At 53.1% G+C, this 57,671-nt stretch carries 46 protein-coding genes and 1 pseudogene (1 of these 47 running past the window's edge); 11 read left to right on the plus strand and 36 right to left on the minus strand.

Annotation, left to right across the window (positions count from 1 at the left end; translation table 11 throughout):
• Positions 1–131: 131 nt before the first annotated feature.
• The 7 genes and pseudogenes from GQY55_RS15740 to cidR all read right to left on the minus strand — a co-directional run bounded on the left by GQY55_RS15740 (position 132) and on the right by cidR (position 9,528).
• Positions 132–2,267, minus strand: a complete 2,136-nt coding sequence (locus tag GQY55_RS15740; protein ID WP_442953637.1) for a 5'-nucleotidase C-terminal domain-containing protein — start codon at positions 2,265–2,267, stop codon at positions 132–134.
• A 234-nt stretch (positions 2,268–2,501) separates the two neighbouring features.
• Positions 2,502–2,633, minus strand: a complete 132-nt coding sequence (locus GQY55_RS31820; RefSeq protein WP_268895024.1) for a hypothetical protein — start codon at positions 2,631–2,633, stop codon at positions 2,502–2,504.
• Positions 2,634–2,719: 86 nt separating this feature from the next.
• Positions 2,720–4,600 (minus strand): ABC transporter ATP-binding protein, encoded by a 1,881-nt coding sequence (locus GQY55_RS15745; RefSeq protein ID WP_160042832.1) that lies wholly within the window; start codon positions 4,598–4,600, stop codon positions 2,720–2,722.
• The gene (locus GQY55_RS15750) at positions 4,597–6,333 is read right to left on the minus strand and encodes an ABC transporter ATP-binding protein (protein ID WP_160042833.1); all 1,737 of its coding nucleotides are present in this window, start codon (positions 6,331–6,333) and stop codon (positions 4,597–4,599) included. The genes GQY55_RS15745 and GQY55_RS15750 overlap by 4 nt, the downstream gene beginning before the upstream one ends.
• Positions 6,327–6,869 (minus strand): MarR family winged helix-turn-helix transcriptional regulator, encoded by a 543-nt coding sequence (locus GQY55_RS15755; RefSeq protein ID WP_160042834.1) that lies wholly within the window; start codon positions 6,867–6,869, stop codon positions 6,327–6,329. The genes GQY55_RS15750 and GQY55_RS15755 overlap by 7 nt, the downstream gene beginning before the upstream one ends.
• Before the next feature lie 123 nt (positions 6,870–6,992).
• A pseudogene (locus GQY55_RS15760) lies at positions 6,993–8,503 on the minus strand (IS1182 family transposase).
• A gap of 131 nt (positions 8,504–8,634) precedes the next feature.
• A complete protein-coding gene (gene cidR, locus GQY55_RS15765) occupies positions 8,635–9,528 on the minus strand; it encodes a cidABC operon transcriptional activator CidR (RefSeq protein ID WP_160042835.1) in 894 nt (297 codons plus the stop codon).
• A 154-nt stretch (positions 9,529–9,682) separates the two neighbouring features.
• Between cidR and GQY55_RS15770 the strand changes: the two genes are divergently transcribed.
• Positions 9,683–10,057, plus strand: coding sequence for a CidA/LrgA family holin-like protein (locus tag GQY55_RS15770; protein WP_160042836.1), 375 nt, complete (start codon positions 9,683–9,685; stop codon positions 10,055–10,057).
• Positions 10,054–10,728 (plus strand): CidB/LrgB family autolysis modulator, encoded by a 675-nt coding sequence (locus GQY55_RS15775; RefSeq protein WP_160042837.1) that lies wholly within the window; start codon positions 10,054–10,056, stop codon positions 10,726–10,728. Before GQY55_RS15770 ends, GQY55_RS15775 begins: the two co-directional genes overlap by 4 nt.
• Before the next feature lie 8 nt (positions 10,729–10,736).
• Here GQY55_RS15775 and GQY55_RS15780 read toward each other — a convergent pair whose 3' ends face one another.
• Positions 10,737–11,720, minus strand: coding sequence for a Gfo/Idh/MocA family protein (locus tag GQY55_RS15780; RefSeq protein ID WP_160042838.1), 984 nt, complete (start codon positions 11,718–11,720; stop codon positions 10,737–10,739).
• Between the two features lie 83 nt (positions 11,721–11,803).
• Positions 11,804–14,098, minus strand: coding sequence for an ATP-dependent DNA helicase (locus tag GQY55_RS15785; RefSeq protein WP_236575648.1), 2,295 nt, complete (start codon positions 14,096–14,098; stop codon positions 11,804–11,806).
• A gap of 282 nt (positions 14,099–14,380) precedes the next feature.
• Here GQY55_RS15785 and gdhA point away from each other — a divergent pair, with 282 nt between their 5' ends.
• Together gdhA and GQY55_RS15795 are read left to right on the plus strand one after the other, a co-directional pair.
• Positions 14,381–15,760 carry an NADP-specific glutamate dehydrogenase gene (gene gdhA / locus GQY55_RS15790; protein ID WP_160042840.1) on the plus strand — a complete coding sequence of 460 codons (1,380 nt, stop codon included), beginning with the start codon at positions 14,381–14,383 and terminating at the stop codon, positions 15,758–15,760.
• A gap of 309 nt (positions 15,761–16,069) precedes the next feature.
• A complete protein-coding gene (locus GQY55_RS15795; protein WP_160043084.1) occupies positions 16,070–17,923 on the plus strand; it encodes an LTA synthase family protein in 1,854 nt (617 codons plus the stop codon).
• A gap of 62 nt (positions 17,924–17,985) precedes the next feature.
• On the opposite strand, the gene allC is transcribed toward GQY55_RS15795, so the two are convergent.
• Entirely contained in the window at positions 17,986–19,206 is a 1,221-nt protein-coding gene (gene allC / locus GQY55_RS15800) for an allantoate deiminase (protein WP_236575649.1), read from the minus strand.
• A 308-nt stretch (positions 19,207–19,514) separates the two neighbouring features.
• Here allC and GQY55_RS15805 point away from each other — a divergent pair, with 308 nt between their 5' ends.
• Both GQY55_RS15805 and ade read left to right on the plus strand, forming a co-directional pair.
• Positions 19,515–20,837: an NCS2 family permease gene (locus GQY55_RS15805; protein WP_160042842.1), complete on the plus strand. Its 1,323-nt coding sequence runs from the start codon at positions 19,515–19,517 to the stop codon at positions 20,835–20,837.
• A 25-nt stretch (positions 20,838–20,862) separates the two neighbouring features.
• The gene (gene ade, locus GQY55_RS15810) at positions 20,863–22,635 is read left to right on the plus strand and encodes an adenine deaminase (protein WP_160042843.1); all 1,773 of its coding nucleotides are present in this window, start codon (positions 20,863–20,865) and stop codon (positions 22,633–22,635) included.
• A gap of 95 nt (positions 22,636–22,730) precedes the next feature.
• Here ade and GQY55_RS15815 read toward each other — a convergent pair whose 3' ends face one another.
• The 3 genes from GQY55_RS15815 to GQY55_RS15825 form a co-directional block, all read right to left on the minus strand.
• Complete coding sequence (locus GQY55_RS15815) at positions 22,731–23,696, minus strand: alpha/beta hydrolase (RefSeq protein WP_160042844.1); 966 nt, start codon at positions 23,694–23,696, stop codon at positions 22,731–22,733.
• A gap of 211 nt (positions 23,697–23,907) precedes the next feature.
• Entirely contained in the window at positions 23,908–24,357 is a 450-nt protein-coding gene (locus GQY55_RS15820) for a hypothetical protein (protein WP_160042845.1), read from the minus strand.
• A gap of 12 nt (positions 24,358–24,369) precedes the next feature.
• Positions 24,370–24,921 (minus strand): NAD(P)H-dependent oxidoreductase, encoded by a 552-nt coding sequence (locus GQY55_RS15825; protein WP_160042846.1) that lies wholly within the window; start codon positions 24,919–24,921, stop codon positions 24,370–24,372.
• 182 nt (positions 24,922–25,103) lie between these two features.
• Between GQY55_RS15825 and GQY55_RS15830 the strand changes: the two genes are divergently transcribed.
• Positions 25,104–25,739 (plus strand): HlyD family secretion protein, encoded by a 636-nt coding sequence (locus GQY55_RS15830; protein WP_160042847.1) that lies wholly within the window; start codon positions 25,104–25,106, stop codon positions 25,737–25,739.
• Positions 25,740–25,757: 18 nt separating this feature from the next.
• A complete protein-coding gene (locus GQY55_RS15835) occupies positions 25,758–27,302 on the plus strand; it encodes a DHA2 family efflux MFS transporter permease subunit (protein ID WP_236575650.1) in 1,545 nt (514 codons plus the stop codon).
• 63 nt (positions 27,303–27,365) lie between these two features.
• Here GQY55_RS15835 and GQY55_RS15840 read toward each other — a convergent pair whose 3' ends face one another.
• Positions 27,366–28,622 carry an alkaline phosphatase gene (locus GQY55_RS15840; RefSeq protein ID WP_160042848.1) on the minus strand — a complete coding sequence of 419 codons (1,257 nt, stop codon included), beginning with the start codon at positions 28,620–28,622 and terminating at the stop codon, positions 27,366–27,368.
• A 253-nt stretch (positions 28,623–28,875) separates the two neighbouring features.
• Here GQY55_RS15840 and fumC point away from each other — a divergent pair, with 253 nt between their 5' ends.
• Entirely contained in the window at positions 28,876–30,264 is a 1,389-nt protein-coding gene (gene fumC / locus GQY55_RS15845; RefSeq protein ID WP_160042849.1) for a class II fumarate hydratase, read from the plus strand.
• A gap of 562 nt (positions 30,265–30,826) precedes the next feature.
• Here fumC and GQY55_RS15850 read toward each other — a convergent pair.
• From GQY55_RS15850 to GQY55_RS15950, 21 genes are all read right to left on the minus strand, one after another.
• Positions 30,827–31,624, minus strand: a complete 798-nt coding sequence (locus GQY55_RS15850) for a hypothetical protein (protein WP_160042850.1) — start codon at positions 31,622–31,624, stop codon at positions 30,827–30,829.
• A gap of 122 nt (positions 31,625–31,746) precedes the next feature.
• Entirely contained in the window at positions 31,747–32,724 is a 978-nt protein-coding gene (locus GQY55_RS15855) for a hypothetical protein (RefSeq protein WP_236575651.1), read from the minus strand.
• The gene (locus GQY55_RS15860; RefSeq protein ID WP_160042852.1) at positions 32,685–33,266 is read right to left on the minus strand and encodes an RNA polymerase sigma factor; all 582 of its coding nucleotides are present in this window, start codon (positions 33,264–33,266) and stop codon (positions 32,685–32,687) included. Before GQY55_RS15860 ends, GQY55_RS15855 begins: the two co-directional genes overlap by 40 nt.
• Before the next feature lie 272 nt (positions 33,267–33,538).
• Positions 33,539–34,759, minus strand: a complete 1,221-nt coding sequence (locus GQY55_RS15865; RefSeq protein WP_160042853.1) for an MFS transporter — start codon at positions 34,757–34,759, stop codon at positions 33,539–33,541.
• 162 nt (positions 34,760–34,921) lie between these two features.
• On the minus strand, positions 34,922–35,509 hold the full coding sequence (locus tag GQY55_RS15870) for a TetR/AcrR family transcriptional regulator (RefSeq protein ID WP_160042854.1): 588 nt from the start codon (positions 35,507–35,509) through the stop codon (positions 34,922–34,924).
• A gap of 373 nt (positions 35,510–35,882) precedes the next feature.
• Positions 35,883–36,038, minus strand: a complete 156-nt coding sequence (locus GQY55_RS15875; protein ID WP_160042855.1) for a hypothetical protein — start codon at positions 36,036–36,038, stop codon at positions 35,883–35,885.
• A 154-nt stretch (positions 36,039–36,192) separates the two neighbouring features.
• Entirely contained in the window at positions 36,193–37,956 is a 1,764-nt protein-coding gene (cydC, locus tag GQY55_RS15880) for a thiol reductant ABC exporter subunit CydC (protein WP_160042856.1), read from the minus strand.
• Positions 37,953–39,692, minus strand: a complete 1,740-nt coding sequence (gene cydD / locus GQY55_RS15885; RefSeq protein ID WP_160042857.1) for a thiol reductant ABC exporter subunit CydD — start codon at positions 39,690–39,692, stop codon at positions 37,953–37,955. Before cydD ends, cydC begins: the two co-directional genes overlap by 4 nt.
• Positions 39,692–40,711: a cytochrome d ubiquinol oxidase subunit II gene (gene cydB / locus GQY55_RS15890; protein ID WP_160042858.1), complete on the minus strand. Its 1,020-nt coding sequence runs from the start codon at positions 40,709–40,711 to the stop codon at positions 39,692–39,694. The genes cydD and cydB overlap by 1 nt, the downstream gene beginning before the upstream one ends.
• Entirely contained in the window at positions 40,698–42,104 is a 1,407-nt protein-coding gene (locus GQY55_RS15895; RefSeq protein ID WP_160042859.1) for a cytochrome ubiquinol oxidase subunit I, read from the minus strand. The genes cydB and GQY55_RS15895 overlap by 14 nt, the downstream gene beginning before the upstream one ends.
• 348 nt (positions 42,105–42,452) lie before the next feature.
• The gene (locus tag GQY55_RS15900; protein WP_160042860.1) at positions 42,453–42,938 is read right to left on the minus strand and encodes a hypothetical protein; all 486 of its coding nucleotides are present in this window, start codon (positions 42,936–42,938) and stop codon (positions 42,453–42,455) included.
• Between the two features lie 136 nt (positions 42,939–43,074).
• Entirely contained in the window at positions 43,075–44,715 is a 1,641-nt protein-coding gene (locus tag GQY55_RS15905; RefSeq protein WP_160042861.1) for a hypothetical protein, read from the minus strand.
• Positions 44,716–44,718: 3 nt separating this feature from the next.
• Positions 44,719–45,462 (minus strand): ABC transporter ATP-binding protein, encoded by a 744-nt coding sequence (locus tag GQY55_RS15910; RefSeq protein ID WP_160043086.1) that lies wholly within the window; start codon positions 45,460–45,462, stop codon positions 44,719–44,721.
• Between the two features lie 275 nt (positions 45,463–45,737).
• Positions 45,738–46,754, minus strand: coding sequence for a S66 family peptidase (locus GQY55_RS15915; protein ID WP_160042862.1), 1,017 nt, complete (start codon positions 46,752–46,754; stop codon positions 45,738–45,740).
• A 309-nt stretch (positions 46,755–47,063) separates the two neighbouring features.
• The gene (locus GQY55_RS15920) at positions 47,064–48,374 is read right to left on the minus strand and encodes an MFS transporter (RefSeq protein ID WP_160042863.1); all 1,311 of its coding nucleotides are present in this window, start codon (positions 48,372–48,374) and stop codon (positions 47,064–47,066) included.
• A gap of 58 nt (positions 48,375–48,432) precedes the next feature.
• Positions 48,433–49,593 (minus strand): winged helix-turn-helix domain-containing protein, encoded by a 1,161-nt coding sequence (locus GQY55_RS31825; RefSeq protein WP_280517171.1) that lies wholly within the window; start codon positions 49,591–49,593, stop codon positions 48,433–48,435.
• Between the two features lie 250 nt (positions 49,594–49,843).
• The gene (locus GQY55_RS15930) at positions 49,844–50,827 is read right to left on the minus strand and encodes a siderophore ABC transporter substrate-binding protein (protein ID WP_236575672.1); all 984 of its coding nucleotides are present in this window, start codon (positions 50,825–50,827) and stop codon (positions 49,844–49,846) included.
• A gap of 185 nt (positions 50,828–51,012) precedes the next feature.
• Positions 51,013–51,771, minus strand: a complete 759-nt coding sequence (locus GQY55_RS15935; protein ID WP_160042864.1) for an iron ABC transporter ATP-binding protein — start codon at positions 51,769–51,771, stop codon at positions 51,013–51,015.
• Positions 51,768–52,712 (minus strand): iron chelate uptake ABC transporter family permease subunit, encoded by a 945-nt coding sequence (locus GQY55_RS15940; RefSeq protein WP_160042865.1) that lies wholly within the window; start codon positions 52,710–52,712, stop codon positions 51,768–51,770. Before GQY55_RS15940 ends, GQY55_RS15935 begins: the two co-directional genes overlap by 4 nt.
• The gene (locus tag GQY55_RS15945) at positions 52,709–53,662 is read right to left on the minus strand and encodes an ABC transporter permease (protein ID WP_160042866.1); all 954 of its coding nucleotides are present in this window, start codon (positions 53,660–53,662) and stop codon (positions 52,709–52,711) included. The genes GQY55_RS15940 and GQY55_RS15945 overlap by 4 nt, the downstream gene beginning before the upstream one ends.
• Before the next feature lie 248 nt (positions 53,663–53,910).
• The gene (locus GQY55_RS15950; protein ID WP_160042867.1) at positions 53,911–54,615 is read right to left on the minus strand and encodes a CPBP family intramembrane glutamic endopeptidase; all 705 of its coding nucleotides are present in this window, start codon (positions 54,613–54,615) and stop codon (positions 53,911–53,913) included.
• Between the two features lie 111 nt (positions 54,616–54,726).
• Between GQY55_RS15950 and GQY55_RS15955 the strand changes: the two genes are divergently transcribed.
• Positions 54,727–55,656, plus strand: coding sequence for a DUF4023 family protein (locus GQY55_RS15955; protein WP_160042868.1), 930 nt, complete (start codon positions 54,727–54,729; stop codon positions 55,654–55,656).
• A gap of 368 nt (positions 55,657–56,024) precedes the next feature.
• The gene (locus GQY55_RS15960; protein WP_160042869.1) at positions 56,025–56,627 is read left to right on the plus strand and encodes a DedA family protein; all 603 of its coding nucleotides are present in this window, start codon (positions 56,025–56,027) and stop codon (positions 56,625–56,627) included.
• Positions 56,628–56,690: 63 nt separating this feature from the next.
• On the opposite strand, the gene GQY55_RS15965 is transcribed toward GQY55_RS15960, so the two are convergent.
• On the minus strand, positions 56,691–57,671 hold the 3' portion of the coding sequence (locus GQY55_RS15965) for an ABC transporter ATP-binding protein (protein WP_160042870.1). It continues 924 nt past the right edge of the window; 981 of the gene's 1,905 nt are visible here — the last part of the coding sequence; its start codon lies off the right edge, out of view — the gene reads right to left on this strand; it ends in the stop codon at positions 56,691–56,693.

Here is a 57,671-nt window from a genome sequence, read left to right on the forward strand (position 1 = left end):
ACGATTATAAAAGAGCTGTATGAACTGAATATGAACTGAAATATTTTCAGAAAAAGAAAAGGGCTTCCCGGCGGGGAGTGCCCTCTCTTCTTTTTGGTGATGAAATTTCAAATGATGCTTTAAATGCCGCTTTAAAGGATCGTGACGTATTTTCCGTAAACAAACGCCGTTTTCCCTTGGTAAACGACTTTCACCCAGCCGTACGGCGCCGTTCCCGTCACTTCAAGCACGGTTCCTTTCGGAGCCGCGCCCAAAATTTTTGCTTTGGCGGAAGCCCCTGCCCGAATGTTCAGGAAATCCGCCGTAATTTTCGCCTGCTTGCCGGAAGACGGCTTCGGAGCCGGGTTTGCCGGTTTCTCAGGATTCGAAGGCTTGGCAGGGTCCGGTTTCTCCGCCGGTTTGGTCGAAGGTTTTTCCGCTTCCGGTTTCTCCGGCTTGTCCGGTTTTTCTACCGGCTGTTCCGGTTTGGCTGCCGCTTTGCGCGCCTCGTTCAGTTCGTGGTACAACTCGCCGTTCGTTTTTACGCCCGTCAGCAGCGCAGGGTCGACGCCCGCTTTTTCCGCCAACAAGGTCAAGTCCTCCGCCTTGACCGGATCAAGGATATTGATGGAAGCGATGTTGGTATATTTGCCGTCCTCCGTGGCCGGCACGGTCAGAATGCCTGCATTGATCAGCTCCACCACGTCCGCGCGTTCTTTGGAGGTCGTATCGACGCCGACGATTTTCCAGTTGTTTTGGAGTTTCGCTTCGTATTTCCCGTTCATGACCTCCTTCAAGTATCGAATCGCAAGGTTGCGGATCGTGCCGCCGGTTTCGCCATAAGCGCTTTCCGCTTTCGACGTCCACAGCTTTTCGAATTTGCGGCCTTCGAGCGCGCCGCCTTTGGCAACCAAAGCGTCCATGCGGTAAGAGTTCATGCCGAGCGTCAGCGTATCATTCATCTGAATCGGCGTGCCGTCCATACGTCTCAGGTTGGCGATCCGGCTGCCGTAAGGTTGGGACAAGTCGATATCGTATTTGACGCCGCCGAAGAAATCGTTGGTGCTGTATTTGGAGGATCTGCGCTTTTTGTCGAAGCTGACCGTCACGTCGCCCGGACGGGTGCTGTTGAAATAACCTACGGCCCATTCCATATAGTCTTTTAAATCCTTGCCGGTGACTCTATAGTTGGTCACCTCGCCGAGCGCGAACTGATAGTTGTAGGCGATATCCTTTTTGCGGATCGGGCCTACGTCCAGTCTGGCTTTATCATTGTCGATCTGGTGCGCCACGACGTCCGCTTTGCTGTAATGCAGCATGACTTCGCTGAAAAAGTCGGACAGCGGCGTTTCCTGAACTTGCACGGCCGGAATACCCTTGATTTCATTTTCAGGCACCATATTATGCTTACCGACCAACTCGCCGACGACGATATTGGCGTCCTTGCGGGCGAATTCATGGTAAGGCAGCAGCTCTTTTTCCAGATCCGGGTCGGAAACCGCCGGCGTGCCGTCTTCGCCTTTTACCGGAATGGCCGTGGCCGTTTTGTCTTTCAGCACCATTTTGCCGTCTTTATTGACGAAGGTGAGATCGATTCGGGACACATGCGTTCCGTATTTGTCCGGCTCGCCGATCAGCACGCCGTTGACCGTTGCGCTTTTCACCAGCGTGTGCATATGGCCCGCGAAAATGGCGGTCAGCTCCGGCACTTCATTGGCGATGTCCGTCACCCCGGTGCCCGGCAGGGCGTTTTCGTTATCCAGCCCCATGTGCATCAGGCCGATGATGACGTCGACTTTGCCTTCGAGCTCTTTGACGGCCTTTTTCGTTTCATCGATCGGATTTTTGACGACCAGCCCTTTCAGGTGATCGGTGTCTTTCTCGAAATCGGTAATGAGCGGCGTCGTCATCCCGATGATGCCGACCTTGATGCCGCCTCTATCGATGATCGTCGTGGCCGGCAGGAAACGTTCACCGTTCTCTTTGTATACATTGCCCGCCAGCTTCGCGGCTTTAAACTGCCCCGTAATTTTGTCGAAGGTATCGAGGCCGAAATTAAATTCGTGGTTGCCCATCGCCCAAGCATCGTACCCCATCTCGTTCATCGCGACCATCATCGGCGATTTCGGCTGGTCGTTAAACAGCTCCGCTGAATTGTCCTGAATGACGTCGCCCGCATCGAGCAGAATCGTGTTCGGGTTTTCGGCGCGAACCTTTTTGATCAGGGTGTGCAACTGGGTGAAGCTGCCGTTCGTATTGGCCGTATCCATCGCGTAATCCCACGGCATAAACCGGCCGTGAACGTCGGAGGTAGCCAGCAGCGTAATGTGCGTCTCCTGATCTGCCTCGGCTTTGGCGCTTGCCGGCTGCAATCCGGCGGCTGCCGATACGGTCAGCACGGAAGCCAAAGCGAACCCCGCCAGCCTTTTGAAGCGGCTTTTGATGTTAAACATGTTTGAGTCCCCTTTTCTTTTTATACTTTTTTTGGAAAATGGTAGCGCTGTCAAAAGTTTTCCAAAGGCTCATTTTAATCTATAAATTTCCATACGTAAACCTTTTTGCTTAAAATAGTCCCGCAGGCGCAGTGCTTTGGCTTCCAAGCCGATTCCGGCAATTCCCGGTGGACGCTGAATTAAACCCTTGCAGATTTTCAAAAAAAGAACGCCCCTCGTATCCGGAGCGTCCTCGTTTATGGATCAAGTCAAAATCCCTGAATTTTATGGCCGTTTTATCGGCCGATCTAGCCGACCTCCTGCACTTTTCCGCCCGTAAACTGGCTGTTGTACAGATCGGCGTAAAAGCCGCCTTTGGCCAGCAGTTCCTCGTGCGTGCCTTTTTCGATGACGCTGCCGCCGTTCATGACCAGAATCAGGTCGGCGTCGCGGATCGTGGACAGGCGGTGCGCGATGACAAAGCTGGTCCGGCCTTTCATCAGCTCGTTCATCGCTTTTTGGATGTACACCTCGGTCCGGGTGTCGACGCTGCTTGTCGCTTCGTCGAGGATCAGGATCGACGGATCGGCCAAAATGGCGCGGGCGATCGTAAGCAGCTGTTTTTGCCCTTGCGAAATATTCGAGGCTTCTTCGTTCAGAACCGTATCGTAGCCGTCCGGCAGCGTCCGGATAAAATGGTCGGCATGCGCCGCTTTGGCCGCCTCCACCACATCCTCCTCGGTTGCGCCGCTGCGTCCGTAGGCGATATTTTCGCGGATCGTGCCGTTAAACAACCATGTATCCTGCAGCACCATTCCGAAAATGCTCCGCAGGTTGCTGCGCTTCAGCTTCGTAATATTGACGCCGTCGATCGTAATCGCCCCGTCATTGATTTCATAGAAACGCATCAGCAGGTTGATGAGCGTCGTTTTGCCGGCGCCGGTCGGCCCGACGATCGCAATCGTCTGTCCCGGCTTGACGTCGATGTTCATGTCCTCGATCAGCGTTTCGCCCTCTTTATAACCGAAGTTCACATGGTCGAAGGCAACCGCGCCTTTCGGGTTTTTCAGTTCCACCGCTTCGGCCGCCTCCGGCACCTCCTCCTGCTCGTCGAGAAGCTCGAAGACACGTTCGGCGGATGCGATCGTCGATTGAATGATGTTTGCGATATTCGCCGTTTGCATGATCGGCTGGGTGAACTGTCTGGCGTACTGAATGAACGCCTGCACGTCCCCGATGGTGATCGTTTTATGCGTCACGAAAATGCCGCCGACGACGCAGACCAGCACGTAACCGATGTTGCCGATAAAGGACATCATCGGCATGATCATGCCGGAGATGAACTGGGCTTTCCAACCCGAATGGTACAGCTTTTCGTTGATTTCGTTAAACGTCGCCACCGACTCGTCCTCGCGGCCGAACGCCTTGACGATTTTATGACCGGTGTACATTTCCTCGACGTGCCCGTTCAGCTGGCCGAGGGAACGCTGCTGCCCCATAAAATGCTTTTGGGAACGCGATGCGATCATCCGGATCACGATAAAGCTGAGCGGAAGCGTCACGATCAGAATCAGCGTCAGCCATGGGCTGATCGTCAGCATCATCACGATGACCCCGACCAGGGTGACGATGGATGTCATCAGCTGCGTCAAGCTCTGCTGCAGCGTTGTGCTGATATTGTCCACGTCGTTTGTCGCGCGGCTGAGAATTTCGCCATGCGTTTTCGAATCGAAATATTTCAGCGGCAAGCGCGAGAGCTTGCGGTTGATCTGCTCGCGCATGTCGTACACGACCTTTTGCGCCACGCCGGCCATAAAATACTGCTGGAAGTAGCTGAAGACGGCGCTGAACAGATATAATCCGACCAGCATGAGCAAAATTTGCGTAATATAGCCGAAATCGATGGAAGCGCCAGGCACGCCCTGCATTTTGGCGACGATGCCTTCGAACAGCTTCGTGGTCGCTTTCCCTAAAATTTTCGGGCTTACGATGCTGAACACGGTGCTCAGGATCGCCATCAGAAAAATGAAGGCAAGCGTCACGCGGCGCGGCCGCAAATAACCCAAAAGTCTTCGCAGCGTGCCTTTAAAATCCTTGGCCTTCTCGGCAGGCATCATCTGACCGGGATGGCCGCCCGGATGGCGGGGTCCCGGAGGACGGCCGCCGGGATGTCTTCTCTGCTCGCTCATGCAATCTCCTCCTCCGACAGCTGCGAGGATACGATTTCACGGTATACGTCGCAGGTTTCCATCAGCTCGCGGTGTTTGCCGATGCCGGCAATCCGGCCTTCGTCCAGCACGATGATCCGGTCGGCGTCCATAACCGTGCTGGCCCGCTGAGCCACGATCAACACGGTCGCGTCCGCCGTCACCTCTTTCAGTGCCGTGCGCAGCTTGGCGTCCGTCTTGAAATCAAGCGCGGAGAAGCTGTCGTCGAACAAATAAATTTCGGGTTTTCTGACCAGCGCCCGGGCGATGGACAAACGCTGCTTCTGTCCGCCGGATACGTTGTTGCCGCCCTGGGAAATTTCGGACTGAAAACCGTCCTTCATCTTGGAGATGAATTCAGTCGCTTGCGCGATGTCCGCCGCTTGACGAATCTCATCGTCCGTGGCGTCGGCTTTGCCGTAGCGGAGATTGTCCGCGATCGTGCCCGTAAAGAGAACCGCCTTTTGCGGCACAAAACCGACTTTAGCCCGAAGCTCCTCCTGGGTCATTTCCCTGACGTCCCTGCCGTCCACCATCACGCTGCCGCTTTCCACGTCATAAAATCGCGGGATCAAGCTGAGCATCGTCGATTTGCCGGAGCCGGTGCCGCCGATGATCGCCGTCGTTTCGCCCGGTGCGGCGCTAAACGAAATATGGCGGATCGCCGGCTGCTCGGCGCCCGGATAGCTGAACGTCACATCCCGGAACTCCAAGTAACCGCGTTTTTCCCCTTCTTTGCCTTCGGCGGCCGAATGGGCGGGATCGACGATTTGTGGCTCCATGTCCAGCACTTCGTTGATCCGGGTTGCCGACGCGGATGCACGGGGCACCATGACGAAAATGACCGACACCATGATCAGCGAGAACATGATCTGCATCGCGTATTGGATGAACGCCATCAAGGAGCCGACCTGCATATGGCCGTTGCTGATCCGGATGCCTCCGAACCAGACGATGGCGATCGTCGAAAAGTTCATGACCAGCATCATGATCGGCATCATGGCCGCCATGATTTTGTTGACTTTGACCGTCGTTTGCGTCAAATCGTAGTTCGCTTCATTAAAACGCTTCTGTTCGTGTTCGATCCGGTTAAAGGAACGGATGACCCGGATGCCGGTCAGGTTCTCGCGCAAAACGCGGTTGAGCTTATCCAGCTTGACCTGCATCGCTTTAAAGAGCGGCATCCCTTTTCCGGCGATGATAAAGATCGCCCCCGCCAAAACCGGCACGATCACGACGATCACCAGCGACAGCGTCGCGTCCTTGGATACCGCCATAATGATCCCGCCGATGCACATCATCGGCGCGCTGATCATCATCCGCAGGATCATCGTCAGCACCTGCTGCATCTGCGTAATGTCGTTGGTCGTGCGGGTAATCAGCGAAGCGGTGCCCAGCTTGTCGAACTCCTGCAGGGAGAAATGCTGAACATGCCGGAACACCCGGCTGCGCAAATTTTTGGCGAAACCGCCCGCCACCTTGGCCGACAAATAACTGGCTCCGATGGAACAGAATGCGCCGCCCAACGCTACGAGCAGCATAAATCCGCCGATTTTCCAAATATAAGGGATATCCCCGTGCACGATGCCTTTATCCACGATGTCGGACATCAACGTAGGCAAATAAAGATCCGACAGCGACTGGATGAATACGAGCAAAAAAACAAACAGAATCGGCGTGCTGTAAGGCTTCAAAGTCCGAAACAGCTTTAGCATGTTGGCACTTCACCTCCATCCGATGAATCATTCCGCATGTTACTTTCATAATACTGATAGGCCTTGTTCAGCAGCTCGGACAGCTTCTCGCTTTCCTCGATGCCCAAGTGATCGACAAGCCCCTTGAAGGAATGGATCGTCGCTTTACGGGCCTGTAAAATCACATTCCGCCCCTCTTCGCTGAGCTTGATCCGAACCACCCTCCGATCCACCTCATCCGGAGTCCGTTCAATCCATTTCTTCTTCTCCAGCGCTTTGACGAACTGGGTGACGGTCGGAGAGGTGACGCGCAGCATCGCGCTGATCTCAGACACTTTCAGTCCCGGGGTACCCGGCTCGACATGCCGCATGAGCAAAACCATCAATCCCATCTCGCTGAGCTTCAATCCTTCGACCACCCGCTGGCGAAACTCGCCTCTGTTAAACCGCATGACAGCCTGAAGCAGCTGGACAACGGTTTCGTGATGCCGATCATGTTCCTGCGGTTCTGCAGCCTGGCAGCCGTGTTCCTGCCGGTTATTGCCATCGTCGTTCATGACGCAGATCATCCTCCTTTCCAAAGCGTGTTATAAAGGGATGTTATCCCACACCAAAAAAATAATTAGGTTACCAATTAAATAGGCAACCTAATTATATAACCTTTCCGATTTTTATGTCAATTAAAACATATATAAAAAAGTCCAACAATGGTGTACTTGCCTTTTTCCTTGGCTTTCCCGAAAAAAATGACGGTCAATGATGACCGTCTCAGATTGAAGACAAACCTTGTTTGAAATCAATAATAACCATCGAAAAATGAATTTGAGCTCGAAATCTTGAAAAGAGCGACCTGCCTTCCATAGCCAGGTCGCCATTTTTTTAAGGTTCATTGCAGCAAAAACTAGCATCGCCTGCATAGACACTTTTTCAATCCCTCTCAAAGTAGTCCATCTCAAACCATGCTTTTCTTTCATATCTGCAAACACGCGCTCAATGGTTTCTTTTCGCTTCGAGTAAAGCTCATTGTTCTCTGCTGTATGCCTCAAGTGGTCGGCCTCTTCAACATAATCTGCCCAAATGTGGCGGCTTACTCGTTTTGTGAAATCCTTACTCTCTGTGCACTGCTTTAAGAAAGGACACGCTTTACACTTTTCAGCGCTGGATTTGTACATCCGGTATCCTTCTTTGTTAGTCAACTCATAGGTCAGCATCTGCTCATTGGGGCAAATATAGCAGTCATAATGTTCATCGTAAACATACTCATATTTCTTAAAGAAACCATCTTTCGTCTTCGGTCTTGTATAAGGCATGACAGGGCGAATTTCCGCATCAAACAGATGCTTGCATATGTACGGTGTTTTGTAGCCTGAGTCTACAACTACGGCTGTTGGCTTGCCTACATGCTCTTGAACTTGTTCAAGTACATCTTGAAATACGGTACTATCATGGACATTACCCGCAGTAACTTTGACGCCTAATACGAATCCATTCTTGTCGCATGCCGTATGAAATCCATAGGCAAATACGCGTTCTTTTTCACCTTTGACGAATAGTCCACACGCTGGATCTGTTGTGCTTACCTTCACCTCCTTCATTTGCGGTTCTACTTTTTTCGAAGTGGTTTCTTTCCATGAGCAAGTCGGTCTGCGTCAATTTCCTCATGAAGCAGCTCCTGGTAGTGTTTGCTCTGCTCCTGCACGAGTTCCTTCTGGTATTTGTTTTTATTTGCATTAGCCTTCACATGGGTAGCATCCATAAATAATGCATCTGAATTTACGAACCCGTATTTCATAGCCTCTTCGAGGACTCGGGCAAAGATCTCTTCAAAAAGTTGTGTGTCTTTAAAACGTCGAACATAATTTTTACCGAAGGTGGAGAAATGGGGAATGGGTTGACTGAAGTCATAGCCAATGAACCAGCGGTAAGCGACATTGGTTTCAATTTCTTTAATCGTCTGACGCATGGAACGAATACCGAATAGACATTGAATAAGGGCGATTTTAATGAGAACAACAGGATCAATACTAGGACGTCCGTTATCTTCACAATACACATCGCGAACTAGCTCGTAAATGAAGCTAAAATCGATGGCATTTTCTATTTTGCGAACGAGATGATCTTTAGGAACAAGCTCATCTAGAGAAACAAGTGATATTTGAGTACGGCCTTCAACATTGGTTTTTCGTAACAACTAAATCCTCTCCCGCTAAACATGATATGTTTATTATATCACATTAACGCGGTAATTTAGTAAACTAATAACGTAAAAATAGACTGTCGACGGTACTTTGTCTACAGTCTGTGACGGTCAATGATGACCGTCTATTCCCTGTCTCCCATCAAGACCTTCTGCGTAAACGAAATCCACTCCCGCGCGGCAAACGACAAGTAGCGGTCCTTGCGCCAAATCATGCCCAGCTGCCAAGGAATGGAGGGGTTGATCAGGGGCAAAATGCGGATCCGTTCCTGGTCCAGTTCGCGGCAGATCGTTTCCGGCAGCAGCGCGATTCCAAGATTGGCGGCCACCATGCCGCTGATCAGATCCCACTGGGAGCTTTCGTACACGATGCGCGGCTGAAATCCGACGCGAAGGCATTCGGTAATGATGCGGTCATGCAGCGCAAAATCCTCCCGGAACAGCACGAAGCTTTCCTCCGCCAGTTCGTTCAGCGGTACCGCATCATGTCCGGCCAGCCGGTGGGAGGGATGGACGAGCAGCATCAGATTTTCCATGACGAACGAAAAATGGTGGAACAGGTTTTCGTCGGTCGGCAGAACCGCCACGCCAACGTCGAGCAGTCCGCTCTCCACGTCCTTCATGACCTTTTTCGCCCCGTCCTCGAATACCTGCATCGTGACCTGCGGATAGGTTTTATGAAACCGCCCGATCACTTCGGGAAAAAAGCTGGAGCCGACCATGGGCGGCAGTCCGAGCCGGATATGCCCTTTTTGCAAATTTTTCAAATCGCCGAGCTCGGCGGACAAGCTTTGAAAAGCTTTTACAATCGGCTGCGCCTGCTCGTAAATGATTTTGCCGGCGTCGGTCAGCTCGATTTTTTTGTTGGAACGGTCGAACAGCGTCACCCCCAGCTCTTCCTCGATATGACGGATGGTCTTGCTGATGGTCGGCTGGGTGATATACAGCGTCTCCGCCGCCTTCGTAAAGCTCTGCAGCCTGGCGACCTCCATAAAATACTGCAAATGCCGGATATCCATGGCTGTCTCGCACTCCTTTCAAAGCGCCTTTGTCAGGTTCAAATACCTTGCTCCTTATTATAGAAAAAAGGAATGATCATCATTCTTTTTATTCATTTTACTCATGAAAACAAGGGGTGTAAAATTTTCACGTAAATGAAAGGAGAGAATCCCTGTGAACAACATGATCAAAGGAACGGTGCAGGTGGCGGCACTGATGGCATTTTCGCTGCTGATGAACAAGCTGGCCGGACTTTTGCATTTGCCGATTCCCGGCAGCATTCTGGGGATTATCGTGGTGTTTATTCTGCTGGAAGCCCGTGTTATCCGCCTGGAATGGATCGAACTCGGCGCCAATTGGCTGCTTGCGGAGCTGCTTTTGTTCTTCATTCCCGCGGCTGTCGGCATCATGAAATATATCCCGATGATGGAAAGCGACGGGGTCCGCATTTTGATCGTGGTCGTTTTCAGCACATTCATCGTCATGGCGAGCTCGGGGCTGCTTGCATCCCGAATCGCCAAACAAAAAGAACGGAGGGCTTCGCGATGATCGGCCTTGTCTGCCTGCTCGTTACGCTCGGCATTTATTTCGTGTCCAAGCGCATTTACGGCAAATACCGCAAAATTTATTTATCGCCGCTGTTGGTTACGCCCATCATCCTTGTCCTTATTTTGATCTGGGCCAAAACACCTTATGAATCCTACAATTCCGGAGGCAAATGGCTGAGCACCATGCTGCAGCCGGCGACGGTCGCATTTGCGGTGCCATTGTACAAAAATTTCAAGGTACTCAAAAAACACGCCGTCGAAATTATCGTCAGCGTGCTTACCGGTTCGTGTATCGCCATGGTTTCGTCGGCTGTTCTGGCCAAGTGGCTTCATCTGAGCGGATCGCTCGTCACGAGCATGATTCCCCGCTCCATCACGACGCCGATCGCGATGAACGTTTCGCAGGTTCTCGGCGGCGTGCCTAACATCACTGCCGTGTTCGTCATCATTTCCGGACTTCTCGGTCCCGTGATCGGGCCGTTTGTGCTTCGCCTGTTCAAAATCGAAAGCGAAGTGGCCCGGGGCATCCTGTACGGCACCAGCTCGCATGGCGCGGGCACCTCGAAAGCCTTTGAGATGAGCGCCTTATCCGGCACGATCTCCAGCATTTCGATGATTTTGGCCGCCTTGTTTACGCTGGGTGTGGCAACCTTCATGACGGCCATCTCATAAGAGCAGTCTCATTCATAACCGACGCGTACCGGCTTTCCGGTACCCGCGGATTCCAGCGCGGCGCAGGTGACGGCCTGCGTCTTGAACGCGTCGGCATAATCGGAACGGATCCGGGAGCGGTCACCCGTGCGCAGCGCATGGAGGAACGCTTCCGTTTCTTTTTGGTAAGGATTCGTGGATTCGCGGTATTCCGTCCGCTCTCCCGGCTGTATCCGGCATAGACGTTGCGGGTTCCAATCCAGCACTCCCTGATCCGTGTAAAAGGCCAGTCCGACGCCGTCCGCTTCGGTTCCCGCCGGCAATATGCACGTATTGGATATGTTTGCGATCAGGCCGCTTTCCAGTTTAAGCGTGACCGTACCTACATCCGCCACGTCCACGCCTTCCTCCTGCTCATGTTTGACGCGGCTGCCGTAAAGCGCATACACTTCCTGCACCTCGCCGGCCATATAACGGAGCAGGTCCGCCAAATGCGTGGTCTGTTCGATAAACTGTCCTCCGGAACCGTTTTGCTTCCTCCACCAGGCAGCGCCGGGCATGCCGTCCATCCAGCGTCCGAGAACCATGCCCGATTGCTGCCGCCGAAGAAGCTCCCTCATCCGGTCCACGTTGGATTGGTAACGGAAATGGTACCCGACCGAAGTGATCAGTCCGGTTTCCTCGACCTCTGTCATGATGCTTCGCGGAAGCTCCGCGTCCAGTCCGAGAGGTTTCTCCACCAAAAACGGAATGCGGCGCCGGATCAGCTCCCGTTCAATCGCCCCGTGCGACATCGGAGGCACGCAAACGTATGCCGCGTCCAGCTGCTCCGTATCCAGCATTTCCGTCAGGTCGCCATAACCTGCTGCCCCGTAGGGCAATGCCATACGATCGGCTTTCTCCTTGCTTGTGCCCAAAAAAGCCCGTACCTTGACGCCTTCGGCCGCCGCCAACAAATCCGCGTGTACCTTGCTGAACCAACCTGTCCCGATCATTCCGATCTGCAGAGCCATGACATTTCCCCACCTTCTCCGGTATTTATTCCCTATCATACAGGACGCCGGAAGGGCTGACTATCACCCTTCATCGTTTCCGCTCAAGACCTCCATTCCTCCGGCAGCAGCGCCCGGTAATGCGGATGCGTAAAACGGTCGTCGATCAGCATCAATACGCCGGTATCCTGCTCCGAGCGAATCAATCGGCCGCCGGCCTGAAGCACCTTGTTCATTCCGGGCAAAACGTAAGCGTAATCGTAGCCGCTTTTGCCTTCGCGGTTAAAATGGTCGCGGATCAGGTTCCGTTCCAGCCCAAGCTGGGGCAGCCCGACGCCGACGACGGCCACGCCGATCAAGCGGTCTCCCTGAAGGTCGATGCCCTCCGAGAAAATGCCGCCAAGGACGGCGAATCCGGCCAGCGTCTCCGTATTGTCCGCCTGAAAAGCGGAAAGGAATCGCTCGCGTTCCTCCTCGGCCATGCCGGGACCCTGCACGATCGTCCGGACTTCCGGGTATTTTGCCGCGAAAACCTCGTACACGCTTTGCAAATATTGATAGGAAGGGAAAAAGGCCATGTAATTGCCGCGTTTTCCGGAAACCAGCCCATGCAGCAAATCCGCCAGCGCCTCGCGCGTCCGTTCCCGATCCCGGTACCGGGTGGACAGCGGATGGATCTGAACTTCAAGCTGCTCCCTCTTGAACGGGGAGGGGATGGATACGGCATAATCGTCCGCGTCCGCCCCAAGCATGTCCCGGTAATAGGAAAGCGGGGTCAACGTCGCCGAAAAAAACACCGTCGAACGATATCCTTTTTCCGCCTGCGCCAGCAGATGGGACGGGTCCAGGCAAAACATGCGGATCATGACGTCGCCGCGCAGAACCTCCGCGTAAGTAACGTAGCGTTCGTCGTACAGCTTGGACGTGCGGATAAAATTTTGGGCGGCAAAATAAACGTCAAGCAAAAGCTGGTGCTCCCCCGAGCCCGCGGCCAATTCACGCTCCGCCTCGGCCGCAAAAACCTCGAGCAGACTTGCCAATTCCCCGGGAGCCTCCTGCGATACAAGGGTCCGCTCTTCGCCGCAAGCCTTCTTCAGCTCGATAAAATATTTGTTGACGGCGTCCGCAGCCTGGGAAACGGCCCGGTTTTGCTGCTTATAATCCCGTTTGATCTGCAGAAAACCGGCTTTTTCGATCCCGGCCGAAAACATCTCCCGCCCCCGGTCCACCAGGTTATGGGCTTCGTCCACGAGCAGGACCGTCCGTCTCTTTTGCTCCTCCGGCAGTCTTTTCAAGGACACGCGCGGATCAAACACGTAATTGTAGTCGCAAATGACGGCATCGACCGCATAAGCCGTGTCGAGCGAAAACTCGAACGGGCAGACCCGGTGTTTCCGGGCGTAACGCTCCAGCACCTGACGCGTCATGATCGTTTCGCTTTCGAGGATGTCGAGCACGGCGTCGTTAATCCGGTCGTAATACCCATCCGCATAAGGACAGGCTTCCTTCGTACATACGGTCTCCTCCTGAAAGCAGATCTTTTCCTTGGCGGTAATCGTCACAGCCTGAAGGCGAAGCCCCTTCTCCTGCATCAGTTCTAACGCCTGTTCCGCTGCCGTCCGGGTAATGGTGCGCGCCGTCAGGTAAAAGATTTGCCCAAGCAGCCCTTCTCCGATCGCCTTTACGGACGGAAAAAGGGTCGACATCGTTTTGCCGGTGCCGGTCGGCGCCTTGGCCAGCAGCTTTCTTTTCTCCAAAATCGCTCCATAGACCGAACCGGCCAGCTTTCTTTGCCCTTCGCGGTAGACGGGAAAAGGAAACGGCAAAGCCCGGATGCTTTCATCCCTGCGCCGAACATTGTTCATTCGCAGGACTGCATAAGGAGCATAGCGCCGAATGACATCCGTGATAAAATCCGTCAGCTCGGCGATCGTGCGGACGCGTTTGAACCGCCGTTCTTCGCCTGTTTTCGCGTCCACGTACGTCAGCTGAACGCCGATGCTCGCAAGCCCGTGATCCTTCGCCACGATATAAGCGTATGTTTCCGCCTGCGCCCAATGGACGGTCCTTCCGCCCTCCAGCGTGTCCAAACCGGACGAGACCGATTTGATTTCGTCGATGGTCAGACCCTCGTCCGTTTCGATCAAACCGTCGCATCTTCCTTCAATATGGTATATAATTCCGTCAAACGGAATCTCGGTTTTGAGGTATACTTCCTTTTGATCCCCTTCCCGGTACATGCGCTGCACCTGCTGGTGAATCCGTGTGCCTTCGTGCATCGCCGACGCGGTCCGGAAGCCGGAATCAATGCTACCGCCGCTGAATACATATTCCACGAGCGGCCTCACCGAAATATGGACGATATTTGTTTGTTCTTCTACGCCAGTCAATGGGATCACCCGTTCCCCTTCTGTTTTTAATATCATACCACATCGCTTACACCGGACCCACCTCATATTTCCAGAAAAAGGTTTCCCATTCCAAAATATTGTCTGAAATGTTTCGGAACGCAAAAAAAATATTGCCTGTTTAAAGTATTAAAGGGTTGAAGATTTCCGACACTCTCGTGTATAATTCTTGTTTAAATACAGATTCATGCTTACCGAATGCGTAAGCCTTAAGCAAGCTTCTTAATGCTTCAGCATTCTGTAATTTTGAATCCAGGATAAGGAGAGAAGCCAATGACATTTTTGCATGTAGAATTGCCTGCGGAAAAAAAAGCCAAAACGTATGTCAATGAAGTCTTCGAAACGGTGTGTAAAAGGAACCCGAATGAAAGCGAATTCCATCAGGCCGTAAAGGAAATCCTCGATTCGCTTGTTCCGGTGCTTGCCAAAGAGCCCAAATACATGGAAAACGGCATTCTGGAAAGACTCGTAGAGCCTGAAAGACTCATCACCTTCCGCGTACCTTGGGTAGACGATCAAGGAATCGTGCGCGTCAACCGCGGTTACCGCGTTCAATTCAACAGCGCAATTGGCCCTTACAAGGGCGGACTTCGCTTTCACCCCTCTGTAAACTCCAGTATCATCAAATTTCTCGGTTTCGAACAAATTTTGAAAAACTCCCTGACAGGCCAGCCGATCGGCGGCGGCAAAGGCGGTTCGGACTTTGACCCGAAAGGCAAATCGGATGCGGAAGTCATGCGCTTTACCCAAAGCTTCATGACCGAGCTGTACAAATACATCGGATCCGACGTTGACGTTCCTGCCGGCGATATCGGCGTAGGCGCCCGGGAGATCGGATTTTTGTTCGGCCAATACAAGCGCATTCGCAGCGGCAACGAAGCCGGCGTCCTGACAGGAAAAGGCATCACTTACGGCGGAAGCTTGGCTCGTCCCGAAGCGACGGGTTACGGCACGGTATATTTCGTCAACGAAATGCTGAAAGCGCAAGGCGACAGCCTGGAAGGCAAAACGGTCGTCGTGTCCGGCTCCGGCAACGTGGCAATTTACGCGATCCAAAAAGCGAATCAATTCGGCGCCAAAGTCGTGGCCTGCAGCGATTCCGGCGGTTACGTGTACGATCCGGAAGGCATTGATTTCGAAACGGTAAAACAGCTGAAGGAAGTTGAAAGAAAACGGATCAGCGAATACGTGAAGCTGCATCCGGGCGCAAAATACTTCGAAGGCTGTTCGGACATCTGGACCATCCCTTGCGACATCGCCCTCCCTTGCGCGACGCAAAACGAAATCGACGAAAATGCGGCGAAGCTGCTTATTGCAAACGGCGTGAAAGCCGTAGCGGAAGGCGCAAACATGCCTTCGACGCTGGCCGCTATCGACGTATTCCTTGAGAACGGCGTTCTGTTCGGGCCAGCCAAAGCGGCCAACGCCGGCGGCGTAGCGGTATCCGCGCTGGAAATGTCCCAAAACAGCATCCGCACATCTTGGACTTTCGAAGAGGTGGACGAGAAGCTGCATCAAATCATGATCAACATTTACAACAACAGCGCCCAAGCGGCCGAGCAATACGGCTATCCGGGCAACCTCGTCGTCGGCGCGAACATTGCCGGCTTCGTGAAAGTGGCTGACGCGATGATCGCGCAAGGCGTCATCTAATCCCGGTATTATACGTTTATGGTCAAAAGCATCCGGTTCCGGAAGAAATTTGCCCCTGCGGTAAATAATTTTCTTCCCGGGTCCGGATGCTTTTGTTATTGGCGATTGAACGGCTCATTTACCGCTTTTTTCCCCTGAAATCAATTGTCCTGGGTTTTGACTTCTGTTCCTGCGAGGGGCATAATATTTTTATTATGATCCGGATTTTGCAAGCTCCCGACTCATGAAAGCTCCGAAAATTTCCGATGGATTGCCTGCTTCGCTGCCCGTTCGCGGGCGGCTGATTGTTTTTTAACGGAGGGAAGTCGTATCGTGTCACGTGAATCCATTGCCCAAGTACTAAAAAAACCGTTTGCGATCTTTACCGTCCTCTTGCTGTTAAAAGGATACCTTGCCTGGGCCGTAACGTTTGGCGACTGGCTCCCCTGGAGGGTGCTGATCACAGAGCTTCCTTTCATCTGGCTCGTATTTAGCCTGATTGAATGGTGCGCCTCCAAACGCAAGCTGATGGCCTATACGATCGTGAACATCATCCTAACCGGTATTTTTTTCGCGGTCATCATGTATTTCAAATATTACGGCGTTATCGTCACGTACCATGCCCTGGCGCAGGTCAATCAGGTAACCGAGGTCAAAAGCAGCGTTTTCTCGCTCATGGACCCGTATTACTTGCTTGTGTTTGCCGACATTATCGTGCTGATCGTGCTCCTGCTGAAAAGCCGCAAGGTGAAGGAATGGAGAATCAGCATCAAACGCAAGACGAAAAAAGGCGTCGTATCCGTCGTCTTCATTTTGTGCCTTGTCGTCTGCCTGTTTAACATTTGGCCGAACCGGGCCAGCATGAACGAAATCAAAAAAGCCCAGCAAATGGGCATTCTAAACTACGAAGCTTTCACGATTTTATCGCAGAAAAAGGAACCGCTTGTTCCGCTGAAAAACATCAACCAGGCGGCCATCGATAAGCTGAAAGGGATCAAGGTTCCGGAACACCCCAAATTTTTCGGAAACGCCAAAGGGAAAAACCTGATCATCATCCAGCTCGAATCGTTCCAGAACTTCCTGATCAACCTGAAAATCGACGGCAAAGAAATTACGCCGAACATGAACAAGCTTGCCAATGAGCAGCTGTATTTTTCGAATTTCAACCAGCAGGTGGGGCAAGGAAATACGTCGGACGCCGAATTCGTCGTGAATACGTCCTTTTACGTCCCGCCGGACGGCGCGGCCACGCAGAAATATGTGGATAAAAAACTGCCAAGCCTGCCGCGTTTGCTGGGGGAAAACGGATATAACACGCTTACGCTGCACACGAACCAGGTCCACTTCTGGAACCGCGGCGAGCTTTATTCTTCGCTTGGCTTCCAGCATTATTACGATCAGTCCTTCTTCGGCGAAGAGGACATGGTATTTTTCGGCGCATCGGACGAGGTGCTGTACGCGAAGTCGGCCGAAAAGCTGCAAGCATTGGACCGGGAAGACAAACCGTTTTACGCCCAGATCATTTCGATGTCGGCGCATCATCCGTTTACCATTCCGGCCAACAAGTACAAGATGGAGCTTCCTGAACGCTATCAGGGAACCTTTGTCGGGGATTACATCCGCGCCCAAAACTATGCCGATTACGCATTGGGGCTCTTCATTGACGATTTGAAGCAAAAAGGACTGTGGGACGACAGCCTGATCGTCATTTACGGCGATCATATGGGACTGCCGATTTATTCTCTCGACCATGACGACAAAGCGCTGATGAAGGAAATTTACGGTCATGAATATTCGTACACCGACATGCTGAACATACCGCTCATCATTGCCGGCAGCGGCGTTTCGCACGAGCAAATCCGCGAGGAGGTCGGCGGGCAAACCGATATTATGCCGACGGTGGCGAACCTGCTCGGCATTTCCATGAAGGACCACATCCATTTTGGCCAGGATTTGCTCAATCAGACGTACAATCTGCTGCCTGAACGGTATTACCTGCCGTCCGGCTCGTTCCTGAACGACAACGCCATGTTCATGTCCGGCAGCGGCTACGAGGACGGAACCCAGTACCCACTGAGCGGAAGGGATTCGATCGGCAAAGGCACCACCAAAAGCGAATACGACCGCGCGCTCAAGCTGCTGAAGCTGTCCGACAGCTACGTGAACCAGCAGCCGCTTAAATGAGCCTGTAAAAAAGCAGCAAGCCCCGCTTCTGACCCTTTAGTCGGAGCGAGGCTCGTTTGTTTTTAAGCTTCATAGGCAAGCTGGTATAGCAAATCCATGAGCACCTGCACGCCTGCCTCCAAATGCTCGGGTTTCGTATATTCCAAAGGCGAATGGCTGACGCCGTTTCGGCTCGGCACAAAAATCATCGCCGTGCGGCAGCATGCGGCCAATATTTGCGCGTCATGGCCCGCTCCGCTCGGCATCCGGCGGTAACTGAAGTTCCGCATTTGGCATAAGCGCTCGATGGCGCCTGTCAGCTCCGCATCCATGTCAACCGGCGCCGTATTCATCCAGCGTTCGACCTCGATAGTTGCGTCCCGCCGCTCGGCAATCGAACGCAGCAGCTTGATCATGCGGGCACAAGCTTCTTCCAGCCGGAGGCCGTCGGGATGGCGGACGTCGATGGTAAAAATGACTTCCCCGGGGATGACGTTTGGCGTGCCGGGGATCAGCTCCATTTGTCCGACCGTAGCGACAAGCGGAGCCCCGATCTCATCGGCGCTGTCCATGACCGCAGCCACCATTTCGCTTGCCGCCCGCATCGCATCCCTGCGGTATGACATCGGCGTCGTCCCGGCGTGGTTTGCCTCCCCTTTGACGCGGACGGTATAACGCTGCAAACCGACGATTTGCTCGACGATGCCGATCGTTTTCCCTTCCCGCTCCAAAATCGCCCCCTGTTCGATATGCAGCTCGATAAAGGTATCGATATCCTTGCGCGGTCCCCGTCCTTGGCTGCCAGGACCAAAGCCCGATTCCCTCATCGCCTGCATGAAGGGAACTCCCCGCCGGTCGTGCGCATGTTCAATGTCCTTGTAATCCGCAGCGCCCGTCATAAAGGTCGATCCCCAATAGTTATAAGGGAAACGGCTTCCTTCCTCCTCGCAAAAAGCCGCCACTTCAATCGTTTTCCTGGGAGCGCCGTATCGATCGCGAAGTCGGGAAAGCGCCGCAAGGCCCGCCACGATCCCGTACGCGCCGTCGTATTTACCTCCGCGCTGCACCGTATCCACATGCGAACCGGTTAAAATGCAAGGCGACTCCGGATCCGTCCCCTGCAAACGTCCAAACAGATTTCCGGCATCGTCAAAAGCCGGCTGCAAGCCAAGCGACTTCATCTTGTCCGCCAGCGCCTCCTGCGCTTCCTTCCAGGAACGCGTATATAAAAGGCGCGTAACCCCGCCGTCTTCATCCGCTCCATAACGGCTGAGCCACTCGATAAGTTGTTCTGTCGTCTCCATATGTTCCTTTGCTCCCATCTTGAGGTCGTCGGAAGCCTCCTGCAAAAATCCGGTCCGAAAAACGGTTTATTGCATACTCTTCCTCACATCTATACACCATATCACTGCCGCGGGAAAATTTCTATGCATCGGTTAAGTCCGCTATTTTCTTGTCTCATCGGATCCAATTAATCTGTAAATACGAACATTAATGACTATGATATTGAACAAAGTTCGCTTTTTCCTTTGACGCGTCCGAAATGCACATGGTATAGTTACAAGGCAGAAGAAACGAAAACACAACAAGACAAAGGAGTCCTTCAGCAATCATGAACACCACGAAATTATCTTGGTTAGATCGCTTCTTTAAGCTCAGCCACTATAAGACGAATGTTAAAACCGAGATTCTTGCCGGCCTCACCACATTCGTTACGATGGCATACATCATCGTCGTTCAACCGGACCTGATGAAAGCCGCAGGCATGGATCAAGGGGCCGTCATGGTTACGGTGCTGATTGCATCCGGCCTTTTCAGCATTATCATGGGTCTGTATGCCAAACGGCCGTTTGGCGTCGCGCCCGGCATGGGCGGAAACGTGTTTTTTGCTTACAGCATCGTGGCCGCAGGATTGGCGACATGGCAGCAGGGACTCGGGATGGTGTTCATCTCGGGCGTGGTTTTCCTGCTTCTGACCTTCCTTGGGCTGCGCGAAACGATATCACGCATCATTCCTAAAAATATTAAGCACGCCATTGGCGCCGCCGTCGGCCTGTTTATCATCGGCACCGGCTTTGCCAATGCAGGCATCATCGTACAAAATAAAACCGGAACGCTCACCCTCGGCAGCTTGCATTCGCCAACCGTGCTGCTTTCCTTGATCGGGCTGGTCATCATCATCGGCCTGATGGCGCGCAAATTGAAAGCGGCGGTGTTCATCGGGATCATCATTACGTCCATCATCGGGATCCCGATGGGCATTACGAAGCTTCCGCATTCCTTCGGAGACTTATTCTCCCTGCCGCCGGATCCGTCCTCGATCATCTTTCAGGTCGATATTCCGGGGGCTTTGAAGCTGGCGTTTTTCCCGCTTATGTTTACCTTCTTTACAGGGGAGTTTTTCTCCACCATGGGTACGGTGCTTGGCGTTGGCGCCAAAGCGAATTTGCTCGATAAAGAAGGCAATCTTCCGGACATCAAAAAGCCGTTTATCGTCGACGGCATCGCCACGGTCGGTGGTTCCCTGCTCGGACAAACGACCATTACGACCTACATTGAATCCGCAAGCGGCGTTGAAGCCGGCGGACGCACGGGTTTGACGGCCGTAACGACGGGGATCGTGTTCCTGCTCGCTTTGTTCGTCACGCCGCTCATTCTGCTCATCCCTAGCGCGGCAACGGCTCCGGCGCTGATCGTTATCGGCTTGTCCATGCTCGCGACACTGAAAAACATCAATATGGACGAATTGGAAGAAACCCTTCCCGCGCTGCTTACGGTCATTTCTGCAGGACTTACGTTCAGCTTGGCGAACGGGATCGTATTCGGCATTTTGTCTTACGTCGTCATTAAAGTATTTATGGGCAAATTCCGCGATATCCACATCGGACTCTGGATTTTGTGCATACCGCTCATTTACTACCTCTGGCTTAAATAATCTGGGATAAGGAGATCGATTCAGCATGAACCGCAAACTTATAGCCGCAGCGCGCGGCGATCATCCACTGGATTTGGCAATCAACAACATTCGGTTGGTCAACGTCTTTACCGGGGAAATTTATCCGGCGGCCATCGGCATCGTGGACGGCACCGTCGTTCACGTGACCGCGCCGGGCGAAACGGAGCTTGAAGCCGTCCAAACGATTGACGGCCAAGGCAAGTTCGCCGTTCCCGGCCTGATCGATACGCATCTGCACATCGAAAGCAGCATGCTGACGCCCGCTCACTACGCCGAAGCCGTCCTGCCGCACGGAACGACCCTGATCGTCACCGACCCGCATGAAATCGGCAACGTCCTTGGCGAGGAAGGCGTGCGTTACATGGTCGAAGCCAGCAAAGTGCTGGATTTGCGCGTCATGACGCTGGCGCCTTCCTGCGTGCCGTCCGCTCCGTCCGTGGAAACGGCCGGAGCCGATTTCACCCCTGAAGTCATCGAACGGATGCTGACCTGGGACGGCATTGACGGCGTCGCCGAAGTCATGAACTATCACGGCGTCATTCATGAGGATCCGCGCATGATGGGCATCCTCGAAGCGAACGAACGCGCCGGCAAAATTCCGCAAGGCCACGCGCCGACGGTCGTCGGCCGGGAGCTTTCGGCATACCTCGTTGCCGGACCGGACTCCGACCACGAATGCCGCACGATGGAAGAAGCGATCGCCAAGCTTCGCGCCGGCATGATCGTGGACATCCGCGAGAGCTCCTTTTCGCTGAACATGGCCGAAGTGGCCAAAGCGATCGTCGGCAAAGGTTATCTGCCGAACGTCACGCTTTGCACCGACGACGTGCTTGCCTCCGATCTGGTCGAACGGGGCCATATCAACCATGTCGTCGTCCGGGCGATCGAAGAAGGCATTCCGGCCGTCGACGCGATCCGTTATGCGACGCTGAACGCCGCGAACCGCTTGAACCGCAAAGATGTCGGAGCCATCGCTCCGGGACGCCTTGCCGACATCGTGCTTGTCGACGCGCTCGAAACGATGAACGTGTCCGATGTTTTCATCGGGGGCGAAAACATCGTCAAGGAAGGCAAGCTGATCAAGCGTCAGCAGCATGTGCAGCCGCCGCAGGAGTATTTGCAAACCGTGCATCTGCCGGAAATCCATGCCGAGGATTTGCGCCTTGAGGTCGAAGATGCGAACGCGACCGAAGCGCGCGTACGCGTCATTGAATACGATTTTGCGCCAGGCCTTCCCACCGGTTTCATCGAAACCGTGCTGCCGGTGAAAGACGGGCAGCTCGTCCCCGAAGCCTACGAGGGGCACAAAGGACCGCTGAACCGTGTCGCTGTGTGGCATCGCCACGGCTTGAACAACAACAAGGCGCTCGGGCTGCTTGCAGGCTTCGGCATTATCGAAGGCGCGGTAGCGACGACGGTCGCGCATGACAGCCATCATTTGGCGGTGCTTGGCGTCCATACGGACGACATGGTCATGGCGGCCAACGAGCTCCGCAAACGCCACGGCGGCATGATCGCCGTCAAAAACGGCGAAATCGTCGCGTTCCTTCCGCTCCCGCTCGCAGGACTCATGAGCCTCGAAGAAGCCGATACGTTCGCGACGAAAATCAAGGAATTTATCGATACCATCCAGGGCGGCATGATGCCGGGCAAAAATCCGATCCACCGTATGATCGTCGCGACCCTCCCGGTCATCCCGGCGGCAAAAATTACGGACCTGGGATTGGTTGACGTCAATAAACAAAAGCTTGTTCCGCTCATCATCGAAACCAAATAACGTCATTGAACCTTAAAAGCCCCCGAACCGCGCCGGACGTCCATGTCCATGCGGCTCAGGGGCTCTTTTTCTATGCGGACCGAGTCCTAGGTTGTTTACACGACCGGCTCGCTTTTAGCCGGTTCCGGCAAAGGGGACAAATAGCGGTTTACAAAACGGGCGATCCGCTGCGCATACTCTTTTTTGTTCACAAAATAGGCGTTGGCATGGGCCGCAGTAGGCACGACATACAAGTCTTTCTCCCCTCCCGCTGCCGCCGCCAGACGATGTACCATAGGGAAAGGAACAAATGCATCCCTGTCGCCGTGGATAAACAAAATCGGAAGGCGCGTCCGGGCAACCTGTTTTAAAGCCGAACCTTCGCCGAAAAAATATCCCGCACGCAGTTTGCACACCAAGCTCGTCACCGGCAGCAGCGGAAACGGCGGCAGCTTGTACATCTGCTTCAATTGGTACGTCAAAATATCCTTAACCGAGGTATACGCGCAGTCCGAAACGATGCATTTCACCTGATCCGGCAGCTGCTCGCCGCTGGTCATCAACACCGTCGCGCCGCCCATGGAAACCCCATGCAAAATGATCTGCGCATCCGGGCCGCTCCGCTCCAGGATAAAATGAATCCACTGTACGATATCCCTGCGGTCATGCCAGCCGAAACCGATGTAATTCCCGCCGCTTTGCCCATGGCCCCGATTATCCGGCATCAGTACATGAAAACCCATTTCGCTGTAAAGCTTGGCGAAAGCGCCCATTTCCCTTCCTTGGCTGTTATAGCCGTGAACCACGATGGCCGTCCGGTTCGACGGCAGAGGGGCCGGGATGTAATACCCCGTTAGAGAAAGCCCGTCCTCTCCTTGGATATGCACGGTCTCGACCGCTTGGTTGCCGAGCCATTCCTCTTCCATTTCCCACGGATGGTCCACCTTGACGAGCGCCGGATCCGTCTCGAGAAATTCTTTTTGGCTGCGCCTGATTCCGACGTTATAAAAATACATGCTGGCCCCGAACAGGATCAGCACGATGACAATTGCGCATATAAGGACAATCGATGCCGCAGTCATGTTTTCCTCCTTGGCCTGAAATCGCGAAGAACATCCGCAGTAATCAGGGCTTTGCAAAATCCCCCAATATGTACCTTTTTAACATACCATCTGGCGAAGTCTTTCACAATGTCCCATCGACGCAAATCCCCCCGAAAGAGGCTTATATCATTAAAAAAGCAGCCCGCGGTTTGACGTCCGCTGCTGCTTTTACGGTTTTCGGATCCAGATATCAGTCCTTCTTCTGTTTGCGGGCCATGGCCCGCAGCGCTTCGCGGTAGGCATCGTCGGAGCTAGGATCGGGTTTCGTTTCCGCCTTCGACTGCCGAACCTCTTCCGGAGCATAACCCGCAAATTTGCGCAGCGCCTCGCGGTAAATACGGTCGCTTTCGCTTGCGGATCGGTGCGCCTCCGATTCGGCTTCGGTCAGCGCGGTCCGGTCTGCTGCCCGGGGCGCAACCGTCTTTACCGGCTCGGGCTTGGCCGCGGCTGGGGGCTCGGCTGCCGGAGGAAGATCCTGAATGGACGTCGCGGGCGGAGCTTCAGGCGTTTTTGGCGTTTCTTGCTTTGCAGGCTCTTCCCTTTTTTCCGCACGTTTGCCGGACCGTTTGGCGGCACGGGAGTTGTACACGAAAAGGAAAACGAGCGCTACAATGGCGAGCACCACAAAAGCAATGACCATATCCCGCTCACCTTACCTTGAAGCCGATGCAACCAGTTGTTTGGTTACTTCAGCCACCCGTCTGCCTAAAGCGCGCCCGAGGGTGAGGTCGTTTTCGCTCGGCAGGTTTTTGGGGTCCTCGTCGGACAATTCCACGGGACATGTGACACCGACGCCATAATAGGAGCCGTACAACGCATTTTCCGGAATGTTGCCGGGAAGACCGACGACAATCATGCCGTTATGCAGCATCGGCGTGATCAGATTGATCAACGTCGACTCCAGGCCACCGTGAACAGTAGCGGTCGTGCAAAATACGCCGCCGACTTTTCCGACAAGTTTGCCCTGGGCCCATAAATAACCCAGACGGTCGATCCATGTTTTCAAGCCCGCACTGATCGTGCCGAAATGCCCCGGGCATCCCCAGATAATCGCATCCATTGCTTCAAGTTTATAAATATCGGCGTCGTTGACATGGGCGATCTCCGTTTCCGCCCCGTCAACCTCGCGTGCGCCTTCCGCCACGGAACGGGCGAGCGCTTCGGTATGTCCATTTTCGCTGTCATAAACCACGTAAATTTTCATGCGGATGATCCCCCTTAACCAGCTTTGATGCCTTATTTATCTCCATTACCCTCCGATTTATCCATAAGCGTTGCCGAATCTTACAAAAATCGACACGCCTGAATACGTCTTCCCCAATTCGGGGATGCTCTGTTTATCTGGCTGCAACTAGCTATCCAAGATTAGGAGGAGACTTAACACGTATGAACTCTCGCGCGCTACTCGTCAATGTCCTTGTCGTCATCATCGTGCTCGCGTTGGGCGGTGCGGCAATCTACTATTACAATCAGACGTCGAATTACGTCAAAACCGATAATGCGCAGGTGACCGGACAAGCCATTTCCATTAATGCACCGGTGGCCGGAAGGCTTGCGAGTTGGAACGGGCAGGTCGGACACAATTACCAAACGGGCGAAGTGGTGGGAAGCATCGTGGCGCAAGGAACCCGGATGGATATCACGTTTCCGGTCAGCTCCACGATCGTACAGCAAAATGCCATTCCCCATACGTACGTCGCTCCCGGCACCACGCTGGCAAGGGCGTTCAATTTGAGTAATTTGTGGATCAGCGCCAATATCGAAGAAACGAAGCTGGACAAAATCAAGGTCGGCCAAACGGTCGACGTCTATGTCGACGCATTTCCGGATACGACGCTGACCGGTAAAATCGACCAAATCGGCCTGGCCACCGCCTCGACGTTTTCGATGTTCCCGACGACGAACTCGAATGCCAACTACACGAAAGTGACGCAAGTCGTTCCGATTGTCATCACGATCGAAGGCTACAAAGGTCTCGGGCTTGTTCCCGGCATGAACGCTACGGTCCGAATCCACATTTAGCGAGGGGGCATGCCTGCCATGGCAAATGCTAGAGAATTTCATATGGGCCGAACGCTCACCGTCCTGCTGCTGGGAGCTTTCGTCTCCATTTTGAACCAGACGCTTCTGAACGTGGCCATCCCCCACTTGATGAATGAGTTCAACGTTTCGGCCACGACCGTCCAGTGGCTCTCCACCGCTTACATGCTCGTCAACGGCGTGCTTGTGCCGGTTACGGCGTTTCTGATCGAATCGTACGGAACACGCGCCCTGTTCATGTCGGCGATGGGGCTGTTTACCGCCGGAGCAGTCATATGCGCCATCAGCAACACGTTTGTCATTATGCTGATCGGGCGGATCATTCAGGCCAGCGGCGCCGGGATTATCATGCCTGTCGTCATGAACGTGTTTTTGACCGTTTTTCCGCCGGAAAAAAGGGGAACCGCGATGGGTACGATGGGGATCGCCATGATGTTCGCCCCTGCGATCGGGCCGACGCTTTCGGGGTGGATCGTCGAGCATTACACATGGCGCATTTTGTTCATCATGGTGATTCCGCTTGCGGTGCTGGACATTTTGTTTGCTTTCCGGTGGCTGACGAACGTCAACAAACTCACCAAGCCGAAGTTCGATTTCTGGGGAGTCGTCTTCTCGACGCTCGGTTTCGGCGTACTGCTTTACGGCTTCAGCTCGGCGGGGGACAAGGGCTGGACAAGCGCGATCGTGCTTGGCTCCATGTTCGTCGGGCTCGTCTTCATCGCTTTGTTTGTCGTGCGCGAGCTCAACATGAAAGTTCCGATGCTTGATTTCCGGGTGTTTCAGTATGATATCTTTACGTTTTCCACCATTATCGGCGGGTTGGTCAACATGGCCATGTTCGGCGCGATGCTCTTGCTTCCGATCTATTTGCAAAACATCCGCGGATTCACTCCGCTTCAGTCCGGTCTTCTGCTTCTGCCGGGCGCTTTATTGATGGGCGTCATGTCGCCGATTTCCGGGGCCATTTTCGACAAAACCGGGGCGCGGCCGCTGGCGATCTTCGGCCTCCTTATTACGGCGCTGATGACGTTCGAGTTCAGCAAGCTGACCTCGGACACCACCTTTCCGCATCTGATGCTGCTGTACACGATCCGCAGCTTCGGCATGTCGCTGATCATGATGTCGGTGCAGACCGAAGGCCTGAACCAGCTTCCTCCCCGGCTTGGGGCCCACGGCACGGCCATGTCCAATACGATGCGGCAGGTGGCGGGTTCCATCGGAACGGCGCTGCTCGTGACGGTCATGTCTACCCGCACGACGATTCACGTTGAGCAGGCCGCGGAACTGTATACGCCCAACAATCCGTTTATGACCGAAAACCTGGCCGAGGTCAGTCAAAGCATCGCCGCTTCCGCCGGGGTTCCGACAGAAACGGGATACGCGCTGGCACTGCAAAGCGTCATTGGCGTCGTGACCGAAAAGGCGACCATCGAAGGCATTAATGACGCTTTTATCGTCGCAACCTGGATCGCCATTATCGCATTGGTGTTGTCCTTTTTCCTTCGCCGGGCGCGGAAGGCCAAAAGAGCCAAACCCGCGAAATAGACGAAACGAAAAATCCGCCCTTTTTAATAAAGAGCGGATTTTTTGGTGTTTCGAAAGATTTTTTTATTTTTTCACGCCCCAGGCTTTCAGGATCGCGTCATGCACGTACGTGTTTTCGTGAACGCCCGTAAAGAGCTCCGCGCCGCTTCCCATCGCCGTCAACGGGATGTCCACGCCGGTATGTCCGGAAGTCGTCCAATCGACGTAAAACTGCTCTTTCGACCCGAAGATGCTGAACGGTCCGTCCTCTTTCGAAATGCCGTCGCCGGATTCGTCCTTGTCGTCGACCGGCTCCAGCGAAAAGCCGCCTGTTTCATGGTCGGCCAGCACCAGCACGAGCGTGTCCGGATGTTTTTTCGCGAATTCTTTGGCGACGCCCACCGCTTTGTCCAGCTCCTGCCCGGCTTTGATCGTCAGCTTCGCATTGTTTTCATGCGCCATTTCATCGGTTCCTTCCTCTTCAACCATCAGGAAAAAGCCTTTTTTGTTGGAGGAGAGCGTATCAAGCGCTTTTTGCGTCATATCCTTGAGCGAAACGACCGGGTTGTACACATCCCCTTCGCCTTCCGGTTTTTGCTGGAACATCTCTTCATTGGCGAACAGGCCGAGAATTTTGCCGTTTTTCGCTTTTTGCAGCTCTTCCTTGCTCGTTACATATTGGTAACCCAGTTTTTTCGCATGCTCGACGAGATTGCCTTCCGTTCCTTTGCTTTCTTCGCTTGGATCCTCCGCCGGATGGTCCGGGAATTTGCCGGGATTGCCTGCAGGGTACCAGAAATCTTCGCCCCCGCCCAGCAGCACGTCGACTTTGCTGTTATCCAGATACTGCTTGGCGATTTTGCTTTGCTGCGAGCGGTCTTCGACATGGGCGCCAAACGCGGCCGGCGTGGCGTCGGTGATTTGGCTTGTCGTCACCAACCCCGTGGATTTGCCGAGGCCTTTCGCCACTTCCAGCAGCGTTTTGACCGGTTTTTTGTTGGCATCGACGCCTACCGCTCCGTTATACGTTTTGACGCCGCTGGCAATCGCCGTTCCCGCAGCGGCCGAATCGGTCACCGCAACCGTGGAATGCGTGCGCAAAAACGCCGAATAAGGCATATCGTCCATCTGCAGCTTGCCGTTCAACCCGACCGTGTTCAGGCGGATGGCATCGCGCTGCGCCGCTCCCATGCCGTCCCCGACGAACAAAATGACGTTTTTCGCTTTGGCGAGCGTCGCGGCGTTCCCTTTGGCTTGGACGACTCCCCCGGAAATCACCAAACTGGCTGCCGCCGTCAGGCATAAAGCGGCTTGTACGATACTGCGTTTCTTTTTGCTCATCCCAATTCCTCCTTTATATCGGTCCTTCTTGAAGCAAGTATAGAGGGCAACTATGAAAAGAAATGAGGAGTAATGTAAACGCTATGTTTAATTGTTTTTCGTTTCGCGGCACTTTCTTTTTTTCGATTTCAATGAGGCGGAAGATTATGATATATTTCATATGGAGACAGGTCGGTTTCTTTCGGCCGGGTTGGCCTGGAAATGCGCCTTGGAAACGAATATGAACTCACGAGTGGTGAAGGAGGAAATGCAAGTGGAATTCAGAATCGAAAAAGACACCATCGGCGAAATTAAAGTTCCCGCGGATAAGCTGTGGGCAGCCCAAACGCAGCGGAGCTTTGAAAATTTCAAAATCGGTACGGAGAAAATGCCGCTGGAGCTGATCCGCGAATTTGCGATCCTGAAAAAAAGCGCGGCTCTCGCCAATAAAGAGCTTGGAAAGCTGAACGCCGAAAAAGCCGATGCCATCATCGCGGCGGCCGATGAGGTGATCGAAGGCAAACTGAACGAACACTTCCCGCTGGCCGTATGGCAAACCGGAAGCGGCACCCAGTCCAACATGAACGTCAATGAGGTCATCGCGAACCGCGCCAACCAAATGCTGCAGGAAAAAGGCAGCGAGCAGCGCGTGCACCCGAACGATGACGTCAACAAATCGCAAAGCTCGAACGACACGTTTCCGACCGCGATGCATATTGCGGCCCTGATCGCCGTCGAGGATCAAGTCCTCCCTGCGATCGCAAAGCTGAAGGAAACGTTCCGCGAGAAAAGCGAAGCTTATATGGATATTATCAAAATCGGCAGAACGCATTTGCAGGACGCCACTCCGCTTACGCTCGGACAGGAAATCAGCGGCTGGCACCGGATGCTGGAAAAAAGCGAAGGCATGATCCGCGCAAGCATCGAATCGCTGCGTGAGTTGGCCATCGGCGGAACCGCGGTCGGCACGGGCATCAATGCGCATCCGAAATTCGGCGACATGACGGCGGCCAACATCAGCAAGCTGACGGGCAAAACGTTCACCTCCGCCGCAAACAAATTCCATGCCCTCACCAGCCATGACGAGCTCGTGTATGTTCACGGCGCGCTGAAAGCGCTTGCCGCCGATCTCATGAAAATCGCCAACGACGTGCGCTGGCTGGCCAGCGGTCCGCGCTGCGGCATCGGGGAACTCACCATTCCGGCCAACGAACCGGGAAGCTCCATCATGCCGGGCAAAGTGAATCCGACCCAAAGCGAAGCGATGACGATGGTCGTCTGCCAGGTGATGGGCAACGATGCGGCGATCGGTTTTGCCGCCAGCCAAGGCAATTTCGAGCTGAACGTGTTTAAGCCGGTTATCATCTATAACTTCTTGCAGTCGGCGCGTTTGCTGGCCGATGCCATGGTATCCTTCAACGACCACTGCGCGGTTGGCATCGAACCGAACCGTGCCGTGATCGATCGCAACCTGAACCAGTCCCTGATGCTGGTGACGGCGCTGAACCCGCATATCGGCTACGAAAATGCCGCAGCGGTTGCCAAACTGGCACATAAAGAAGGGCTGACCCTGAAAGAAGCGGCCCTGAAGAGCAACCTGCTCACCGAAGAGCAGTTTGACGCCGTCGTGCGTCCGGAGCAAATGATTCATCCGAAAGAATAATGTTATATTTGCGAGGCGTGCATCGCTTGCTATGATTAATAAGGAGCCGTTCCAAAAGTCAGATGACCCCGGGCGGCTCCTTTGTCTGTTATAATTCTTGGTAAACTGGAAATACGATACACCATTTACGAAAGGAACGGTATTTTGTTATGACTTGATGTATACGACTAAGAACATCCGTTAGCATCTGACTTGTCATGAAAGAACTTAACTATAGGTGTTAGAGTGTACCAAGATAGTAGTACATTAATACAAAAATGAGAATAAAGGTTAGAACCGCCCCTAATACATTTTGTTTATGTGTGCTTTTATTGTTTTTTAAATTTTTGAGGAAATTAAGAATTTATTAGTATTAATCAAAGCTCCTTTTATTATACTCCGGAAAAGAAATTCCAATGATTGGAATCTCCAATAATCGCTAACGATAGCAGGGGCGTGACCTCCTTCTGAATTAAAAACTTTGATCAAAAAAGGCAGCTCGTCGACCGAGCTGCCTTTTTTTCTGTACATTCTAACCCTTTTCTATATACGCATTGCTTTTAGCATGCCATTACAGAACAGATTATTTCTTCACCATGCTTTTAGCGAAGTTGATGACATCCGTTTTCGCATTCTTGGCCGAAATCGAATAGTGCACCTGGTTTGCTGAATCCGTCCAATCTAAGTGATCCCTCCCATTTAACTCCGTTGTGTAAGTACATTCAACGCCATTGATTCCGAGGGTTTCCGTTTTTTGATCGGGATTGGAGCCTGGCACAGGTGTGCCGCCTATAGGATCCGAGGGCTTCACAAATGACGCGACCACGGACACCTCTACTTTGTTTTTCACGAACGTAAGAACGGCACTGGATTCTTCGACGACCTCCAAAGGCTTGGTGTACAAGATTTTCTTTCCTTGTGCTGCTTGTTCTTTCAATTCTTTATCCAATTTCTCGTATAATGCCGATGTTGGATCCGGATTTTGGGGATATAAGAATCCAGCTTTGAATGTATAACCTTTTGGTAAAGATGCGGGCTTCGCGAGTGAAGGCGCGTTTATGTTCTTGATTTTGGCCAAATAATCGTTGTATTTCTGGAACACAAAACCTCTCCCTGCAAATGAGATCCGATCGGACGGGTTAAGCTTTAAATCCTTCACATAATAAGCGATGACTTGGCCTGGCTTAAGACTTGCGTACAGCTTATCAATCTGATCTTGTACAGTTGCGGGCTTTGGATCTGCCTTGATCATGGAAACAGCGACTTTATTATTCAAGTCTTTTGGCGATACTGACGAAGTCGAGGCGTATGCACTGACCGTTCCTGCAATGCTCATGACTGCTACAAGTGAAATAACGGTTTTCAATTTCGTTCCTAACATGTAAATTCGTGCTCCTTTCGGCCGCAAGGCCTTGCATATTTGATTTGATTACATAACATATAACAACCAGTTAGCCAGAAAAGGGACACTTTTTTACATTTGCGAAATTATTTTCCACTCGTTCATTCACCCATGATTCCGGCTGCAATTTTGGCGAATTCTTCTTTGGGCAGCGGGTCCCTCGCATCATCCGTGATGTTATATAATACATGTCCGGTCGCGTCAAGCCACGTTAATCTGCGATGATAGGATGCGGCTGAACCCGATTCAGTCGATGAAAGGAGCATCTCCTTTCCGTTTACCGTTAGTTTCTCGGCATTTCCGGAAGGAACCTGAACGGTTGAATCCGTGGGCTTGGAGAAAGCGATGATGTTGATCCGATAGTCTCCTTTGCGATATCGAATCATTGACGATGCCCCTTTCGTTGGAGGAATCATTTTATAGAATAACGCTTTCTCATTCGGAGATTTCTCCGCCATCGCCTTCAGTTCTGCGAGAAGTTGTTTATATTCAGGTGTTCCCACGAAAGGTTCAGGTTTGGCTTGAATGCTGCCGGTGTCAAATAAATACCCTTCCGGCATATAGGTTGGCTCTCGTAATTGGGGCGTATCCGTGGCCTGCATTTCTTTGGCAAATTCATCATAACTGCGGTGCATATACGGGACATACAGGAAATGAACCGGGTCCAGCGTCTCCGCCGCCTGAATTTGTTTGTCCTTGATATAATAAGCAGCCATCTCGCCAGGCTTCAATTTCTTCTTCAGCTCTGCTTCATACTTGTTCAATATATTTATGTAATAGTTTGCGTAAGGGTTTGATTGCTCCGCAATCGAAGTGATGACGATCTTTCCTTCATGGTTTCTAATTTCAATAAATCTGGCGCCCGCGTATACGGTAATGGACGAGAGCAGGACCACAGCGCAAAATGAGGCGACAAGAACCATCCGCGGGCGAGCACCTGAACGCTGAGAAGAGTTTTTTCCCTCGTATTGATAAATTCTGCTCATTACAGCTGATGTAACGTCGATTTGATCATGACTTTCCGTGCGTTCCATGTTTCTCAGAGCTTGATCTTGACCAGACTCTCCCCTGTCTTGCATCCCTTCTCACCTTCCTTCTCATTGATCAGCCGGATTACTTTTTGTTTTAATCGCGTATTTTTTTTCTTCACCGCATCCGTGCTTTTACCGAGAATGTCTGCAATCTCGGCGAAAGTTTTCTCTTCAAAAACTCTTAGAATCAGAATACTTCGCTCATCCGCCGACAGCCTGGACAGGGCATGTTCAAGCGGTGGACTGAACCATTGATGGTCGAGCTTTTGCTCCGCGCTTTCGGTGAACGTTGCAGGTTTAAAAAGTCGATATACTTGATCACGGATACGGCGCTTACGAAGCATATTAAGGCAGTGATGATAGGCAATTTTATACAACCATGATGAGAACGTGGCCCTCGACTCGTACAAATCAAGCTTCGTGTAGGCCTTGAATAAAATATCTTGAACCGCGTCTTGCGCATCTTGCTTACACCCGAGCATTCGCCTGCAGTATACATAGATTTGTTGTTGGTACATTTCTACAATCGGTCGAAAAGCTTCCCGATCACCTGCTTTCACCCGACTGACAAACTCCTCTGCTGAGTCCAACTCAGAGTTCACCCCCATGTCTCTATTTATCTGTTATAACACTTCAGATTGCTTAAAAGGGACATTTGAATTTTTTTGAATTGATATTTTTTGGAGCTAACACTCCTAAGAAGGAGGCTGTTCGAGGAGCTATAGAACAAAATGGGCTGCCTATAAGGGCAGCCCTATGATTAGAATTAATTCACATAAAATTCTGTATTCACGACGCCCCATCGACCAAAGCGCTCTGAATCATTCCGTGCTATACGTTCCGGCGGCTCGTCGCCACGGGGTTACGCAGATACGCTTCGGCTCTTCCCCGTCAGCGGCTTCCCGTTTCGATTGGCGTAATATCGGGCGAACTTCACGGAATAGGCCAGCACGTAAACAACCAGCAAGGAAGCAAGAATATTCAGGACGATCAGCGACACGTTCATGTCGAAGAAATAGGTCAGCACGCCGGTGCCGACGACCGGAACGATGAATCCCGAATATCCGGCGAAATAAAAGGTCGAAACGACCTTCGACCGGGCTTCCGGATTCGGCAGCTCCCCGGCCAGGCGCAAACTGACCTGGAACGTCCACCCGCTGCCGAGCGCCTGAATCAAAACGCCAGCCCAGAGCAATCCGATGCTTCCTGTCGAACCCGAAAAGACGACCAGCCAGGCGCCAAGCGACAGCAATGCAATGCCGAGGCGCAGACGGTGGACCGGATGTTTGACGAACGGCAGCAGTTGCAGCATTGCTCCTCCACCGAGCAGCAGCAAAATCAGCAGCCCGGATACCGACAAGTTCGACGAATGAAGGACGCTTTTCACAAACGAAGGAATCAGTGACAGGATGATGCCGTTCAGCGTAAACAACGTAAAGATCGGCAGCGCGCTGAAGGACCAGAAAGGGCTCCGTATTTCATCGGGAACCCCGAGGGAAATCGGTGCCGGAGGCGTATTGGCAAGTTGTTTGCGTGCTTCGAAGTCCCGGTCTTTTAACGTTTCAAACGTGATCAGCCCGCTAAGCAAAAACAATGTCAAAATCCAAAACGGCACCCTCAGCGGCATGAGGTGAAGATATTGAATGACGAGCCCGGTAATGGCCGGCCCCAGGCCGAAGCCGACGGATACCGTTATTCCCGACAACGCTAATGCTTTGCCCGTTTGCTCCTTCGGAGTCTGCTTTAGCAGAAAGGCTACGGCCGTTCCCGTAAAGGTGCCATACGCGATGCCTTCGAGAATTCTGGCGGCATAAACCAGCCATGCCTGCTGGCTCACCATAAAAACAAGCGTGGCGATGATGGATAACCACACGCTGAAGCGCAAAACTCTTTTAAGCCCCCACCTGCTCCCTTTGGATCCGGAAATGAGCAGGGACGGAAGCAAAAACAACGCATAAACCGCAAATAAAACGGTGATTTGCAGACTATTCAATCGATAGTGCTCCTGGTAAAGCGGAAATAAGGGCGAAGTAAACGTAGCCCCGATGGACATCATCAAAAACACCCATAACATGCGTTTCATTGGATCTTCTCCTTTTTTGGAATCATCGTTCAAGAAAATAGGGAAAGAAAACCGTCTATCAACGTATTTTGAAATGACAGACGTATTTTCACAAACATTTAAAACAGCGTCATGACGGAAAAAATAATACTTGAACGATAATTCAAGAAATGATTAAAAAAATTAGAACACAGTAGAAATTGTTACCTTGACAAAATCCTCCAATACGCTGCGGTCAGCCGCGCTCCGGGCCATGACATGCAAGCCTTGTTTGGCCCCTGTCAAAAAACGCGCCAATTCACGGGGGCTGTTTTTGCTCTTCAGACAGCCTTTTTTCTGCGCACGCATCAGATAGCTGAAAAACAAAGATTCCGAGTTCGTGTAATACGCCTCCAGACGGCGCGCCACATTCGGCACGTACGCCACCGGTCCGAGCGTCGTATTCGTCATCAGGCAGCCACGCCCGCGCGCCGCGTTGTTCATCGACACGTCGATGACTTTAGAGAAAAAACGCTCCAGTTGCTCGCGCGGCGAATCGCTGTCCTCTTTTAAAATATAATTATAATTTTCGTCGGCCCGCAAGCTAAACCGGTCAAGGCAGGCTAAAAACAGCTCGTGTTTATCCCCGAACGTATCGTAAAGGCTGCCCCGATGGATGCCCAGATGATCGCATAAATCCTGGATGGAGGTGCTTTCGTAGCCCTTTTCCCAAAACAGGTCGAGCGCCTGGTCGACGGCTTTTTCCTGGTCGAACTCTTTATGTCTGCCCATGGCATTGCCCTCCTTTTCGTGTCTTATACTATAATTTTTCTTGAACGATAAGTCAAGTATGGGACATGGGTAAAATAGATGAGGATTTTGCAAAAATCCAAAAAGCGACTTTCAATCAGCAATATATAGAGCGAAACGGTCTAGTTCGTCTATATATTGTACCCGGAAGCGGCAGGAATCGAATTTTGCAAAATCCTGAGATAAATGGGCTGCATCAAGAGCGGAAGCCAAAAGACTGCACCAACAAGCAAAGGATGTCCCGACGAGTCATAGACCCGAAAGACACCCCTTGCAGTCGCGATATCGTATGTTTAAGTAAACCATGAGTTAAACGGCTGTCAGCCTACAATTTGTCCATGAAGCTTGCCGCTAACTAATCGGATTGCTTCCCGCCGAACGCCTCTTTCGCGTCCTCGACCATTTCCTTCGCAAATTCCTCTCTTTGCTCGTCAGGCGCCGGCATTTTGTTCAGCTCGGTTCTTTGCACTTCATATTTGCTTGGCTCTTGGGAATTATTGTTGTCCACCATTCGATCGCACCTCCTTTGCATGCCATTTCAACCATTTATAGGATGTGCGAATATTGCGATTTTATTCAAGATCCGCATCTACTCCTCGTCAGCCGCAACATGCCGGGCGTGCAAAAAAGGCCATGCCGCATTCTTGCGACCTGACCTTTCTCGTCTACCACCCAATCTCCGGCCGGTCAAGCCGGTACAATCGGCGGTACCGCTCCGATGCCGCCATCAGCTCCGCATGGGAACCCCTCATTTCGATGCGGCCGTTCTCCATAAAAATGATTTCATCCATCTGCTCGGCACCCATCAAATGATGCGTCACCCAGATGAGCGTTTTGCCCTTCATCGTTTCCAGAATCGTTGCAAGCAGATCCCGTTCCGTACGCGGATCAAGCCCCACCGTCGGTTCATCCAGGATGACCACCGGATTGTCCTGCAGCAGCACCCTGGCCAGCGCGATCCGCTGGCGCTCGCCGCCGGAGAAACGCTGCCCGGTTTCGTGCATCGGCGTCCGGTAGCCAAGCGGCAGCGATTCGATCAGACGGTCCAGCTTCACCTGCGCCGCCGCGCGCCGGATCTCCTCGTCGGTCGCATCCCGGTCGCCGAGGCGGATGTTGTTCGCTACCGTCGTATCGAACAGATGCGGGTTTTGGTTCAGCACCGAAACCACCTGCGGCATCGCGTCGCCAATGGCGCAAGCTTCCGTCCCGTTCAGACGGACGCTGCCCGACGTCGGCGCCAAAGCTCCTTCGATCAGCTTCAGCAGCGTCGATTTGCCGGCGCCGCTGCGCCCGATGACGGCGATCCGTTTGCCTTGCGGCAGGTCCAGGGAAATATCCTGCAGCGCCCAAGGGGAATGGTCGTCATAACGGTAACACAGGTTCTGTACATTTAGATGAACATCCCGTGTGCCTCCCCCTTCGAGGCCGCCGACTTGCGCCGTCGTATCTGTACCGTCTTCGCTGCCAACTTCCCTCGATTGCCGGCTAATCTCTCCCAGGCGCTGCAAAGAGCTCTGATAGCCCGGGATTTTTTCGATCGCCTCGGACACCGGCAGAAACGCATCCATCATCGGGAACACGACAAGCGCGAACGCGGCGATCAGCACGGCCGTGATATGTCCGGCGGCGTATTCCCCGGCGGACCAGACCACCATCGAAATCACACAAAGGCCAACCACGACTTGCCCGATCAGCTGCCGCCAGCGCGCCCAGCTTCTCAGCTGGCCGTCCACCTTGGCCGCCTCCTGTGCCGCCGCTTCGTATGCAGTCAAAAACTGCCGCTCTCTCCCGCTGATGACCCAATCGCTCATGCCAAGCACGGCGTCGGTCAGCTTGGCGTACAGCCCGCTGCGCTGCTTTTTCGCCAAACGGCTTTTAGCTTTGGTGATGAGCAGCGACACCCATGGCAGCACGGCGATCAACACCAAAATGTACAGCGCCATCATCAAAGCAAAACGAAGGTCGAACCGTCCCAAAGCCGCGATCGAGCCGATATACAGCACAAGCGCCGCCACGCTAGGAAATACCGTCCGCAGGTAAACGTCCTGCAAATATTCGATATCGTCGGCGAGCACGCCAAGCACGTCCCCGGTCCGGAACCGGGAGGACAGAAACAAAGCTTGCGGCTCCAGCACGCGGTACAGCCGGGTCCGCATCCGCGACACGATCCGCAGCACGGCGTCATGGCTGACCAGGCGTTCCACGTAATGCACGACCGCGCGCCCGATCCCGAAGGTGCGCACGAGCACGATCGGCACGTACACCATCAAAATGTTTTCCGGCCGCAGCGCCGCTTTGGAAATGAGGAAACCCGAGGTGAACATCAGCATCGCCGCGGCCAGGAGCGTAAGACAGCTAAGGGCGATAATGACGAGAAACCGTCCGAAGTACGCCCGAAAATACGGACGAAGCCAGCTTTCTTCTCTCAATGGACTCCCTCCCGTTGCGATTCAATCAGTTCATAATAGGCTCCCTTGCGGGAAAGCAGCTCCTCGTGGGTTCCGATTTCAGCCAGCTGCCCACCTTCCAGCACGATAATCAAATCCATGTCCGGCATCCAATGCAGGCGATGCGTCGCCAAAAATACCAGCTTCCCTTCAAACAGCGGCAGCATCGTCTGCTTCAACTCATATTCCGTCTCGATATCGAGATGCGCCGTCGGTTCATCCAGCAGAATGACGGGCCGCTCGCTTAAAAAAGCCCGGGCCAGCGCCACGCGCTGCCCCTGCCCTCCGCTTAACTGGCGCCCGCCTCCGCCGATGGTCTCTTGCACGCCATGCGGCAGGCTCTGCGCCAGCTCCTTCAGCCCGGCCGCCGCCACTGCGCGCTCCACATCCGAGTCGGGCGCATCCGGCGCATAAAATCGGATATTGTCCGCAAGCGTACCGCTAAAAATAAAAGGATGCTGCGGAATATACGTGATCCGCTTTCTCCATTCCGCCAGCGACGACGAATCCAACCGCCGGCCATCCACCGCCATGAACCCTTCGGAAGGCTTCAGAAATCCGCCAAGCACATCGATCAGCGAGGATTTGCCTGCGCCGCTGGCGCCGATGATCCCGATTTTGCCCATCCCCTGCAAATCGAGCGATACATTCTGCAGCGAATGCGGCCCCTCCTGCTGATGCCTCACGCCCACATTCGATAAGATCAGGCGGCTGTTCGCCGTCCAGTGCAATTCGCTCTTTTCCCGGCCGGTTTTCACATCATCCGCATCTTCATTAAGCGGCTCGTCGATGATGCTGCGCATCGCGGCTCCGGCTTCCTTGCCGTCCAGCGTGGCATGGAAATCCGCGCCCACCATCCGCACAGGCAAAAAATACTCCGGCGCCAAAATAAGCACCGTCAGCCCGGTCACCAGCGCCAGATCGCCGCTGATCAGCCGCAAGCCCAGCCCGACGGCCACGACCGCCACCGACAGCATCGTAAAAAAGTCGAGCGAAAAAGAAGACAGGAACGCCACGCGCAGGGTACGCATCGTCGCCGACCGGTACCGGTCGCTGACCCGTGCGACGCTGCCGATATGCTCCCGGCTTTGCCCGAGCAGCTTCAGCGTCTCGAGCCCGCGCAGCGAGTCGACGAAGTGGTTGGACAGCGTGCGGTACGTGTCCATCTGCTTTTCCGTCGTTTTGCGCGCAGCCAGCCCGACCAGGATCAAAAACGCGATCAAAATCGGCATCGACAGGATCAGAATGATCCCCGAAGTGATATCCTGCAAAAAAATGTACGCCAGGATGATCCACGGGATGAGCGCCATCCCGGCCATCCGCGGCACGATCAGCTCCAGATAGTTGCGGAACTTCGACGTTCCTTCCAGAATGAGCGTGACGAGATTGCCCGTTCCCTCCTGCCTCGCGAACCTCGGCCCAAGCTGGAACAGCTTCTCCATCACCTGCTGCCGCAGGTCGGCCCCGGTACGTTCGGCGAAGGCATAACTCATTTTTTGCTGAATGAAACCGATGATGTGCCGGACCAGGAATGCCCCCAGAAACATCATCAATTTGTTGTATTGACCATGAAGCGGTTCGCCGGCAAAAAGGGCGGAGAGAGCCTCCGCCAGCCATCTTGCCAGCAGGATGATCGACAGGCTTTGTGCAAGCGTTAACGCCAACGAGGCGGCAAGAATTGGCTTTATCCCTTTATAGCCGAGCAAATTCCGATCCATTAATATTCCAAATGCCCTTTCTCGTGAACCCGTTTATGGAAAACAAAATAGCTCCAGATTTGATAGCCGAGCACGAAAGGCAGCAGGGATAAAGCCACGATCGTCATTACTTTCAGCGAATAATGTCCGGAGGCCGCATTGTCCACCGTCAGGTTAAAGGCCGCATCGATCGAACTGATCATGACGTTCGGGAACAATCCGATGAAAAACGTCGCGATCGCCAGCGCGATCACCGCGCCCGTCATGCCAAACGCCCAGCCGTCTTTTTTCTTGCCGGAAAATACGACCGCCAGCGCAAACGCGACGGCCAAAGCAGCCAATACGGCAATCAGGATGCCGCCGCGCGCTTCAAAAATGCCGGTGTTGAAATACGTCAGCGTAAAGAAAGCGACAACCAGCACCGCCAGCGGAACCATCAGGCTGCGGGCCATGCGGCGCGCGCGCTGCTGAAGGTCGCCCGTTACCCGCAGCGTCGCAAACAGCAAGCCATGCACGAGGCAAAGCACGACCATCGTCGAACCGCCGACAACGGAATAGAAATTCACGATATCGCCGAAAAACGAAGCTTTCATTTCCATCGCCCGGTCGATCGGCAAGCCTTGAATCAAATCGGCGAACACGACGCCCAGCAGAAGCGGCGGCAGCAGGCTGCCGATCAGGATGACGATGTCCCATGTTTTTTTCCAGGAAGCCTTCTCCACCTTGCCCCGGTATTCAAAGGCGACTCCCCGCCCGATGAGCGCAAGCAGAAGCAGGACAAGCGGCGTATAAAATCCGCTGAACAGCGTGGCGTACCAGTTCGGGAAAGCCGCGAACATCGCGCCTCCGGCCGTCAGCAGCCACACCTCGTTGGCATCCCAGAACGGGCCGATGGAATTGATCAGCACCCGGCGTTCGGTATCGTTTTTCGCCAAAACGCCCGTCGCCATCCCGATGCCGAAATCAAAGCCCTCGAGGAAAAAGAACCCCGTGAACAGCACCGCGACGAGCACGAACCACAGCTCATTAAGAGATAGCATGGCGGTATTCCTCCTTATCAAATGGATCGCTGGACGTTTCCGCCGGCGTCTCGGCGGCGTACGGTCCTTTTTTGATGACGCGGATAAACAGGTAGACCATAACGACGGCCAATACGGCATAGATGCCGGTAAATGCGATCAGGGAAAACAGCACCTGGCCTGCGGTTACGCTCGGCGATACGCCGTCCGCGGTCGTCATCAGTCCGAATACCGTCCATGGCTGGCGGCCGATTTCCGTCATAATCCAGCCCGAAGTGTTGGCGATGATCGGCAGCGAAATGGCAAATACCATAAGGCGCAGGAACCATTTGTTCCGGTTCTCCAGCTTTTTGCGCGCCGCCAAATACACCCCGTACATGCTGAGCAAAATGAGCAGCGAACCGCTGGCCACCATCACGCGGAAACTCCAGAAAGTCGTGCGCACCGGCGGAATATAGTCGCCCGGGCCGTACTGCTGCTCATATTGGGCCTGCAGTTCTTTCATGCCCTGCACTTCCCCTGAAAATTTGCTGTACGACAAAAAGCTGAGCAGGTAAGGGATCTGGAACTCTGCGGTATTTTTCTGATTTTTCGTATCGATGAACGCCGTCACCGTCCAAGGCGCAGGGTCGCCGCTGTTTTCCCACAGCGCTTCGGTTGCGGCCATTTTCATCGGTTGGGTTTTAACCAGGTATTGGGCCTGCTGGTGACCGACAAGCGCCACGCCGATCGAAGAAACGAGACCGATGACGGTCGCAATGACGAACGATTTTTTGAAAAACTGCACATCTTTTTTCTTGAGCAGCTTATACGCGCTGACGCCGGCAACCAGGAACGCGCCCGTCATAAACGCGGCCAAAATCGTGTGCGGAAACTCAAGCAGCAGCTGGCCGTTTTTGATCAGCGCGAAAAAGTCGTTCATTTCGGCCCGGCCGTTGTTGATCGTAAAACCGACAGGGCGCTGCATGAAGGAGTTGGCCGCCAAAATCCAGAACGCCGACATAATCGTCCCGATGGCAACCAGCCAGATGCAAAGCGCATGCACTTTTTTCGAAAGCCGTTCCCAGCCGAAAATCCAAAGTCCGATAAACGTCGATTCCATGAAAAAGGCGAGCAGCGCCTCAACCGCCAGCGGAGCGCCGAACACGTCGCCGACGAACCGGGAATACGACGACCAGTTCATGCCGAACTGGAATTCCTGAAGAATGCCGGTGACGACGCCGATCGCGAAGTTGATCAGGAACAGCTTGCCCCAGAACTTCGCCATATGTTTGTACTCTTCCTTGCCTTTGACGACGTACATCGTCTCCATGATCGCGATCATGAACGCCAGACCGATGGACACGGGGACGAAGAAAAAGTGAAAAATCGTCGTTGCCGCAAACTGAATCCGCGACAGCATAATTACGTCCATTGTTCTTCCCTCTTTCTAATAGTTTTCAGTTCGAACCCTTGGGCGATGGATATACCCCATCCATTTGCTCCCTTAAAGATGCTGCAAACTTTCTTCAATCGTTCCCGATTGAAAAATCTCTTCTTCCTGTATTCTGGCAGACCGTCGTCATTCTAAATGTGATTTATGTCACAACCACAGGTCCAAAAGACCTAATATGTGAATTATGTCACAAAATATTAAAAATTTTAGACTTCGAACCAAACAAAAGGGACTCTCCCAAGCCCATACGGCCCGAAAAAAGTCCCCTAAAATTCGATATTTCCTCTATGTCTTCACCCGAACGACGGGCGTTTCGCGCAGATCCTGCTAGTCCCTCGCTACGTAATATTTGTTGGTCATGTACCAGGCATCGCCTTTGTCCGTAGCCACTTTGCCCTTTTTCTTGTCCAAAAACACGATCTCGTTGCATTTGGAACAATACCATTTGGTCGTGTAGTACTGGGAATAGGTCGTATAGGTCGTGCCGCATTTGCAGTCGACTTTGAAGTACACGCGGTTCTCTTCGTACGCTTTGGACAGCTGCTCGGTATTATCCGATTCCGCCTGGCGGTTGCCCACCGGCTTCAGCACTTCGGCGTAGTTGGAAAAACGGTTATGCACTTTGAAATCCGCAACCAGCTCTGGATTGAGGCCGAAAAACTCCTTACCAATAGCCGTGATGAATTTCGCGTCGGTACGATAGCACTCGATCCATTCCTGAATTTGCTTATTCGATAAAGGTACAGTTCCTTTAATGCCACTATTCAAGGTGTAGGTCATGATGGTCAGGTTCTCATTGTCTTCATAGAACATTAATTCAGAAACCTCCTTATGATTTCATCTATTAATGTACTACTTCTTTGAACCATAATCAAAGTGTGAAATATAGGCAGGAAAGTGCAAATGTTTTTCTTGGAAAAAAGACCGGGTAATTTTACCTATAAGGTACTTAAGACGCAGGCAGCTCGCGGAAAGCCAGCTTCCAAGCAACCAGATTAAGGATGAGCAGCAGGAGCATGTATAAATACTCTCCGTACGGTAAAAATGTAAAGCCAAAATGCGCACCCGCGAAGACGCCAAGCAGCACTATAAGCCCAAAAATAACAAACCCGCCGCCGGACTGGGCGTTCTGAAACGGCCTCGAAAACGGCAGCCCTTTTTCTAACGCCATAAAGCTGACGACCACATACAGCAGCACCCCGAGCAAAATGACGATGAGTTCCGGAATAATTCTCGCGCCAAAAATGATCAGGAAAATGACGGCCTGCAAAATGAATACCGGAGCGAACAGCCGGACGACCATCGCCTTCAGCGCTCCTTTATAGACGGAGGCGACGTCCGTTAACGGCGCGGTCTGATAAATCCATGCCCCTTTATAGTTGCCCGAGAATTTGAGCATCATGATGATGCTTGGGATCATAAGCCCGCAGAAGTACAAAAACAAATACCCTTTGCCCATTCGCATGGCGGCAAAACCGCCCTCCGAGCGCAGCATATTAAACATGAAAATAAACGGAAATATGATGGAAAAGCCGAGCTGCGGATAGACTTTGAGCTTAAAGTCCCGTTCCCGGCCCATCATATCCCAGGAAAAGCGGAAAAAGAGCCTCTCAATCCGGCTCCGGCAAAAGAGCCTGCCCAGCCCTTCCTGCAGGCGGAAACGGCTTGTATTGCCCCGCCCGTGATGGCTGGCGAGCTTCTGCAAATTCCGTTCGAATGAAGGCATCAACAGCGAATACAATCCCCAGGCGGCCGCCGTCCCGACGACCGAAAGGACGGAAAAGACGATGACCAGCGGCGACTTCCCTTCGCCAAGCAGCCATTCGAACGGGGAGGCGAACCAAGCCGGAAATATGAAAATCTCCCACCATTGCGGCCTAAACGCAACCTTCAAATCGATGACGCTGAACAATCTGGAGATAAACTGATACCCTACAGTCATAACGATCGTCAGCCCGATCTGAACGTAATTGATGATGTCCTTCAGCTTCTCCCCGTCGAAAAAGCGCAGTACAAGCCAGTAAAGCGCCGCCGTCAGCGCGACGATAAAAAAGTCCATCAGCACGATTTCCACAAGGAAAAGTAGGAAAAACAAGACGCCGTGCTTGAATAACCCGACCAGAAGCGGCACCACGGTCAACGATCCGGTCAACAGCAGCAGGTAAATCATCACGTGAAGCATTTTGGCCATACTGATCGTGCGGCGCTGCACCGGCTTGGAAAACAAAATGTTCCGGTCGCGCACGTCCAGCATTACGGATGAAAAGTCGGAGATCATGGATGTCGTGATCATGAACATCAGGATGCCGAACACCAGGCTCATCTGAAACATGTAATTCGTCTTCATGACGATAAACGGCACCAAGATGACGCTGATAATGACGTAAATCCACAGCGACTTGATAAATTGGTTGGACTGCTTGTCAGGGTCGGCATTTTTGGAGGATTTCTGAATAAGCGTCGGCACCCTGCGGCCGTCCATCAACAGCTTGACCTCCAAGATGCGGCGCATCATTTCGTAGTCGATCCCGGATCTTTCGAACAGCCCCCGCAGCGGATCCAGAATTTGCAGCCATTTCACGCTACCCATCCGCTACACCTCCTGAACGATCGACACGAACGAAGACGCCACATCCTTGTATTCGTGAAATCCGGTCAAATCATTAAAAATTTGCTCCAGCGACCGTTCATGCGACTGCTCCCGCAGCTCCTCGAAGCTGCCGTCGGCGACGATCCGCCCCCCGTTAAGCAGCAAAATGCGGCTGCTGATCTTCTCGACGACGTCCATAATATGCGAGGAATAAAAAATCGTTTTGCCTTCGGCCGCCAGCGCCGCCAAAATCTCTTTTACGATCATGACGCTGTTGGCGTCCAGGCCGCTCAAAGGCTCATCAAGAAACAGAATGTCCGGGTTGTGCAGCAAGCTGGAAATCAGAAGCACCTTTTGCCGCATCCCTTTGCTGAACGAAGAAATCCGGTCGAAATAAACCTCTTCGAGCCCGAATTTGGCCATCAGCCGTCTCGCCTTGTGATCCGCTTTTCGCTGCGCGAGCCCGTACAGCTCCCCGACAAACACCAAATACTCCTGTGCGGTCAAGCTGTCGTACAGTTCCGCCACTTCTGGCACATAACCGATGCGCCGCTTGTATTCGATGTCCCCGTCCGCGATGTCCCTGCCAAAAATCCGCACCTCGCCCCGGTACCCTTCGACCAGACCCAGCATGATTTTGACCGTCGTGCTTTTGCCCGCGCCGTTCGGGCCGATATAACCGATGATTTGCCCCTTATGCACGTCCAGATCGATGCCCTGCAAAATCGGCTTGCTTCCATAACTCATTTCCAGATTGCGGATCGATATGACCGGCTCCTGCCGATTTCCCGCCGTTTCAATCAATTCGTATCACTCCCTTGTTGCTGCTATATGTATTTTAAAAACTTATAGATGCGAGCGGCTGCCTTGGTTATGGACCGTTCTTCCAAATAATAGCACATAATCCAGATCAACATGTCGGTTGAAAAGATATTTTTCCGGCAGTTCCGGCTCAGCCGATAAAAAAACTCCGACGAACAAGTTGGTTGCTCATCGGAGTCTTTACCTCAAATATATCCCTTTCAAGGCCTAAAATGCTGTACAACCTTCCCTCGCCCAGCTTCCACTTCAACCTCTGCGTATGCGCCGTTGATGAAGGTGATCTGCGGAGGCACATGGCCGCAGTCGATGTCATGAATGACAGGCAACTGCAGTTCTTCCGCAAGCTCGCGGTATACATCCTCGGCGGTGTAATTTTCGACCGGACGGTTGGCCGGACTTCGTCCGAACATCAGGCCGGAACAATGATCGAACCAACCCGCCAGCTTCATCTGCACCAGCGACCGGCGCAAATCGGCCGTATTCAGCTCGCAATTTTCGAGATACCACAAAATCGGTTCCCCGCCGATCCGCTCCTGCTGAAAAGTGCGGACATCGCCAAACGGCGTGCCGATCAAATGCCGGATCACGTCGACGCAGCCGCCGAGCAGGCGGCCCTGAACATGAACCTTGCCGCCGGTTACCGTTTTCCAATCGGTCGGTTTCGTCAAATGAAAGATGCATGGCACCGGATTGGCATGGTCCCATTCTTTCTGAAACTTTGGCGACGAATGCTGCACAACCGATTCCCCGGTTTTCGTCGACAGCACGGTGCGCCACATTGCCGTCGTCTCGTCGGAATATTCGCCCCTCAAATCCACCAGATTCGTGCCATGGGCGGTGGCCAAGCCTGTTTTTAACGTCACGGCAAGCAGCAGCACGCTAATGTCCGAATAACCGAGCATCCATTTTTCCGGCAGCTTCTCCAAATCGAGATGCTCCAGAATCTCAACCAGCAGCTCCCCGCCCCAAGGCGGCACGATCAGGTCAACCCCCTCGTCCCGTATCATCCGGTTCAGCTCGGCGGCGCGTACCTTGGCGGGAGCGGACTTTGCTTTGTTTTGCGTCCATACGGTTTCCCCGGTTATGACCCGAAAGCCATCCTTCTCCAAACGCCGGGTCGCTTCCCGAATCAAACCATGCATGGTTTCCTCCATGCCGGACGAAGGCGCAGTCGTGCCGATGACGGCCCCTTCTTTTAAAATGGGATAACGTATCATTGCCGGTCCCCCCGTTTTCGAGTGTACTTATTAAGGTAATGATAAATGAGATACGCAGCCATCATCAATAACGAGAAAACGAGCAAGCACCAAAACACGTTAAGAACGATCGGAGGGGTAAATTCCGCCAGGAAGTAGACAACAAAAACCAAAATCATATAGACCCCGAAAAATAAGGAGATTCTTTTGTAAAAATTCATCACCGGTTCACCTCCAGCCGCTGCACGGTAAAACGTCCCTTATCCATTAAACAATGGCGGCAGGCAAAAGTTAGCACTTTTTTAGACTACGATCTTCCGGCAAATGCGTCTACCCGGAAACCTCCCGCATATCCTGCGACGGCGTCGCTGCCTGCTTGGACGGCCACAACACCGCCTGCAAAACGAGGCAAACCACGCCGATCAATAAAACTACCGCTCCCAAAAAGAGAAATACCCTATTTACGCCCCATCCATGAATAAGTGCCCCGCCAATTAAGGGTGCGGCAATCATGATGGTGCTGGCGGACATGTTTTGGATGCCGAAAATTCTTCCGGTCATGCCTTCCGGCGTTTCCCGCTGCAGCACATAGTTGTAGGTGACGATGAACAGACCGTTTCCAACGCCGATGACAAGGCCCAAAACAATGCTCCACAGTTCAGGCGAACCCGGCGTAAGCAGCCCCATGCTTCCAAAGGCCGCTCCAACGAGCACGACGCCTCCGCCGATGCCGATTCCGTACTTTACCTTGCCGAGGCGATTGAGGATCAGAATGGTGATGACCGCGCCTACCCCCGTCGCCGACACCATCCAGCCGAGAAGGGATTCGTTATGGGGAGCGATTTCCCGATACAACGTCGGAAACTGAAAATCGATCATGAGAATAACGAGCATGACGGCCATGTTAACGATAAAGCTGCTGAGCAAAATCCGGCGCTGCAGCAGCGCGCCCCAGCCCTGCTTCCATAATTGGGCGAAACTTTGTTTGTGCTCCTCATCGCTTCCCGAATCACCGGATTCCTTCGGTTTTCCTCCCGCCTCGTTTTCTTCGATATGCCGCAGCGTATATAGCAACATGCAGGAAAGAAGACGCGTGATCGCATTCACAAGAATGCATAATTGCGGAGAGATGACCGTCAGAGCCACACCCCCAAGGAGAGGACCCGCGATTTTGGAAAATTGGTTCACGAGGCCGTTGTAAGAAGTCGCCTTCAACAGCTGATCTTCATGAACCACTTGCCGGGTCAACGCCTGATGCGCCGGTACGCGGAAAACGCCCATGGCGGCACGCAGCGCAAGGAGCGGCAGCAGCCAGTACATGCCCGGGGCAAAAAGAAGCAGCACGGTAAGCACCGCTTCGGCCGCGTCGGCGATCAGCATCAGATTAACCTTTTTCCACCGGTCGGCGATGACGCCGGCAAACGACCCGAGCAGAATGCCGGGCAAAGCCATCATCACCGGAATCAGGGCGATCATAAACGGATCGGCGTGCCAGCGGTAAGCTACCAAAATTTCGATCGCAAAAGCATCGAACCATTCGCCGAAAGACGCCATGGCGTAGGCCGCGAACATTTTCGAATACGTCCGGTTGCCCCAAATCGATGCCGGGCGGCTACCGGGTGCGGATGATACGGTTGACATGAAAGTTCCTCCATGAATCAGAATGCTTCCATCTTAACGGAGAAATATCAGAAGAATATCAGACGGAGTCTAGAATCCGCTCGATCATCCGCTCAAGCGGCTGTTGATGCCCCGAAAGCCCGTACATCCGTTCAAATTCATCATAACGCGCTTGAAACTGCCGCTGCAGAGGAGGATCATGATGTACCGTTTCAAGGAAATCCAGCGTGCCTGCGACCGAACTCACCAGCAAAGGTGCATTATGCGCCGCTTCCCCGACTTCGAGGCCATGTTCAAAAGCGGCCAGCGCTTCTTTACGGCGGCCTTGTAGCAGAAGGAGCCTTCCTTTTAAGCCGTGATAGGTGCAGATTTCCCTTAAATAAGGAGCGTCGGCCAGCATGCCCTCGATCCGCTTGGAACATCGCTCCGCCTCCGGTACATGCCGCGCCTTCAGATGAATGTACATTTCCGACGTGGCCACATGCACCTTAAAACTATCAAGCTCTCCATCTAGGCTTTCGATGATCCGGTATGCCTCTTCGACTTTGAGCAAGTCTTCTTCGATGCGCCCGTTGTCGGTATAGAGCCCGATGATGTTCAGCATTTCCAGCTCCCGCTGCATTTGAAACGGCATGATATTGGCCTCGATGGCCCGTTCAAAGTAATCCAGGCATTTCTGCGCTTCCTTGTAAAAGGCATAATAGGAAACCAGCAGCCAGTATAATTTGTCCCGGTCCTCCACTTCGGAGCTATTCAGAAACCAATCCAGGTCCGCCTGCACAAAACGGAGAAACATCAAATGGAAGGTATCAATGTTCACGCCAAGCAGCTCCTGTTGGTTCGCGAGCGCCAGCATCGACCGGCTTTGCCCAAGCTTCTGATAGGTATCCAGTAGCTCCGCGATTTGCTGCTGCAGGCCTCCGTCCGACCATGACGGGATATTGAACACCGGGGTGTCCTGCATGATTAAGCTGTAACCGAGTCCCCGCACGGTAGCCAGCCGGATCTTTCCGCTCCATCGCTTCAGCTTCTTCCGCAAGCGGTAAACATGATCGTCGACGGTACGCTCTCCGGGATATTCCATCGGCCATACCTGGTCCAGCAGCTGCTCCCTCGTGAAGGTCCGGCCTGCATGCTGATAAAGAAACCTCAGAAGCGCATATTCTTTCGCTAACAGCGTGACGGTCTCCGAACCATAAGACACCGAATAATCGTTTGGGTGAAAGTTCAAAAAAGCCAAGCTTGTTTCTCCCCCTTGCGCTCCATTCAATAGTAGTAAGCCTATTAAATCATATACAGGATTTTACAGACAAGATCCCGCTGCATAACGGGCTGTGCCGACGTACCCGCCCCTTCCCGCCAAGATTTTCAATGTTGAATCGCAGCATCCGGGCCCAAATGGTTCCTTATGCAAAAACGGCTGCCCGCACCCCTTTTCGGAATGCAAGCAGCCGTTCCCTTTCGATAACCTGTAAAGGCAATCTGCAGGCTTATTTGATGCTGTCGCCGACTTCCTTCACCATTTCCTGCACGGACAGCAGACCGCCGCCGGAGAGGTACCAGTAGTTCGGATCGAGATACACGATATGCCCGTCTTTATAGGCATTCGTGTTTTTCACAAGGTCGTTTTCGACGGTTTGCTTCGCTTTTTCCCCGTCTTTATCGGTCGCTACCGCAGCGTCGCGGTCCACGACAAACAGATAGTCCGGATTTTTCTCGGCAACGTATTCGCTCGTTACGCTTTGGCCGTGCGTCGATACTTCAATTTTGTCATCCGAAGGGGCAAATCCGAGCACGTCATGAATGATGCCGAATCGGGAATTCGGGCCGTACGCGCTTAGCTTGCCTTCGTTGGAAAGGACGATCAGCGCTTTTTTGCCGGAAGCGGCAGCTTTGTCATGCACTTCGGCAATCGACTTGTCGATTGCTTCGAGTCCGGTTTTGATTTCGTCTTCCTTGCCGAAGATTTGACCGACGGTGGTCATGTTTTCTTTAAAAGAGTCCATGAATTTGGTCGTATCCAGTCCAAGGTATACGGTCGGAGCGATTTTGCTCAGTTCATCGTAAGCGTCGGATTGTCTGCCGGAAATGATGATCAGGTCCGGAGACAGGGCGTTGATTTTTTCGAAATCGGGCTCTTTCAAGCTGCCGACATTTTTATAAGCATCTTTATCCGCGTATTTGGACAGGTATGGAGGGATGTTCGCCTGCGGCACGCCTGTTACCTTGATGCCCAGCTTATCGAGCGTGTCGAGAATCCCGAAGTCGAATACGACGACTTTTTGCGGGTTTTTCTTCACTTTTGTTTCGCCCAGCTTATGTTTAATCGTCAGTTCATCCGAACCGGATGCATCGGAGGAGCTGCCGGACGCATTGGCCGACGTTTCCGTTACCGGCGTTTCCGCCGTCTTGTTATTGTTGCCGCAAGCTGCCAGCACGAACACCAGCATCGCGGATAGGATCAGCATGAACATGTTTCTTGTTTTCACGGGGGTCACCTCATTTATAATTTTTTAGTTCTTACTTTCGTGCACGGCGGCCGCCACGCAATACCTAAACAGAGCCAAATTTATAAAATGATGCGACGCACAGCAATCCTGCCGGGCCCTGGCAATTGGCGGTGCATCGATCTCATTACCAAAGTCGGGAAACGCAGGTTTTACGCAAAATAAACGCAAATGCGATGATTATTGATCGTTTCGATCGGAATGTCCATGCCGTACACCTGCTTCAGCACGGACGAATCGATGATTTCCGCTGCCGACCCTTCCTTGACGACACGCCCGTCCTTGAGCGCGACGATATCGTCGGAATAGACCGAAGCGAAGTTGATGTCGTGAATGACGATAATGACGGTTTTGCCAAGCTCGTCGACCATCCGCCGCAGCACCTTCATGATTTGCACCGAGTGCTTCATGTCCAGGTTGTTCAGCGGTTCGTCGAGAAGCACGTATTCCGTGTTTTGCGCGATGACCATGGCGATAAACGCCCGCTGCTGCTGGCCGCCGCTCAGCTGATCCAAATATTGATGCTGCAAATCCTCCAGCTCCATATAACGGATCGCCTCGTCGACGTATTGCCAATCCTCCGGCTTCAGCTTGCCCTGCGAATACGGGAAACGCCCGAAGCTCACCAGCTCGCGGATCGTAAGCCGCACATTGATATGGTTGGACTGCTTGAGGATCGATATTTTTTTCGCAAGCTCGCTGCTTTTGCATTTGTCGATAGGCTGCCCTTCGATCCGAATGTCGCCTTCGTCCTTTTTGTTCAGGCGGCTGATCAGGGACAAAAGCGTGCTTTTCCCCGCGCCGTTCGCGCCGATGAAGGAAGTGATCTTCCCTTTGCGGATCGTGACGGACACGTCGTCCAAGACCGTTTTGTTGTTGTATCGTTTGGTTACGTTTTTGACCTCGATCACGACGATTTACTCTCCTTTAGCAGCAGGTAGAGGAAGTAGATTCCTCCGGCCAGATTGATGATAACGCTTAAGGTCGTGGAGAAGGTGAATACCCGCTCGACCAGCAGCTGCCCGCCCACCAGGGCGATGATGCTCAGCAGCATGGAGCCGAGAATGAGGAAATGATGTTTGTAGGTTCTCATGAACTGGTAGCCGACATTCGCGACGAGCAGCCCGAGGAACGTGATCGGTCCGACGAGCGCCGTCGAGATCGAAATGAGCACCGCCACCACCACAAGCATTCTTTTGACGACCTTGTCGTAATCCACGCCCAAATTCACCGCCTGGTCCTTTCCCAGGGCAATGACATCCAGATACTTGGCATAACGCGCGAAGTATACCGCCACGCCCGCCATCAGCACGAGCGACAGGATGAGCAGCTCCGTGTTGACGTTGTTGAAGCTCGCGAACATTTTATCCTGGACGATCTGGAATTCGTTCGGGTCGATCAGCACCTCCATGAAGGTCGAAAGGCTCTGGAACAACGTGCCGAAGATCAGCCCGAGCAGCAGCAGGAAGTAAATGTTTTGCCCTTCCCGCTTGAACAGCAGCTTGTAAAAAACCACCGAAAAAAGCGCCATCAGGCCGACCGAGATGATGAAGTTTACGTTTTTGCCCATCGTCGTCAGGCCCGCCGAACCGAATATGTAAACCATAAAGGTTTGGAACAGCATATACAGCGAATCCAGTCCCATAATGCTTGGCGTCAGGATGCGGTTGTTTGTAATGGTCTGGAACACGACGGTCGAAAAAGCGATCGCCCCGCCGGTCAAGATCATGGCCAGTATCTTTTTGCCCCTGCGCGGAAGGACGTAATCCCAATGGCCTCCGGCCTGGATCAGCATGAACACGGCGATGAGGGCAAGTGCGATAACTGCCAGAAAAATGAGCTTTTTTTTCATGACGCATATGCCTTTCTTCTCAGGAGTAGGAAAATGAAGATCGCGCTGCCCAGCACGCCGACCGTCAGGCCGATGGAAATCTCGTACGGATAAATGATGATCCGGCCCAAAATGTCGCAGAACAGGACGAACACGGCTCCGAGCAAAGCGGTATGCGTCAGGTTTTTTTTCAAATGGTCGCCCTGGTACATCGTCACGATGTTCGGAACGACCAGCCCGAGGAACGGAATCGTGCCGACCGTCAAAATGACGACCGACGACACCGCCGCGACCAGCACCAGCCCGATATTGACGACCGCCTTGTAGTTCAGACCCAGGTTGACCGCAAACTCCTCGCCCATGCCCGCGATCGTAAAGCGGTTCGCGAACAGGTAGGCGATAATCATCAGCGGGATGCTGACGTACAGCATTTCGTAGCGGCCTTTCAGCACCGTCGAGAAATCGCCTTGCAGCCAGGCTGACATGTTCTGGATCAGGTCGTTTTTGTAGGCAAAAAAAGTCGTGATCGAGCTGACGATATTGCCGAACATCAACCCCACCAGCGGTATGAAAATCGCGTCCTTGAACTTCACCCGGTCCAGAATCCGCATAAAAATAAAGGTGCCCAGCAGCGCGAACACGAAAGCGACCAAAATTTTCTCCAGCGTGCTCGCGTTCGAAAACAGCATCATCGCCACCAAAATGCCGAACCTGGCCGAATCCATCGTCCCCGCCGTCGTCGGCGAAACGAATTTGTTGCGCGTCAGCTGCTGCATGATCAAGCCGATGATGCTCATGCTGGTGCCGGCGATGATCATGCTGACCAACCTCGGCAGGCGGCTGATCCACATGACCTGCTGCTGTTCCGGGGTCAGATGCAGCAAATCCCAAGGCGCGATGTCTTTGACCCCCACGAACAGGGATATGATGGATAACACGATAAAAGCTGCCCACAAGTACCACATTTTCATTAGGAATCAGACTCTTTCTATCCAGACTATATGTCATCATATTACATATAATAAGAATGATATTCATTCTCAATTAGATCGACTCTGTTTATCATTCTACCAGCTGAACCTGTTTTGTCAATCGTCAAATCGCGATCAAATCAAGGAATTTTGGGATCAATACAAAGTCATCGAACAACGAAAAAGCCGTAATCACAAGGATTACAGCCTGCCCACTTTGTGGTTTTATGCACAAAACGGTATACAATTTATGCAAATGCCGTCAGCAGCACCGCCACCGTGTTCGTCAACCCGTGAACGATGATGCCGGGAACGACGGAACGCGTTTTTTCATAGGTCCAGGCGAAAATCAGGCCGCTCGCGAAATTGAGGGGAAGCGTGTTATACGTCGGGATGTGGGCGATCGTAAACAGTGAGGAGCTGATGAAGAGCGCCCACCCCGCCCCGAAACGCGTCCGAAACCAGCGGTACAGAAAACCCCGATACAGAATTTCCTCATAGATGGGCGAAATGACGCCTGCGGCCGCAACGGCGATCAGGATGCCCAGAACGCTCGCATGGCTTTGCAAACTATCGGTTTTACTGTTTTCGTAGCCGCCGCCAAGCAGCGTCATCAGAAACAGCATAGCCGTCCCGAGTGCCAGGATCGCAGCCGACCACAGCAGAATGGCGCTCCAATATTTGCGCGGAAAAGAACGGAGACCCACCTCGGACCATCCGGCTTTATGCGGGTAGAGCGCAATAAGATAAAGACTTGCCATGTACACGATGCTCAGGATAAAGCCCATCAGCGTACCCGCATACAACGAGTTGCCGAACCATTTTTCCAGAAACGCGTATAATTTGACTTCCACCAGCCATGGCACCAGCAGAAAAGCCAAAAAAACGATGGCGGCCAGCTCTTTGACCGACCAAGGATCTTTGGCCCAAGTTTGATTGTTGTTTGCTTTCATTTGCACATTCCCCCTGTATTTTCCTTCGGTTAAGGTGTAGTCTACAAGGTGACGCAACGTCACCTGCAAGCACAAATTTTTAAACCTGTAAGGAAGCGGGGGTTGATTGCCATGAGTCATACATGGACCACGGGGCAAGTGGCCGCGAAGCTTGGGGTGTCCATCCGCACCATTCGCTATTACGACCAAATCGGGCTGGTCATCCCCGGCAAAAAAGAAGCGGGCGGCAGGCGGCTTTACACCGAAGAGGATTTATTGCGGCTTGAAAAAATATCGCTGCTGAAGTCCTTGTCGCTTCCGCTCGATGAAATCCGGCATCTGCTTGATGAACTATCCATCGGACAGATTTTGGAGGCGCACCGGAAGCATTTGAAAAAAAAGCTGGAGAATCTGCAGGAAAGCTTGAACAATACGAACGCCTTGCTGAATCTGCTCGAAGCGGAGGGTAAAATCCGGTGGGAGACGCTGCTGCCGCTGGTAAAAGGATCAAAAGAACGTACGGTCAGCTGGGAAAGTTATTTTGAAGAAGAAGAACTGCTTGTATTGAAGGCGAAACTGCCCCGCCTCGAGGGCAGCGATGAACTGACGCGCGGCTGGGTGCAGGTGATTGCCCGGGTCGAGCGGTGTTTGCGGGAGGGTCTGGAACCGGAATCCGGTGAGGGAAAAGCGATTGCCGAAGAAATGGAGCGGCTGTCCGAGCTTACCTTCGGCGGCGACCGGGAACTGATGAACAAGTTCTGGGAGCTGCGCAGGGACCCGGCCTCGGCGAAGCACGGGCTCGCCCCGATCCGGGAAGAAGTGCTTGCCTTCGTGGAGGCATGCTTCGCATCCCATGAATTCCATTTGCCCTCTTCGGAAATCGTAACAGGGAACCCCATTTCCGAAGCAGAAGGGAGCGTGAATGAGAACATGACGGACAGCACGCGCGATTTCGTAAACAAGGTGCACGAGCAGCAGGAAAACCAGCGCAAAAACAAGCAGCGCGCCGCAGGCCAGCCTCAAGCTCAGCTGCAGAACAAACAGCACAGCACGAATAAGTAAGGCGCGATGAAAGAGCACCTGGCTCCCCGATTGGGGGGCGGGTGCTTTTTCATGCTCTCGTGTCGGCAGGGTGTGTCGTCTCAAGCGGCGTTGCGCCGTTCCCGCTGCATCTCCTATTCCGGGGCATTTTCATGAAACTTGCAGGGAACGACCGGTTTCCTCCGTCTAATTGAATATCGGGCACATGCAGGCACGGCCAGACCAAGGTCTAGTGCTTTAACTGGACCGCAGCCAGTTCCGAATGCTCTTCCGTTTCTTATAGAATGAACAATAGACGGAAACTCATTCCTGAAGATGCGAATGTTGTACTGCCCTTTGAATGAAACAACCGGACAATCCGGCCATTAGAGATAAAAGGAGATTGAATAATGGAGTGGATGAACCAACTGTTTGAACAATACGGCTACCTTGTGTTATTTTTCGGATTATTTTCGGAATCGCTGGCGCTTCCCTTCCCGGGCGAATTGGCGATGGCCATATCGGGCCATATGTCCTCATTCGGGGACTTCCATATACCCTTCATCATTTTTTATTCTTACGTGGGCGCGATCATCGGGACGACGGTGACCTTTTTTGTCGGCTACAGACTGGGGACGCCTTTTCTGGAACAGTACGGGAAATATGTGTTTCTCAATCAGGCCCGGCTTGCAAAGGTGACGGATTGGTTCGGGAAATACGGCAACAAGCTCATTCTGATCAGCTATTTCGTGCCGGGACTTCGCCATTTTACCGGTTATGTGTCCGGGGTGCTGAAAATCCGGCCCCGCACCTTTTTCATTTTGAACTACATCGGCGGATTGGTATGGGTGCTGGTCTACGTCATGATCGGCAAAACGTTCGGCCCGAACATCGAGCAGCTGCTTCACGTCGCCTCCCGCTATTTTGCACTGTCCATGGTCATTTTGGCGGTCGTCGTGGCCGCGGTATTTTGGTTCAAAAAAAGAAAAAGCAAAACAAAAGGACGCCTGTGATTTCAGGCGCCTTTTTGATGAAGCCGCACGATCCATTTTTTCAGGCAATACATCGGCGTTTGATTACGATCCTTCAGCAGCTTCGACCGAATCCGCCGCGTGTTCGAGATTTTTGAACTGGCTTTCGAACATGCGGGCGTAAAAGCCCTGCCGCTTCATCAGCTGCTCATGATTGCCCTGCTCGACGATTTCACCATGGTCGATGACCATAATCGTATCGGCATCGCGGATCGTGTTCAGCCGGTGCGCGATAATGAAGGTCGTCCGGCCCTGCATCATCTGCAGGAGCGCGTCCTGGATATGCAGCTCCGTCCGGGTGTCGATGCTGCTTGTCGCCTCATCAAGAATGAGAATGGCCGGCCTCGCAAGCAGCACGCGCGCGATCGCCAGCAGCTGGCGCTGCCCTTGGCTCAAATTGCCGCCGTTCTCCGACAGCAGCGTGTCGTATCCATCCGGCAGACGCCGGATAAAGACGTCGGCATTGGCCATGGCCGCAGCCTCCCTGACCTCCTCGTCGGTCGCGTCCGGTTTGCCGTATTTGATGTTTTCCTTGATCGTCCCCGAAAACAAATACGTGTCCTGCAGCACGAATCCGAAGCTGCGCCGGAGGCTGTCCCGGGTATAGTCCCGGATGTCCGTTCCGTCGATGCGGACCGAGCCTCCGGTCACGTCGTAGAACCTCGTCAGCAGGTTTACGATCGTCGTTTTGCCGGCCCCCGTCGGCCCCACGAGCGCTGTGCTGCTGCCGGGTTTGGCGGCGAAGCTGATATTTTTCAGGATCGGAACGTCCGGCCGGTACCCGAAGCTGACCTGGTCGAACACGACCTCGCCCCGAATCCCGCTCAGCACTTTGGCGTCTTCGGCATCAAGCGGCTCTTCCCGTTCATCCAGCACTTCGAAGACGCGCTCCGCCCCCGCAATCCCGGATTGCAGCAGGTTATAAATATTGGCGAGATCGTTCAAAGGACGGACGAATTGGCGGGAATAACTGATAAAGCTGGCAATGACGCCGACGGTGATCACGCTTTTGACGGCAAGCACCCC

This window comes from Paenibacillus sp. USDA918EY (genome assembly GCF_009870825.1).
In the GTDB taxonomy this organism is placed as follows: Bacteria; Bacillota; Bacilli; order Paenibacillales; family Paenibacillaceae; genus Paenibacillus_AQ; species Paenibacillus_AQ albilobatus.

Excerpts from the sequence above, each read along its gene's own strand:
- GQY55_RS15840 (WP_160042848.1), bottom strand. The coding sequence starts at position 28,622 with ATGAGCAAAAAGAAACGCAGTATCGTACAAGCCGCTTTATGCCTGACG.
- GQY55_RS15805 (WP_160042842.1), top strand. The coding sequence starts at position 19,515 with ATGAACACCACGAAATTATCTTGGTTAGATCGCTTCTTTAAGCTCAGC.
- GQY55_RS15820 (WP_160042845.1), bottom strand. The coding sequence starts at position 24,357 with ATGGTCATTGCTTTTGTGGTGCTCGCCATTGTAGCGCTCGTTTTCCTT.
- GQY55_RS15895 (WP_160042859.1), bottom strand. The coding sequence starts at position 42,104 with ATGGACGTAATTATGCTGTCGCGGATTCAGTTTGCGGCAACGACGATT.
- GQY55_RS15940 (WP_160042865.1), bottom strand. The coding sequence starts at position 52,712 with ATGAAAAAAAAGCTCATTTTTCTGGCAGTTATCGCACTTGCCCTCATC.
- GQY55_RS15835 (WP_236575650.1), top strand. The coding sequence starts at position 25,758 with ATGGCAAATGCTAGAGAATTTCATATGGGCCGAACGCTCACCGTCCTG.
- GQY55_RS15825 (WP_160042846.1), bottom strand. The coding sequence starts at position 24,921 with ATGAAAATTTACGTGGTTTATGACAGCGAAAATGGACATACCGAAGCG.
- cydD (WP_160042857.1), bottom strand. The coding sequence starts at position 39,692 with ATGGATCGGAATTTGCTCGGCTATAAAGGGATAAAGCCAATTCTTGCC.
- GQY55_RS15850 (WP_160042850.1), bottom strand. The coding sequence starts at position 31,624 with ATGTTAGGAACGAAATTGAAAACCGTTATTTCACTTGTAGCAGTCATG.
- GQY55_RS15960 (WP_160042869.1), top strand. The coding sequence starts at position 56,025 with ATGGAGTGGATGAACCAACTGTTTGAACAATACGGCTACCTTGTGTTA.
- GQY55_RS15745 (WP_160042832.1), bottom strand. The coding sequence starts at position 4,600 with ATGAGCGAGCAGAGAAGACATCCCGGCGGCCGTCCTCCGGGACCCCGC.
- allC (WP_236575649.1), bottom strand. The coding sequence starts at position 19,206 with ATGGAGACGACAGAACAACTTATCGAGTGGCTCAGCCGTTATGGAGCG.
- gdhA (WP_160042840.1), top strand. The coding sequence starts at position 14,381 with ATGACATTTTTGCATGTAGAATTGCCTGCGGAAAAAAAAGCCAAAACG.
- cidR (WP_160042835.1), bottom strand. The coding sequence starts at position 9,528 with ATGGATATCCGGCATTTGCAGTATTTTATGGAGGTCGCCAGGCTGCAG.
- GQY55_RS15910 (WP_160043086.1), bottom strand. The coding sequence starts at position 45,462 with ATGAGTTATGGAAGCAAGCCGATTTTGCAGGGCATCGATCTGGACGTG.
- GQY55_RS15865 (WP_160042853.1), bottom strand. The coding sequence starts at position 34,759 with ATGAAACGCATGTTATGGGTGTTTTTGATGATGTCCATCGGGGCTACG.
- GQY55_RS15945 (WP_160042866.1), bottom strand. The coding sequence starts at position 53,662 with ATGAAAATGTGGTACTTGTGGGCAGCTTTTATCGTGTTATCCATCATA.
- cydB (WP_160042858.1), bottom strand. The coding sequence starts at position 40,711 with ATGCTATCTCTTAATGAGCTGTGGTTCGTGCTCGTCGCGGTGCTGTTC.
- GQY55_RS15775 (WP_160042837.1), top strand. The coding sequence starts at position 10,054 with ATGATCGGCCTTGTCTGCCTGCTCGTTACGCTCGGCATTTATTTCGTG.
- GQY55_RS15930 (WP_236575672.1), bottom strand. The coding sequence starts at position 50,827 with ATGTTCATGCTGATCCTATCCGCGATGCTGGTGTTCGTGCTGGCAGCT.
- GQY55_RS15955 (WP_160042868.1), top strand. The coding sequence starts at position 54,727 with ATGAGTCATACATGGACCACGGGGCAAGTGGCCGCGAAGCTTGGGGTG.
- GQY55_RS15780 (WP_160042838.1), bottom strand. The coding sequence starts at position 11,720 with ATGGCTCTGCAGATCGGAATGATCGGGACAGGTTGGTTCAGCAAGGTA.
- GQY55_RS15750 (WP_160042833.1), bottom strand. The coding sequence starts at position 6,333 with ATGCTAAAGCTGTTTCGGACTTTGAAGCCTTACAGCACGCCGATTCTG.
- GQY55_RS15855 (WP_236575651.1), bottom strand. The coding sequence starts at position 32,724 with ATGCAAGACAGGGGAGAGTCTGGTCAAGATCAAGCTCTGAGAAACATG.
- GQY55_RS15915 (WP_160042862.1), bottom strand. The coding sequence starts at position 46,754 with ATGATACGTTATCCCATTTTAAAAGAAGGGGCCGTCATCGGCACGACT.
- GQY55_RS15830 (WP_160042847.1), top strand. The coding sequence starts at position 25,104 with ATGAACTCTCGCGCGCTACTCGTCAATGTCCTTGTCGTCATCATCGTG.
- GQY55_RS15755 (WP_160042834.1), bottom strand. The coding sequence starts at position 6,869 with ATGAACGACGATGGCAATAACCGGCAGGAACACGGCTGCCAGGCTGCA.
- GQY55_RS15870 (WP_160042854.1), bottom strand. The coding sequence starts at position 35,509 with ATGGGCAGACATAAAGAGTTCGACCAGGAAAAAGCCGTCGACCAGGCG.
- GQY55_RS15950 (WP_160042867.1), bottom strand. The coding sequence starts at position 54,615 with ATGAAAGCAAACAACAATCAAACTTGGGCCAAAGATCCTTGGTCGGTC.
- GQY55_RS15875 (WP_160042855.1), bottom strand. The coding sequence starts at position 36,038 with ATGGTGGACAACAATAATTCCCAAGAGCCAAGCAAATATGAAGTGCAA.
- ade (WP_160042843.1), top strand. The coding sequence starts at position 20,863 with ATGAACCGCAAACTTATAGCCGCAGCGCGCGGCGATCATCCACTGGAT.
- GQY55_RS15905 (WP_160042861.1), bottom strand. The coding sequence starts at position 44,715 with ATGGGTAGCGTGAAATGGCTGCAAATTCTGGATCCGCTGCGGGGGCTG.
- GQY55_RS15815 (WP_160042844.1), bottom strand. The coding sequence starts at position 23,696 with ATGACTGCGGCATCGATTGTCCTTATATGCGCAATTGTCATCGTGCTG.
- GQY55_RS15920 (WP_160042863.1), bottom strand. The coding sequence starts at position 48,374 with ATGTCAACCGTATCATCCGCACCCGGTAGCCGCCCGGCATCGATTTGG.
- GQY55_RS15740 (WP_442953637.1), bottom strand. The coding sequence starts at position 2,267 with ATGCCGTGGGATTACGCGATGGATACGGCCAATACGAACGGCAGCTTC.
- GQY55_RS15900 (WP_160042860.1), bottom strand. The coding sequence starts at position 42,938 with ATGTTCTATGAAGACAATGAGAACCTGACCATCATGACCTACACCTTG.